The sequence below is a fragment of the Pseudomonas sp. TH34 genome, assembly GCF_016650865.1.
In the GTDB taxonomy this organism is placed as follows: domain Bacteria; phylum Pseudomonadota; class Gammaproteobacteria; order Pseudomonadales; family Pseudomonadaceae; genus Aquipseudomonas; species Aquipseudomonas yamanorum.
Map to the genome: position 1 here is coordinate 226,786 of NZ_JAEKFB010000020.1, position 55,426 is coordinate 282,211.

The following is a 55,426-nucleotide window of genomic DNA, read 5'->3' on the forward strand; positions in this document are numbered from 1 at the left end:
CAGGATATTGCGGCGCTGGGCGAACAGGCTGTTGAGGTTGTTGCCGTTGTACTCAAACCCGGCGTTCGGGTCGCACACCGAAAAACTCATTTCGGTGGGTTTGAACGTCACACCGATCTGCCCCAGCAACTTGATGAAGTTAGGGTAGGTCCAGTTGTTGAACACGATAAAACCGGTGTCCACTGCGTAGCTTCTACCATCCACCGTGACATTCACCGTATGGGTGTGCCCGCCGATGCGGTCGCCCGCTTCGAACAGGGTGATGTCGTGGCGGCGGCTGAGCAGGTAGGCACTGGTCAGTCCGGCAATGCCGCTGCCGATAATGGCGATCTTCACAGGTTGTCCTTGCGCGGCGGTGGACTGCGCAACATGCGTTTGCCGATGATCAGCTTGGCGCGGTTCGGCAGTTTCGACAGCGGCCACAGCGCGGCAATAAACAGGGCCGGAAAAGCAATTTCCAAGGGCCGGTTTTGCAGCTTGGCGAAGATATGTCGCGCGGCTTTGTCCGCCGGCCAGCTCAAGGGCATCGGGAAGTCATTGCGGGCGGTCAGCGGTGTGTCGACGAAGCCCGGGCTGACCACGGTGACGTCAATGCCCTCGGGCGACAGGTCGATGCGCAGGGATTCGAACAGATAACGCAGGCCGGCCTTGGAGGCACCGTAGGCTTCAGCCCTGGGCATCGGCAGGTAGGTCACGGCGCTGGCGACGCCGACCAGGTGCGGTGTGTGGCCGGCCCGCAACAGCGGCAGGGCGGCTTCGATGCAGTAACTGCTGGCCAGCAGGTTGGTGCGCACCACGTGCTCGATGATCGAGGAATCAAACTGTTTGGCGTCCACGTATTCGCAAGTGCCGGCATTCAGAATCACAGTGTCCAGCGAGCCCCAGACCACGCCGATATGCTCGCCGATTTCGCGCACGGTCTGGCTGTTGGTCAGGTCGCCCGCCACCACCAGCACTTGCCCGGGGTATTGTTGGGCGAGCTGTTCCAGCGGCTCTTTGGAGCGGGAACTGACAGCCACATGGGCACCGCTTTCGAGCAGCGCCTTGGCCAGTTCGGCACCGATGCCACTGCTGGCACCGGTCAGCCAATAACGACGGGGCGGCATAAGGTTCATCCCATTCTCCTTTTCAGCCAACTGACCACACCGCCGAGGACCGGCACGTGTTCATACAGCAGCGCACCCGCGTCGAAATAATCCCGATGGTGGTACACCTTGTCGCGCCACAGCAGATGCGAGCAGCCTTCGACACGAATCACTTTCCCCCCGCCCAGGCGTGGGTGGCAGAAGCTCATTTTCCAGCGCAGGTAGCCTTCGCCTTCGGTCACTTGATCGAAGCCATGGAAGTCAAAACGCAGCTGGGTAACGTTGTCGTACAGCTCGGCGAAATAACGGTGCAGCGCCGGCAGCCCGTGCACTTCGTGCAGCGGGTCGGTGAAGTTGATGTCCTGGCTGTACAGGCTGTCGAGCAGGTGCAGATTGTGTTTGTCCACACTGGCAAAGGTCTGAGCGAAGCGGCGCAGGAAATCACTCATAACCACCCCCGACCGCCTGGCGTGAAGGCAGGCTGCGGAAGGCGGCGAGCGCGCGCTCGCGGGACTTTTTCAGATCGACGATAGGACGAGGGTAGTCCGCCACGCCAAACAAGCCGCCCACGGCATCGGGGTTGTGCACTTCCTTTTTGTTCAGCGCTGCCAGTTGTGGCAGCCAGTGCTTGATAAACACGCCCTCACCGTCGAATTTTTCCGACTGGCTCAAGGGGCTGAAAATCCGGAAGTACGGCGCCGAGTCGGTGCCGGTGGACGAACTCCACTGCCAGCCACCGTTGTTCGCCGCGAGGTCGCCGTCGATCAGGTGACGCATGAAAAAACGCTCGCCTTCGCGCCAGTCGATCAGCAGGTTTTTAGTCAGGAACATCGCCACCACCATGCGCAGGCGGTTGTGCATCCAGCCGGTTTCCAGCAATTGGCGCATGGCCGCGTCGATGATCGGCAGGCCGGTGCGGGCTTCCTGCCACGCCTTCAAGTCTTCCGGACTGTTGCGCCAGGCCACGGCTTCAGTCTCCGGGCGGAACGCGCGGTGGCGTGAGACCCGTGGGTAACCCACCAGGATATGTTTGTAGAACTCGCGCCACAGCAGCTCGTTGATCCAGGTAATCGCGCCGATGTCGCCGCTTTCGAATTCGCCCTGGTTGCTTTGCAGCGCGGCATGCAGGCATTGGCGCGGCGAAACCACACCCGCGGCCAGATAGGCCGACAGCTGGCTGGTACCGGGCTTGGCCGGGAAGTCGCGTTCGTCCTTGTAATAGCTGATTTGCGCGTCGGCGAATTGATCGAGACGGCGCCGGGCTTCGGCTTCGCCGGCAGGCCACAGGGCGCGGAGGGCCTCGCTCGGGGTAGCAAAGCCCTCGACGTGATCCGGGACCGGGTCGCTTTTGAGTTTGAGCGGTGCCTGCGCCTTGGGTGTGGCGACCAAACGCGGCAAGGCGCCGTGCAGGCGGTTGTAGCAGACTTTGCGGAACTGGCTGAACACCTGGAAGTACGTGCCGGTCTTGGTCAGCACGCTGCCGGGCTGGAAAAACAACTGGTCCAGGTAATCGTAAAACGTGACACCGCGGGCTTCGAGGGCCTGGGCCACGGCGGCGTCGCGGCGCTCTTCGTGGATGCCGTATTCGTCATTGACGTGCACTGACTCGACCGACAGTTCCTGGCACAGGTCTGCCAGGACTTGCGGTGCCTGGTCCCAGGTCGATGCATGGCGGATCAATAGAGGAATGTTCAACTCCCCCAGCGCCACGCTCAGGCTCTTGAGGTTGCGCAGCCAGAAGTCGACTTTGCACGGCGCGTCATCGTGGGCCAGCCATTGCTCCGGGCTGATCAGGTAGACAGCCACCGTCGGCCCGCGCTGTGCGGCGGCGGCGAGGGCGGTGTTGTCATGTAGGCGCAGGTCGGTGCGCAGCCAGATCAAGTGCATTTAAATAAGTCCACGCTGGATCAGTACCTGATGGGCCGACAACGGGTCTTCGGCCAGGAGCAATTCAGGAATGTCTTGGGTTAATACGGACAGCTCCGCCTGGTGGATGCATACCGCTGGTCCGGTTATCAGTTTTGGGCAACTGAAGCCGCTCAATAGTTTTTCCAGCGCCGACGTATGGAGCGTCTTGCTCGAATACAGCAGTACTGCCCGGGGTTGCAGGCGTTCGACGGCCAGGGCCAGTTCGCCCGTCGGCAATGGCCAGTCGAAGACTTCCACCGGGCAATCGGCGCTGCTGGCGAGCCAGGCGGTGAGCCACAGGTGCGGCTCCAGCGGCAGGTCGGAATGGTTGATCAGCAGCAACGGCGCGCCGTTGAGCTGGCGGTTGTTGTGATACATCCGCGCGCCGAATTTGCTGCGCAGCCAGGAATAGAAAAACACCCGCTCCATCTGCGCACCGAATTGGCCCTGCCAGCGCAGTTCAAGCTCCTTGAGCAACGGCAATAACAGTTGCTCGCACAAGGTGCGTGGCGGATACAGGGCCATGGCCTGGTTGAAGGCGTCATCCACCCGGCGCTCGGCCAGTTCGCTGATGGCCTGCACCAGGTGCTGGCGGCGGTTATGCCATTCGTTTTCCTCCGGCGGTTGGCTGGCGGGTTGTGCGGTGTCGATCAGGCTCTTGACCTGGCTGACCGGCACACCGCGGTTGAGCCAGGTCAGGATGGTGTGGATGCGTTGTACATGCTCGGCACTGAATAGCCGGTGCCCCTTGGGCGTGCGCTGGGGCACGATCAGGCCATAACGCCGCTCCCAGGCGCGCAGGGTCACGGCGTTGACGCCGGTCTGGCGCGCTACTTCGCGGATCGGCAGCCAGCCTTGTTCGATGGCCTCGGCGATGTCTTCGACAGGTGCTTGCAGGGGGAAAGTCATAGGTTAAATCGCATTACGCAGGCTGAGGTTTTCCGGGTGCGGTTGCAGGTAGGCCTGCTGCGCGATGTAGCGGTCCGGGTGCTGGCGAAAGTGGTGCTTGAGCAGCGTCAGCGGCACCACCAGCGGGACGATGCCCTGGCGGTATTGGCCGATGAGGGTCTGCACTTCCTGTTTGTCTTCGGCGCTGATGGCTTGCTTGAGGTAGCCGCTGATGTGTTGCAGCACATTGGTGTGGGTGCCACGGGTGGCACACTTGCTCAGGGCGGTCATCAGCTCGCTGAAATAACCGGCGGCCAAGGTGTCGAGGTCGACGTCCTTGGGCATGCTGCCCAGCAGGTTGCCCAGGCTTTTGTAATGCACGGGGCTGTGGGCCATCAGCAGGTATTTGTAGCGCGAGTGAAATTCCAGCAGGCGGTGACGGGTCAGGCCTTCGGCGAGGAGCTGCTGCCAAGTGGCGTAGACGAACACCCGGGTCAGGAAATTTTCCCGCAGCACCGGGTCGTTCAGCCGACCGTCTTCTTCCACCGGCAGGTTGGGGTGACGCGCGCAAAACGCCTGGGCGTAGATACCGCGTCCGCCGCCGTCGATGGGCATGCCGTTGTCTTGATAGACCTTGACCCGCTCCAGGCCGCAGGACGGCGATTTCTGCATGAAGATGTAGCCGCAGAGGTCGGTGTGTTCGGCGGCCATTTGCCGACCGTAATCGTCCAGCGGTTGGGTCACGTTGAGCTCGCGGTGCACGGTGCCGACGGCCTGGGGGTTAAGCGGGTCGCCCACCAGCCGAATCGGCTCACGGGGAATGCCCAGGCCGATGGCGACCTCAGGGCAAAGCGGCACGAAGTCGAAATAATCGGCGAGGGTCTGGCTGCACAGTTGAGATTGTTTGTGCCCGCCGTTGAAGCGCACGTTCTCGCCCAACAGGCAGGCGCTGATGGCGATTTTTGGTTTTCCGGTGGTGGGCAGGGTGCTGGGCATGGCCAAACCTCGGTGAAATTCCTGTACAGAGATAAATTTCTGTACAACTTAATCTCATCATAGGTTTGAAGCTGTACAAGTCAAATAATTTGTACAGGTATTTGCGGAATGGCTATTTCCAGCCGATTTTCCAGTCTTCAACGTTTTGCAGGGTTTGCCAGGGCAGGCGCTGAACGCGATGGCTCATCACCGCTTCCAGTTCGATTTCCTGCACATCGCCTTCTTCGTCGCGCAGCAACTGGGTGACCAGGAAATGTTTTTCCTTGTGCTGCGGGCGGGCTGCTGTCCACTTCGACAGCAGCAACTTGGCGGGATTGATGCGGTTCATTGCAGATGCTCGATCAACCGCCGCGCCGCTTCCTGGCCGCTTAGCCAGGCACCTTCCACACGGCCCGACAGGCACCAGTCGCCACACACGTACAAGCCCAGGTCGGCGTCGGCCAGCACGCCAAATTCATGGCTGGTGGACGGCCGTGCATACAGCCAGCGGTGGGCGAGGGTGAAGGATGGCGCCGGCATGGCGCTGTGCAAAAGTTCGGCGAAGGCACCGTGCAGGTGTTCGATCACCGCTTCCTTGGACAGGTCCAGGTGTTGCTTGCTCCAGGTGCTGGTGGCGTGCAGTACCCAAGTGTCGAGGGTGGTGTCGCGCCCAGGTTTGCTGCGGTTGCGGGCCAGCCAGTCCAGAGGGCTGTCTTGCACGAAGCAGCCTTCCATGGGGGTATCCAACGGTTTGTCGAAGGCCAGGGCGATGGCCCAGGTCGGGTCCATCTTCACGCCGGCGGCGGCACTCGCCAATTTGGGCGCGGCGGCCAGCAGGGCGGTGGCTTGGGGCGCCGGGGTGGCAATGATCACGTGGCTGAACGGGCCGTGGTTTTCGCCGTCGGCGTCCAGCAGGTTCCAGTGGTGTTTGCCCTGGAACACTTCGGTGATGCGGCAACCGAACTGCACCGGCAAGTCATCCAGCAGGGCGCGGGTGATCGCACTCATGCGCGGCGTGCCGACCCAGCGGATCTGTTCATCGGGAGAGGGCGTGAGTTGCCCGGACTTGAAGTTGTACAGCTGCGGTTTCCATTGCTCGGCGCACCCCTGGGCTTGCCAGCGTTGTACCTCGTTGACGAAGCGTCGGTCGCGGGCGGTGAAGTACTGCGCGCCCATGTCCAGTGCCCCCGCATCGCTGCGCTTGCTGGACATCCGACCGCCACTGCCGCGGCTTTTATCGAAGAGTTGTACAACGTGCCCCGCGTCTTTTAACGCTCGGGCGGCGGAGAGACCGGCGATGCCGGTGCCAATGATCGCGATGGGAACAGTCATGGGAGGCCTCGTTTTACCGTTGGGTACAGACTACGCCGACACCAATAGCTGTACAATATTGTTTTTTGGTATAAGTTTTGGCGTACCTGATCGTTTGGCGTGACCTATGGTTAACCCTGAGGGTTTAACCACCGTTGCGCCCGATTAAAACATCCCTGTTTATAAAATAGACTAACGGTGGTCGGCGAACGTTACACGAGGAACGACTCATGCACATTTTGCTGACCGGCGGTACGGGTTTGATCGGCCGCCAACTTTGCCAACACTGGCTTGCCCAGGGCCATCGCCTCACGGTCTGGAGCCGCCATCCCGAACAAGTGGCCAAATTGTGTGGTGCCCAAGTGCGCGGCATTGCTCGCCTGCAAGACATAAACGAGCCGGTGGACGCGGTGATCAACCTGGCCGGCGCACCGATTGCCGACCGGCCCTGGACGCATAAACGCAAGGCGCTGCTATGGAGCAGCCGCATCGGCCTGACCGAAACCTTGCTGGCGTGGCTTGAGGGCCTTGAGCAAAAACCGGCGGTGTTGATTTCCGGTTCTGCGGTCGGCTGGTACGGCGACGGCGGCGAGCGTGAGCTGACCGAAGACAGCGGCCCGGTACAAGACGATTTCGGCAGCCAGCTCTCTATTGCCTGGGAAGAAACCGCCCAGCGCGCCGAAGCATTGGGCATCCGCGTCGTGCTGGTACGTACAGGGCTGGTGCTGGCGGCCGAGGGCGGCTTTTTGTCGCGGCTGTTGCTGCCATTCAAACTGGCGCTGGGCGGACCTATCGGCAACGGTCGGCAGTGGATGCCATGGGTCCATATAAAGGATCAAATCGCCCTGATTGATTTTCTTCTGCACAAGACCGATGCCCGCGGTCCTTATAATGCCTGCGCGCCACACCCGGTACGCAACCTGGAGTTCGCCAAGACCCTGGGCAAGGTGCTGCACCGCCCGGCGTTCATGCCCATGCCGGCGTTTGCCTTGCGCATCGGCCTGGGCGAGTTGTCCGGTTTGTTGCTGGGCGGCCAGCGGGCGTTGCCGCAGCGGCTGTTGGCCGCTGGGTTCATTTTCCAGTTCACTGAGTTGCACGCGGCCCTGGACGACTTGTCCAGCCGCCTCTAGAGATAGGATGTTGCATGACGGATCACGCGTTGTTACTGGTCAACCTGGGTTCACCGGCGTCCACTTCGGTGGCGGATGTGCGCAGCTACCTTAATCAATTCCTGATGGACCCTTACGTCATTGACCTGCCATGGCCGGTTCGGCGCTTGCTGGTGTCGCTGATCCTGATCAAGCGCCCGGAGCAATCGGCCCATGCCTACGCCTCGATCTGGTGGGACGAAGGCTCGCCGCTGGTCGTCCTCAGCCGCCGCCTGCAACAACAGATGACCGCGCAATGGACCCAAGGCCCGGTGGAACTGGCAATGCGTTATGGCGAGCCGTCGATTGAAAGCGTACTGACGCGGCTGGCGTCCCAGGGCATCAAGAAAGTCACCCTGGCGCCGTTGTACCCGCAATTTGCAGACAGCACCGTGACCACGGTGATCGAAGAAGCCCGACGCGTGGTGCGGGACAAAAAGTTGGCGATCGAGTTTTCGATTCTGCAGCCGTTCTACGATGAACCGGAGTACCTCGACGCCTTGGCCAACAGCGCCAGAGCTTATGTGGAACAGGATTTCGATCACCTCCTGCTGAGCTTTCATGGGTTGCCCGAGCGCCACCTGAAAAAGCTCGACCCTACCGGGCAACACTGTTTCAAGGACGCCAACTGCTGCCAGAACGCCTCACCCGAGGTGCTTGCCACGTGCTATCGCGCGCAGTGCTTCAGTGTTGCGCGGGACTTCGCGGAGCGCCTTGGCTTGCCGGAGGGCAAATGGTCGGTGGCGTTCCAGTCGCGGTTGGGCCGGGCCAAGTGGATCGAACCCTACACCGAGGCACGCCTTGAGGCGTTGGCTCAGCAAGGGGTGAAGAAGTTGCTGGTGATGTGCCCGGCGTTTGTCGCGGACTGCATCGAGACACTGGAGGAAATTGGCGATCGCGGCCTGGAACAATTCCGCGAAGCGGGGGGCGAGGAGCTGGTGTTGGTGCCTTGCCTGAACGATGACCCACAGTGGGCGGTGGCGCTCAATACCCTGTGTGAAAGAGCGCCGGTGGCACTGTAATCAAGCCGAGTGAGGCCTGAATGTGGGAGCGGGCTTGCCCGCGAATACGGTGGGTCAGTTAATGAAGATAGCGACTGATACACCGCCTTCGCGAGCAAGCCCGCTCCCTCATTGACTGTGCCCACTCTGAATTTTCGGTGTTACTCGTGATGCGGCTCGCCCAGGAAGGTCAGGGAACTGAACAGTCCGCGAGTCGCTACATCAGCATTGTCTTTAAGCGGGATCTCCACCTGCGCCGCAATCACATTCAATCCTTCATTCCTTACCAGCACCTGGGCGCGGCCGTCTTTATCGGTCTCGGTGCTCAAGGTGCTCGGTGCATTGCGATAATCCCCCACCAGCTTGACCCCAGCCGCCGGCTTGCCATCCAGCAGCACCCGTACGGGCAGTGATTTGCCCGGTCCTACGGTCAGCGGATCAACTTCTGGCAAGATCAGTAGCTTGAGCTGGTCCAGCTTCGGCAACGTTGCTCCCGGCTGGTAGATCGCCAGGCCGTACTTGAAGGTATGGGTCGACTCAATCGCCCCCGGCACTTTACTGCGGCCCTCGTTGACCCACTTCTTTTCAGCCGTCTGCGACCACATGCCGTTATCCAGGGCGACCGCCAATACAGCCGGCGATTTGAGAGGCTTCAGGCGCGCGTGATCGGACAGCCGTTCCACGGTCACCGGAATCATTTTGCCGCTGGCGTCATAGGCCCAGGCGCCGCTGATTTTCTGGGCCTTGAACACGTTGTCTTCGGCGCCGTGGCCGTAGATCACTTCGATATTGCCGCGCCGTTGTTCGGTCCACAGCCCGTGGGCCGAGACTTGGGTGGCAAACAGCAGGCCTAACACGGCCAGGGATTTGAAGACTTGCATGGAGACGTCCTTTTACAGGTTGAGGGTCAGGCTGACGGTGAAATTGCGCGGCTCGCCGGGATTGACCCAGTAATTGCTGTAGGAGCGCTCGTAGTACTTTTCGTCGAACAGGTTGTTGAGGTTCAGGCCCACGGTGACGTTGTCGCTGGCCTTGTAGTGGGCCAGCAGGTCGACGGTGTGGTAGGCCGGCAATTCAAAGCTTTTGCCAGCTTCGCCTGAGCGGTCGCCGACGTAGGTAAAGGCCGCGCCGAGGTCGGAGCCACGCAACAGGCCGTCCTGGAATTCATACACCCCGAGTAAACTGCCGCTTCGTTTGGCCACGCCGAGAATCCGGCTGCCCGCAGGGATGTCTTTGTCGCCTTTAGTCACTTCGGCGTCGATGTAGGCAAAGGCGCCGATCACCCGTACGGCGTCTGTCACCTGGCCGGTCAGTTGCAGGTCAAAACCCTGGCTGCGGGCCTTGCCCATGGCCCGCTGGGTGTCGGTGGCCGGGTCCAGGGCCAAGACATTTTCTTTCTCGATATGGAAGGCGGCGAGGGTGGTGCTCAGGCGGTCGTCGAACAGTTCGCTCTTGATCCCGATTTCATAACCCACGCCTTCCTCCGGCTTGAAGGATTTGCCGCCGGCGTCCAGGCCATTGTTGGGTTTGAACGAGGTGGAGGCATTGGCGAACAGGCCCACTTCAGGCGTCAGTTGGTAGAGCAGGCCGGCGCGTTGGGTTAGGGCATCGTGGGTCTGCCGGCTTTTGGCGTGGTTGCGGGCGAAGTCGTCGGTGTGCTGCTCGAAGTGTTCGAAGCGCGCGCCGATCATCCCGCGCAGCCGGTCGGTGAAGATGATCTGATCCTGCAGGTTCAGCGCCTGGCTTTTCACCTGTTCGAAAAAGTCGGTGCCCGAGCGCTTGCCATTGGGCTTTGGCTGGCCGTAGACCGGGTTGTAGATGTCGATGGCGTAGTCGCCGCCAGCAATCGCGGTGACTCGTTCTTTCTTGCGGTAGTCCTCGTATTCGGTACCCATCAGCAACTCGTGCTGCCAGTTGCCGATGTCGAACCGGCCACGTAGCTCGAGTTGGGTGATGCTGTCGTGCCAACCGGTGGAGCGTTCGCGGTAGCGACGCTTGAGGGTGTGGCCGTCGGCATCCAGTGGGCGGTTTTCCGAGGCATCGCCCCACAGGCTGCCCTGCTTGTAGTGGCTGCCCAGGCGCAGTTGCCAGACATCGTTGAGGTGGTGTTCGAGGGTGGCTTGCAGGCGGTTATTGTGGTTACGGATATCGCCGTCGTTGGGCTCGCCGAGGAAGGTCGAGCGGGAAACGCCGCTCCAGCGATTGTTCGGCGCGACGATGCCACGGTCGAAGGTGGAGCGGTGGCGCACGAATTCACTTTCCACCAGCAGGTGTGTGTCCGGGTCCAGTTGCCAACTGATGGAGGGTGCGACAAAGACCCGTTTGGCCTCCACGTGGTCGCGGAAGCTGTGGTTGTCTTCCACCGCCAGGTTGACCCGTGACAACACGTTACCCTCGCTGTCGAGCGGCGTGTTCACGTCCAGCGCGGTGCGATAGCGGTCCCAACTGCCGGCACTGGTCTGCACGGTGGTGAAGGCTTCGGGCTGCGGCTTCTTGCTGACGATATTCACCGTGCCGCCCGGGTCGCCACGGCCATACAGGCTGGCGGCGGGGCCCTTGAGCACTTCGATGCGCTCGATATTGGCCGCATCCGGCGTGCTTGGGTAACCGCGGTTGGCACTGAAGCCGTCCACGTAAAACTCAGAGGTGGTGAAGCCGCGGACGCTGTATTCGTAGAGCGTCAGGCCGCCGAAGTTGTTTTGTCTGGATACGCCGCCGGCAAATTCCAGGGCGCGCTCGACGTTGGTACTGCCCAGGTCCTTGAGCACCGAGGCAGGAATCACGCTGATGGATTGTGGGATGTCTCGCAGGGCGGTGTCGGTTTTGGTTGCGCTGGCGGAGCGGGTGGCGCGATAGCCTTTGATGGGGCCAGTGGCGGATTCATACGCCTCACCGGTGATGCGGGTAGCCTCCAGTTCTAAGGTGGCAGTGTCTTCGGCGTAGACCGGGTCCACCAGCAAACCCAGGGCGATTCCCGCCAGTGGGGCAAATCTTCGAGACGGCATGATAGAGCGTTCCAATAGCGATATTGAAACAATATAACATCTCTATTGCGGGTAATTTTCTTCTGAAACATTAGGTAACAGGAGCCCTGAAGCGGGCTCCTTCAGAGGTTATTCCTCTTCTTTCACCGGCGCCGGCGGCGGACGCAGGCCGATTTCTGCCGACAGCTTGATTTCCTTGCCATTGCGCATCACCTGGATCGCCACCTTGTCGGTCGGCTTGATCCGCGCCACCTGGTTCATCGACTTGCGGCCATCACCGGCCGGTTCGCCGTCGATGCTGAGGATCACATCCCCCAGTTGCAGGCCGGCTTTCTGCGCCGGGCCGTCGCGGAAGATCCCGGCGACCACGATGCCTGGGCGCCCGGTCAGGCCGAACGACTCGGCCAGTTCCTTGGTCAGCGGTTGTACTTCAATCCCCAGCCAGCCACGAATCACTTGGCCATGCTCGATGATCGACTTCATCACTTCCGTGGCGAGTTTGACCGGGATGGCGAAGCCGATGCCCTGGGAGCCACCGGACTTGGAGAAGATCGCGGTGTTGATGCCGGTCAGGTTGCCGTTGGCATCCACCAGCGCGCCGCCGGAGTTGCCCGGGTTGATCGCCGCGTCGGTCTGGATAAAGTCTTCGTAGCTGTTGAGGCCCAACTGGTTACGCCCGGTGGCGCTGATGATGCCCATGGTCACGGTCTGGCCCACACCGAACGGGTTGCCGATGGCCAGCGCCACGTCACCTACGCGCAAGCCTTCGGAGCGGCCGATGGTGATCGAGGGCAGGCTTTTCAGATCAATCTTCAACACCGCAAGGTCGGTTTCCGGGTCGCTGCCGACTACGCGGGCCAGGGTTTCCCGGCCATCACGCAGGGCCACCACAATCTGGTCGGCGCCGGTGGTCACGTGGTTGTTGGTCAGGATGTAGCCTTCCGGGCTCATGATCACGCCGGAGCCGAGGCTGGATTCCATGCGTCGCTGCTTGGGCGAGTTGTCGCCGAAAAAGCGCCGGAACTGCGGGTCTTCAAACAGCGGATGCGCCGGTTTGTTGATGACCTTGGTGGTGTACAGGTTCACCACGGCGGGCGCGGCGATCACCACCGCGTCGGCGTAAGTCACCGGGCCTTGCACCACCGCGCTGGTTTGCGGTGCCTGTTGCAGGTTGACATCGAGCGTCGGCAGGCCGACCAGTTGTGGATAACGCTGAATAATCAGCATCGCGATCAGCACGCCAGCCAACAATGGCCATCCAAAAAAACGCAGTGCCTTGAGCATTAAGAAAAATCCTGACGGGTTGCAGGGGGCGGGAGAGCGCCCATAATGTCGCGCATTATACGAGGCCGTGAGCGCCTCTGAACGGGATATTTAGGAGTCTTTTATGGCCGTCGCCCTGAGCACCTTAGTCGAGGAAGCGGACCGCTACCTTAATAGTGCAAAAATCGCCGATTACTGCCCCAACGGCCTGCAAGTCGAGGGCCGGCCGCAGGTGCTGCGCATCGTCAGTGGCGTGACTGCCAGCCAGGCATTGCTGGACGCGGCGGTCGAAGCCCAGGCCGACCTGGTGCTGGTGCACCACGGTTACTTCTGGAAAGGTGAAAGCCCGTGCATCACCGGCATGAAGCAGCGTCGCCTGAAAACCCTGCTCAAGCACGATATCAGCCTGCTGGCCTACCACTTGCCCCTGGACCTGCACCCGGAAGTCGGCAACAACGTGCAACTGGCCCGGCAACTGGACATCACCGTCGAAGGTCCACTGGACCCGGACAACCTCAAGATCGTCGGCCTGGTGGGCTCCCTTGCCGAACCGGTGTCGCCCCGTGACTTCGCCCGCCGCGTGCAGGAAGCCATGGGGCGTGAGCCGCTGCTGATCGAAGGCAGCGAGATGATCCGCCGCGTGGGCTGGTGCACCGGTGGCGGCCAGGGCTATATCGACCAGGCGGTGTTGGCCGGGGTCGACCTGTACCTGAGCGGCGAAGCTTCGGAGCAGACCTTCCACAGCGCCCGGGAAAACGACATCAGCTTCATAGCGGCCGGGCATCACGCCACCGAACGGTATGGTGTACAGGCGTTGGGTGATTACCTGGCGCGACGCTTCGCCCTCGAACACCTCTTCATCGATTGCCCAAACCCGATCTGACGAACACCACCGGACACATGTGGGAGCGGGCTTGCTCGCGAATGCGGTGCATCAGTCGCCATATGCATTGACTGACACACCGCATTCGCGAGCAAGCCCGCTCCCACATTTGATCGAGTTGAGCCAAACCGGGCGGTATATTGATATACCGTTTCGATCTAGCCAGCTCCCTCAATAGAATCAGGTGCTGTGCTAGCATGCCCCGCTCGAACACGGCCCGCTGGCCGTCCATAAGATCGTTTTTCCGTGAGTAGCCATGGTCGACAAACTGACGCATCTGAAACAGCTGGAGGCGGAAAGCATCCACATCATCCGCGAGGTCGCCGCCGAGTTCGATAACCCGGTGATGCTCTACTCGATCGGTAAAGACTCCGCCGTGATGCTGCACCTGGCACGCAAGGCATTTTTCCCGGGCAAGCTGCCGTTTCCGGTGATGCACGTCGATACCCGCTGGAAATTCCAGGAGATGTACAAGTTCCGCGACAAGATGGTCGAGGAACTGGGCCTGGACCTGATCACTCACGTCAACCCGGACGGTGTGGCGCAGGGCATCAACCCGTTCACCCATGGCAGCGCCAAGCACACCGACATCATGAAGACCGAGGGCCTGAAACAGGCGCTCGACAAATATGGTTTCGACGCTGCATTCGGCGGTGCCCGTCGCGATGAAGAGAAATCCCGTGCCAAAGAGCGCGTGTACTCGTTCCGCGACAGCAAGCACCGCTGGGACCCGAAAAACCAGCGCCCGGAGCTGTGGAACGTCTACAACGGCAACGTCAACAAGGGCGAGTCGATCCGCGTGTTCCCGCTGTCCAACTGGACCGAGCTGGATATCTGGCAGTACATCTACCTGGAAGGCATCCCGATCGTGCCGCTGTACTTCGCCGCCGAACGCGAAGTGATCGAGAAAAACGGCACGTTGATCATGATCGACGACGACCGCATCCTCGAGCACCTGTCTGACGAAGACAAAGCCCGAATCGTCAAAAAGAAAGTACGTTTCCGTACCCTTGGCTGCTACCCGTTGACGGGCGCGGTGGAGTCCGAAGCCGAGACGCTGACGGACATCATTCAGGAAATGCTCCTGACGCGAACTTCCGAGCGCCAGGGCCGTGTCATCGACCACGATGGTGCAGGCTCGATGGAAGATAAAAAACGTCAAGGCTATTTCTAAGGGGCTGTCATGTCGCATCAATCTGATTTGATCAGCGAGGACATCCTCGCCTACCTGGGCCAGCACGAGCGCAAGGAAATGTTGCGCTTCCTGACCTGTGGCAACGTCGACGACGGCAAGAGCACCCTGATCGGGCGCCTGCTGCACGACTCCAAGATGATCTACGAAGATCACCTGGAAGCCATCACCCGCGATTCGAAGAAGTCCGGCACCACCGGTGACGACATCGACCTGGCCTTGCTGGTCGACGGCCTGCAGGCCGAGCGTGAGCAGGGCATCACCATCGACGTTGCCTACCGCTACTTCTCCACCGCCAAGCGCAAATTCATCATTGCCGACACCCCCGGCCATGAGCAGTACACCCGCAACATGGCCACCGGTGCCTCCACCTGTGACCTGGCGATCATCCTGATCGACGCCCGCTACGGCGTGCAGACCCAGACCCGTCGTCACAGCTTTATCGCCTCGTTGCTGGGGATCAAACACATCGTGGTGGCCGTCAACAAGATGGACATCAACGGCTTTGACCAAAGCGTATTCGAGTCGATCAAGGCCGATTACCTGAAGTTCGCCGACGGTATCGCGTTTAAGCCGAGCACCTTGGCCTTCGTGCCGATGTCGGCGCTCAAGGGCGACAACGTGGTGAACAAGAGCGAGCGTTCGCCCTGGTACACCGGCCAGTCGCTGATGGAGATTCTCGAAACCGTCGAGATCGCCAACGACCGCAACTACACCGACCTGCGTTTCCCGGTGCAGTACGTCAACCGTCCGAACCTGAATTTCCGTGGTTTCGCCGGCACCCTGGCCAGTGGCATCGTGCACAAGGGTGACGAAGTCGTGGTGCTGCCGTCGGGCAAGAGCAGCCGCGTCAAATCCATCGTCACCTTTGAAGGTGAACTGGAAAACGCCGGCCCAGGCCAGGCCGTGACCCTGACCATGGAAGACGAGATCGACATCTCCCGTGGCGACCTGCTGGTACACGCCGACAACGTGCCGCAAGTGACCGACGCCTTCGACGCCATGCTGGTGTGGATGGCTGAAGAGCCGATGCTGCCGGGCAAGAAATACGACATCAAGCGCGCCACCAGCTACGTGCCGGGTTCCATCACCAGCATCGTGCATCGCGTTGATGTGAACACCCTGGAAGAAGGCCCGGCGAGCGCCTTGCAGTTGAACGAAATCGGCCGGGTCAAGGTCAGCCTCGACACGGTCATCGCCCTGGACGGTTACGCGAGCAACCGCACCACCGGGTCGTTTATCGTCATCGATCGTTTGACCAACGGCACCGTGGCCGCAGGCATGATCATCGCGCCGCCGGTAACTCACGGCAGTGCGGCGCAGCATGGCAAGTTGGCTCACGTGGCCACCGAGGAGCGCGCCCAGCGCTTCGGCCAGCAACCGGCGACCGTGCTGTTCAGCGGCTTATCCGGCGCCGGCAAAAGCACCCTGGCCTACGCGGTTGAGCGCAAGCTGTTCGACATGGGCCGTGCGGTGTTTGTGCTGGACGGCCAGAACCTGCGCCATGACCTGAACAAGGGCCTGCCCCAGGACCGTGCCGGGCGTACCGAGAACTGGCGCCGCGCCGCGCATGTGGCGCGTCAGTTCAACGAAGCGGGCTTGCTGACCCTGGCGGCGTTTGTTGCCCCGGATGCCGAAGGGCGTGAACAGGCCAAGGCGCTGATCGGCGCTGATCGTTTGCTGACCGTCTACGTACAGGCTTCGCCGCTGGTGTGTGCCGAGCGAGATCCGCAAGGCCTGTACGCGGCGGGCGGGGATAACATCCCGGGTGAGTCGTTCCCGTATGACGTGCCGTTGAACGCCGACCTGGTGATCGACACCCAGGCACTGTCGCTGGAGGACAGCGTCAAGCAAGTGCTGGAACTGCTGCGCCAGCGCGGCGCGATCTAAGCGTCACGCGCACAAAAAAGCCCGCCATGTTGGCGGGCTTTTTTATGGAATCTTGAAAACAACTCGGTCAACTGTGGGAGCTGACTTGCCTGCGATCGCGGTCTTTCAGTGCATGCAGTTTTAGCTGACCCGCCGCTATCGCAGGCAAGCCAGCTCCCACATTAAATTGCATCCACATGTTGATCAGCGACGGGCTGGGAAGTCTTTGTGAAGCTCTTCGAGCAGCACATCCTTCTCTTCCCACAACCGGTTGATCCAGCCTTGGAACGCCAACCGATACTCCCCATCCTGCTCATAATTCTTGCCGATAAACTCGGCCGGAATCTGCACCTCTTCAAACTGCACGACCACGTCCTTCACATTTCCGCACAGCAAATCCCAATAACCGGGGCGCCCATCAGGATAGTGAATGGTCACGTTCACCAGCGATTTCAGCTGTTCACCCATGGCATCCAGCACAAACGCGATACCACCGGCCTTGGGCTTGAGCAGGTAGCGAAACGGTGACTTCTGCTGCGCATGCTTGCCGGGGGTAAACCGTGTGCCTTCGGCAAAGTTGAAAATACCCACCGGGTTGTGGCGAAACTTCGCACAAGTCTTGCGGGTGGTTTCCAGGTCTTTGCCTTTCTTCTCCGGGTGTTTTTCCAGGTACGCCTTGGTGTAGCGCTTCATGAACGGGAAGCCCAGTGTCCACCACGCCAAACCAATAACCGGGACCCAGATCAGCTCTTGCTTGAGGAAGAACTTCAGCGGGCGAATACGCCGGTTGAGCACGTATTGCAGCACCATGATATCGACCCAGCTCTGGTGGTTACTGGTCACCAGGTACGAGTGCTCATAGTCGAGGCCTTCCAGGCCCTTCAGGTGCCAGCGGGTGCGACATACCAGGTTCATCCAGGCCTTGTTGTTGCTGATCCAGGCCTCGTGGGTCTGGTTCATCAGCCATTCACTGAAGCGCTTGGCAAACGGCAACGCCTTGAACAGCGCTACGATAAACAGGAACGAGCACAGCAGGATCGTGTTCAACGCCAGCAACAGCGAGGCGATCACCCCGCGCACGGCAGCAGGTAGAAAATCCAGCATTTAGACATCCATAGGTCGGTTGGCGGCTTGAATCGCGGTCAATGCGATGGTGTACACGATATCGTCCACCTGCGCCCCACGGGGCAGGTCGTTCACCGGTTTGCGCAGGCCTTGCAGCATCGGCCCCAGGCTCACGCAATCGGCACTGCGCTGCACGGCCTTGTGGGTGGTGTTGCCGGTGTTCAGGTCGGGGAACACGAACACCGTGGCCTTGCCCGCCACCAGGCTGTTGGGCGCCAGTTGCCGGGCCACGGTTTCGTTGGCGGCGGCGTCGTACTGCAACGGGCCGTCGATCAGCAGTGAGCTTTGGGCTTCGTGGGCCAGCAGGGTGGCTTCGCGGACTTTCTCGACTTCTTCGCCCGTGGCGGAATCACCGCTGGAATAACTGATCATCGCCACCCGTGGCGTGATGCCGAACGCGGCGGCCGAGTCGGCGCTTTGCAGGGCGATTTCCGCCAGTTCGGCGGCGCTTGGGTGCGGGTTCATCACACAGTCGCCGTACACCAGCACCTGCTCCGGGAACAGCATGAAGAACACCGACGAGACCAAGGTGCAGCCCGGCGCAGTCTTGATCAACTGGAGGGCCGGGCGAATGGTGTTGGCGGTGGAATGGATGACACCGGAGACCAGGCCGTCGACTTCATCCAGGGCGAGCATCATGGTGGCGATCACCACCGTGTCTTCCAGCTGCTGCTCGGCCATCGGTGCGTTGAGGCTTTTGGTTTTGCGCAGTGCCACCATCGGCTCCACGTAGCGCTGGCGAATCAGGTCGGGGTCGAGAATCTCCAGGCCTTCGGGCAGCTCGATGCCATGGGCGCGGGCCACCGCTTCCACGTCCGCCGGCTTGGCCAGCAATACGCAACGGGCAATGCCCCGTGCCTGGCAGATGGCGGCGGCCTGCACGGTCAGCGGCTCGCTGCCTTCGGGCAATACGATGCGCTTGTTGGCGGCCTGGGCGCGCTGGATCAGTTGATAGCGGAACACCGCCGGCGACAGGCGCATCTCCCGCGGCGTGCCGCAGCGTTGGTGCAGCCAGCGTGCGTCGAGGTGGCTGGCGACGAAATCGGTGATGATCTCCGCACGTTCGCGGTCATCAATCGGGATTTCCTTGTTCAGGCTGTTGAGCTGGTTGGCGGTGTCGTAGGAGCCAGTGCTCACCGACAACACCGGCAGCCCGGCCTGGAACGCGCCCCGGCACAGGTCCATGATCCGTGGGTCGGGCAGGGTGTCGCTGGTCAGCAACAGGCCGGCCAGCGGCACGCCGTTGATGGCGGCCAGGCTGACGGCGAGGATGATGTCGTCGCGGTCGCCGGGGGTCACTACCAGCACGCCGGGCTTGAGCAGCTCCACGGTGTTACGCATGGTGCGGGCGCAGATGATGATTTTGGTCATGCGCCGGGTTTCGTAGTCACCGGCGTTGAGGATCTGCGCGCCCATCAGGTCGGCCACGTCGCGGGTGCGCGGGGCGTTGAGTTCCGGCTGGTACGGGATGCAGCCCAGCAGGCGGAAATCGCCGCTGCGCAACAACGGCGAATGCTCTTTGAGCCGCGCCGAGAAGGCTTCCATGCTTTCGTCGGTGCGCACCTTGTTGAGGATCACGCCCAACACCTTTGGATCTTTCGGGCCGCCGAACAACTGGGCCTGCAATTCCACGCGACCGGAGAGTTCGGTGAGCACTTCGTTTTCCGGGGCCGAGACCAAGATCACTTCGGCGTCCAGGCTCTTGGCCAGGTGCAAGTTGACCCGGGCCGCATAGCTGGCGCTGCGGGTCGGCACCATGCCTTCGACAATCAGCACGTCCTTGCCCACGGCGGCTTGCTGGTAAAGGGTGATGATTTCTTCCAGCAGCTCATCCAGCTGACCGTCGCCGAGCATCCGCTCCACGTGGGCCAGGCCCAAGGGTTGGGGCGGTTTCAGGCCGTGGGTACGGGCCACCAGTTCGGTGGAGCGCTCGGGGCCGGTGTCGCCGGGGTGCGGCTGGGCAATCGGTTTGAAGAAGCCGACTTTCAGCCCGGCCCGTTCAAGGGTACGCACCAGCCCAAGGCTGATGGAGGTCAGACCCACACCAAAATCGGTGGGCGCGATAAAAAAAGTCTGCATGCGAATTCTCTGGAGGTGCATGGCTTCGGTGGCGGCCTATGGCTGGCTGTCTACCGGGAATCAGGTGCCAAGGTTATCTTTATCTGAGCCTTGCGCACACCAGCCGCACGTAAAGGGCTTGTCTATTTTTTCAAGGCGTTGCGCCGGGTCTGTGACCCAGGCCCGGGATTGCCAGGGCGGCTGGTGGCGCAGGTGCTGGGTGTGACCACAGGAAAGCTCGACGACCCAATGCCGGTCTTCGTCCTGGTGAAATCCGACGACCGTCGGGTCAGTTGTTCGACCCCGTCCGTCCGGGTTGTGTTCGCTTTCAGGCAAATCCTTGTTTAGACTTGTCCGTTCTTCATTCTTCTGCAAAAGGTCTCGCCCCATGCCGATCGCCGCCAATAAGGCTGTCTCCATTGACTATACCCTGACCAACGACGCTGGTGAGGTCATCGACAGTTCTGCCGGCGGCGCGCCGCTGGTCTACCTGCAAGGTGCAGGTAACATCATCCCGGGCCTGGAAAAGGCCCTGGAAGGCAAAGAGGTCGGTGACGAACTGACCGTTGCCGTGGAACCTGAAGATGCCTACGGCGAATACTCTGCCGAACTGGTCAGCACCCTGAGCCGCAGCATGTTCGAAGGTGTCGACGAGCTGGAAGTGGGCATGCAGTTCCACGCTTCCGCTCCGGACGGCCAGATGCAGATCGTCACCATCCGTGACCTGGACGGCGACGACGTGACCGTCGACGGCAACCACCCGCTGGCTGGCCAGCGCCTGAACTTCCAGGTGAAGATCGTCGCTATCCGTGACGCTTCCCAGGAAGAAGTGGCCCACGGCCACGTGCACGGCGAAGGTGGTCACCACCATTAATTGATTGAGCGACGCTCTGTCAGTTGGAAAAAGGCGCCTTCGGGCGCCTTTTTCATTTGGCGGCTATTCTTGCCGACTTGGCGGCTGTAATCTCGAGTGGCCGTTACAAAGAACATGGGATATCTGGAGTTCGTCATGAGTGCTTTCCACGACCTTAAACTCAAAGCCCTGGATGGTCAGGAGCTGCCTCTGGCGCCCTTCAAGGGGCAAGTCGTGCTGGTGGTCAACGTCGCCTCCAAATGTGGTTTGACACCACAGTACGCCGCGCTGGAAAACCTCTATCAGCAATACAAAAGCCAGGGTTTCACCGTACTCGGGCTGCCGTGCAATCAATTTGCCGGGCAGGAACCGGGCACTGAAGAAGAAATCCAGGAATTTTGCAGCCTCAATTACGGCGTGACCTTTCCCTTGGGCAGCAAACTTGAGGTGAACGGCCACGATCGCCACCAGCTGTATCGATTGCTGGCGGGCGAGGGCGCCGAGTTTCCCGGGGACATCACCTGGAACTTCGAAAAATTCCTGCTGGGTAAAGACGGCCGAGTTTTGGCGCGTTTTTCGCCGCGTACACCGCCGGATGATCCCACCATCGTGCAGGCGATTGAAAAAGCATTGAGCTGATACTTTCAGCATTGCCGAGTGAGCTTCCGTGGCAAGGGAGCTTGCTGTGGCGAGGGAGCTTGCTCCCGCTGGGCTGCGCAGCAGCCCCATGCCCTCCCGCTTTTACCCCTTAATCACCCCAATCAATAGTGCTATCCAGCACGCTGCGCACTCAATATTATCCACATCATAAATTCCTTTCTGATGGAGTGCTCCCATGCCTGTCCAAGCCTTGTTCAAACCGTTCCAGCTCGGCGCACTGCAACTGCCGACCCGCGTAGTGATGGCGCCGATGACCCGTTCGTTCTCCCCGGGCGGTGTGCCTAACGCCAAAGTGATCGAGTACTATCGCCGCCGCGCCGCTGCCGGCGTCGGCTTGATCATCACCGAAGGCACCGTGGTCGGTCATCCGGCGTCCAACGGCTACCCGAACGTCCCGCATTTCTACGGTGAGGCCGCCCTGGCCGGCTGGAAGAAAGTGGTCGACGCGGTACACGCCGAAGGCGGCAAGATCGTCCCGCAACTGTGGCATGTGGGCAGCGTACGACGCATCGGCACCGAGCCGGATGCCAGCGTGCCAGCCTATGGTCCGACTGAAAAACTCAAGGACGGCAACGTCGTCGTCCACGGCATGACCGTGCAAGACATCAAGGACGTGATCGCTGCGTTCGCCCAAGCCGCCAAGGATGCACAAAGCATCGGCATGGATGGCGTGGAAATCCACGGCGCCCACGGTTACCTGGTGGACCAGTTCTTCTGGGAAGGCACCAACCAGCGCACCGACGAATACGGCGGCAGCCTGGCCAACCGTTCGCGTTTCGCCATCGAATTGATCCAGGCCATCCGCGCCGCCGTGGGCCCGGACTTCCCGATCATCTTGCGTTTCTCCCAGTGGAAGCAGCAGGATTACACCGCGCGCCTGGTGCAAACCCCGGAAGCGCTGGCTGAGTTCCTCAAGCCGCTGTCTGACGCCGGCGTGGATATTTTCCACTGTTCCACCCGCCGTTTCTGGGAGCCGGAATTCGAAGGCTCCGAGCTGAACCTGGCGGGCTGGACCCGCAAGCTCACCGGCAAGCCAACCATCACCGTGGGCAGCGTCGGCCTGGACGGCGAATTCCTGCAGTTCATGGTCAACACCGACAAGGTGGCGCAACCCGCCAGCCTGGAAAATCTGCTGGAGCGTCTGAACAACGACGAGTTTGATCTGGTCGCTGTCGGCCGCGCACTGCTGGTGGATCCGGATTGGGCGCTGAAGGTCCGCGAAGGACGTGAAGGCGATATCCTGCCGTTCAGTCGTGAGGCGTTGACGACGTTGGTGTAAGGGGCGACAGGACGGGCACTGGTTGCTCGTCCTCGCATACCCCGCGTAACTGCCGCTCAAACTGCTCGATAATCGCCGGCCAACCCTGACGGCTGGCGTGTTGCCGGGCATTGAGCCGCACCCGCCTTAGACTTTCCCGCTCTTCCAGCAGCCAATTGGCCGCATCGCAAAACGCCTCCTCATCCCCCGGCATCGCCAGCACGCCACTGTAGCCGTGGCGAATGTGCTGGGTCGCGGCCGCCTGGTCGTACGCCACTACACCCAACCCTGAAGCCATGGCTTCCAGCACCACGTTGCCGAAGGTTTCAGTGAGGCTGGGGAACAGGAACAGATCCCCGGATGCGTAATGCCTGGCCAACTCTTCGCCGCGCAGGGTGCCGCAGAAAATCGCCTCCGGCAGTTCCTTTTCCAGCATCGCCCGTTGTGGGCCGTCGCCGACGATGATCAGTTTCATCTGGCGCAGTGGATAGGTGTCCTGCAGCGTTTCAAAGCAGCGCTTGAGCAGCCCGAGGTTTTTCTCTTGGGCCAGGCGGCCCACGTGCAGCACCGCGATCTGGTCACTGTTCAATGCCCAGCTTTCACGCAGCGCATTGTCGCGCTTGGCCGGATGAAACAGCTGGCTGTCGACACCGCGGGCGAGCATGCCCAGGCGCTCGAAATGGCGGCGCTCCAGCTCCAGGCGCTGGCTGGCGCTGGGCACCAGGGTCAAGGTCGAGCGGTTATGGAACCAGCGCAGATAGTGGGTCAGCATCCGGCTCAACATACCCAGGCCGTACTGGTTGGAGTACTGCTGGAAATTGGTATGGAAGCCACTCACCACGCTGATCCCCAGGCGCCGTGCCGCACGTAACGCCGACAAGCCCAGCGGCCCTTCAGTGGCGATATACAGCACATCCGGGCGCTGGCGGGTCCAACGGCGCAGCAATTTGTGCATCGACGACTGGCCCCATTGCAGCCCCGGATAACCCGGCAAAGGCCAGCCGCGGCAAAGCATCAGGCCATCGTCACTGGGCCGGCTCTGGTCGCTGCCCTGGCGTGGGCGAACCAGTTCGACTTGATGCCCGCGCGCGCGCAAACCGTCACACAGGCGGCCAAGGGTATTGGCCACCCCGTTGATCTCTGGCGGGAAGGTTTCGGTGATCAGGGTGATGTGGAGCGAAGCTGTCGTCATGACCCACAGTGTCGGCGTGGGCCATGTCGTCATTGTGTCTTTTGGATGATGGATTTGTGACGGCTCAGGCCTTTTTAACGGGCATGGCCTCGGCGCCCTGTTCACGCACCCAGAACAACGTCGCCCCAGCGACCGCCGCCGGCATCATCAGCAGGTTCACCACCGGCACCAGCAGCACCAGGTAAACGATCCCGCCGAAGCTCATGCTCTGCCAGCGCTTCTGGCGCAGCCAGGCGAGCATTTCGTTCCAGCCCAGCTTGTGGTTGTCTGCCGGGTAGTCGATGTACTGGATCGCCATCATCCACACGCCGAACAGCAGCCACAGCGGCGCGGCCACCAGGTTAACCACCGGGATAAACGACAGGATAAACAGACCGATGGCCCGGGGCAGGAAGTAGCCCAGTTTGCGCATTTCCCGGGCCAGGGTGCGGGGGACCATGGCCGCCAGTTCACCCCAGCTGAACGCCGGGAAATCATCGGTGCCGCGCACCACCACTTCGACCTTTTCCGACAGGAAGCCGTTGAACGGCGCGGCGATGATGTTGGCGAGCATGGTGAAGGTGAAAAACACCATCAGCACCACCAGCACCACGAATAAAGGCCACAACAGGTAATTGAGAAAGCTCAGCCAGCTCGGCAATGTCGGCATGAGTGTGTCGACCCACAGGCTGAACTGATGGCCGGCGAAGTAGATCAATCCGACGAACAGGATCAGGTTGATCGCCAGCGGCAGCAGCACGAACAGGCGCAAGCCAGGACTGAGTACCAGTTTGAGACCTTCGCGCAGGTACTGTGGGCCTGAAAGAACGGGGGCGGGCATGAATGACTCCGGGCAATGGGGGCGAACGCGCCGACCTTACCGGCTTTGGGAGTACCGGGAAAGCACGGCCCGCCTCGCGACATTAACGGTAACAAAGGTGTCGATTAATAGAGGGCACGGGATAGAGACCACCTATGAGCTGGATTGTTATTCCGTATTTCCTTAATCTTGCCTCCCTCTATACGCTGCACCCATTATTTTCAGGATCTGCGAGTTCAAGCCTTCCCCAAGTGCTTCGCGGTCCTTTTTTATTCCAGCCGTTCTGTAGTCCGGGCGGTCGATAGGAGTGAGTCATGTCTGATACCCGTCATTCGCGAGTGATTATTCTCGGTTCCGGCCCTGCCGGTTACAGCGCTGCCGTCTACGCTGCCCGGGCCAACCTCAAGCCGTTGCTGATCACCGGCATGCAAGCGGGCGGTCAGTTGACCACCACCACTGAAGTCGACAACTGGCCGGGTGACGTCCATGGCCTGACCGGCCCGGTGCTGATGGAGCGCATGAAAGAGCACGCCGAGCGTTTCGAAACCGAAATCGTGTTTGATCACATCAACGCGGTCGACTTCTCGAAAAAGCCTTACAGCCTGACCGGCGACAGCGGCGTGTACACCTGTGACGCGCTGATCATCGCCACCGGCGCCAGCGCCCGTTACCTGGGCCTGCCGTCGGAAGAAGCGTTCATGGGCAAGGGCGTTTCCGCCTGCGCGACCTGCGACGGTTTCTTCTACCGCAACAAGCCAGTGGCTGTGGTCGGTGGCGGCAACACCGCGGTGGAAGAGGCGCTGTACCTGGCCAACATCGCCAGCACCGTGACCCTGGTTCACCGCCGCGAGACCTTCCGCGCCGAGAAGATTCTGATCGACAAGCTGCATGCCCGCGTGGCCGAAGGCAAGATCATCCTCAAGCTCAACGCCACCCTGGACGAAGTCCTGGGCGACAACATGGGCGTGACTGGTGCTCGCCTGAAGAACAACGACGGCAGCTTCGACGAACTGAAAGTCGACGGCGTGTTCATCGCCATCGGCCACACCCCGAACACCTCGTTGTTCGAAGGCGTGCTGGATGCCAAAGACGGTTACCTGATCGTGCAGGGCGGCCGTGAAGGCAACGCGACGGCCACCAACATCGAAGGCATCTTCGCTGCCGGTGACGTGGCCGACCACGTCTACCGTCAGGCGATCACCTCCGCCGGTGCTGGCTGCATGGCGGCCCTGGATGCCGAGCGTTACCTCGACGGTTTGAAGGACGCTGCGTTCTAAACCGCTGAAACAAAAAAACCGGCTACGAGGCCGGTTTTTTTACGTCTGCGATTTATGCAACACCGCAGCTCAAATGTGGGAGCGGGCTTGCTCGCGAATGCGGTGTATCAGTCACCCGATGCATTGACTGACACCCTGCATTCGCGAGCAAGCCCGCTCCCACATTTTGATCTATGCCTGACTCAGGATTTGCGAGTCAGTGGCTGTGCGGTGAACTTCACACCCGCCAACCCATGCTCGATCAGCGCCCGAATGTTGCCATGGTCACTGCCTTCAGGCGTGGCCAGTACCGAACGGTAATGCTCGCCAAACGCCAACAGCGCTTCCTCATCACTCAAGCCTTCCAGCAGCGCCAGGCCCAGTGTCTTGCACGAACCTTCGTTCTGCCCGGCGGCGTTTTCCACGCTGCCGTTGGTGAAGGCTTGTGGCTGGTAGTCGTAACCGGCGGCAACAAACGCCAGGGTATCGGCAAACGCATGTTCGCCGCTGGTGAGGCTGGCGCGCAGGGTGTTCAGGTCAGTCATGGGTTTTTCCTTTGGCGAATGCCGCTTGCTGTTCGGCACTGGCTTCTTGCTGGTATTGGGCTTTCCACTCGGCGTACGGCATGCCGTACACCACTTCACGGGCGTCATCGAGGCTCAGCTCGATGTGGCGCTCGTCGGCCTCGGCCTTGTACCACTTGGACAAGCAGTTGCGGCAGAAGCCCGAGAGGTTCATCAGGTCGATGTTCTGCACATCCTTGCGGCTGTCCAGGTGGGCCACCAGCCGGCGGAAGGCGGCAGCTTCGAGTTCGAGGCGTTGTTGATCGTTCATGGTACTCACTGCAAAGGTAAGGGTTAGCGACTGGCCGCCAGGGTGATCGACACCGATTCGGCAAAACGCAACGCATGGGGTTTGTCGACTTCGACTTCGGCGTACAGCACCGACGTATTGCTCATCACCAGGTCGAGGATCTCCTGGGTCAGGCGCTCCAGCAGGGCAAAGCGGTTGCCTTCCACATGGGCGATGATCGCCTTGGTGATGGTGCGGTAGTTCAGCGCGTGGTCGATGTCGTTGTCGCGTACGGCTTCCTGGGCGGCATACAGGATGGTCAGGTTGATCAACACATCCTGCTTGTTGAGGATTTCATCCTCGTTGATTCCGATAAACGTGCGCAGGCACAGGTCTTTGACCCGGATGCGCGCCATGCCTGGCTGAAGTTGTGGCATTGCTACTTGCTCCGTCCAATCAGTTGCAGGAACTCCATGCGCGTGGTGTTCGACTCGCGGAAGGCGCCGAGCATCACCGAGGTGTTCATGGTTGAATTCTGTTTTTCGACACCGCGCATCATCATGCACATGTGCTTGGCTTCGATCACCACCGCCACACCGGATGCCTGGGTGACTTGCTGGATGGCGTCGGCGATTTCCCGCGTAAGGTTCTCCTGGATCTGCAGGCGCCTGGCGAACATGTCGACGATGCGCGCCAGCTTCGACAGGCCAAGGACCTTGCCGGTCGGAATATAGGCCACATGGGCCTTGCCGATAAAGGGCAGCAGGTGATGCTCGCACAGCGAATACAGCTCGATGTCCTTGAGGATCACCATCTCGTCGTTGTCGGAAGCGAACAGCGCACCGTTGACGATTTCCTCCAGGTTCTGCTCGTACCCATGACACAAATACTGCATGGCCTTGGCAGCGCGCTTTGGCGTGTCGATCAAACCTTCGCGCTCGGGGTCTTCACCCAGGCCCTTGAGGATCTCGCGGTAGTGGTGGGGCAGGGATAAGGTCATACAACATCCTCGCAAACGGCTTACTTGATATGCCGCCCGCCGTTGACGGTCAGGGTGGTGCCGGTGACATACGGGTTATCCAGCAGGTAACGCACGCTCTGGTAAATCACCTCGGGGCCGGGTTCGATGCCCAGTGCCGCCTTGGCCAGGACCTTGGCGCGGTAGGCCGCGTCGTCGCCCTCGTTGAACATCACCATTGCCGGGGCAATGCCGTTCACTTTGATCGTTGGTGCAAGTTGTGCGGCAAACGATAAGGTCAGGCTGTCGAGCCCGGCCTTGGTGGCGCAGTAGGCAATGTGCTGGCGGCTGCCCTTGCGGGTCACGTCATCGCTGATGTGCACGATATCCGCAGGCGTGGAGCGTTGCAGCAGGTAAGCACAATGCAGGTTGATCAGGTACGGCGCAAGCATGTGCACACTGAACATGTCGGCAAACGCGCGGGTCTCGTCGCCGGGCGTTTCTGACTCCCAGGCCGAAGCATTGTGGATGATCGCCCGCAGGCTCTGGGTGTGCGTCTTCAACTCGTCGATGAAGGCGAGAATGCCCGCCTCGCAGGAAAAGTCGGCAAACACGCCAATCGCACCGCGCTCGCGCAGGGTCTGCACGCCGGGACGTTCGCTACGGTAACTGAAAATCACCGGCTGCCCTTCGTCCAGCAGGCGCAGGGCGCAATGCAGGCCGACACGCTGGCCGGCACCGGTGATCAGGATCGGGGCGGGTGTTGAAGACATGGGAAGCTCGCGTCGCTGGCAGGCTAAAACTATACCAGCGCGCAGCCTCCCTTGTACTCAAACGGTGGCTTCGGTGGCCTTTACCCGAACCGGGGCTGGATGCAGCCAGCCGGCCAGGAGGTGGGTCGATAACGGGATGAAGAAGTAAACCATCAATGGCGTGAGCGCGAGGGTGCTGACCAACACACGGCTCAACAACCCCAACTCGCTGAGCAGCGGCTCAAGACCGAAGTTGAAGAGCAGCGACACCGGGAAAAATGCCAGCCAGATGGCCACAGCCTGCTTCCAGCGCGGCGGACGTGCGGCGGCGGCGCCAAACCAGCCGTCGATACCGCGTACGCGATGCTCCGACGGCGCAGCAAACAGCTCACTGCCGCGCCCGAGCCATGCACTACGGGATGCGGAAAACTCCCACGCATGCAGGGTCTTTTCATCGGCGAAGCGGAAAATAATCTGGAATTCATCATCGTTGGGCGGCGGGGCTAGCACGCCGGAGCCCAGGTAACCGGGAAAGTCCGTGGCCAATTGCTCGCCTTCGCGCAGCCAGGCCATCAACTCTTCGTAACGACCCTTGGCCACGCGGCGCGCAACCATCAGGGTAACGGGGGAGGTAGACATCGTATATCTCCATAAGGATCGGGTGCGCTGAACCGGGTAGGTGGCGCACGAACGAAGCTGCGGGTAAGCAGCTACGTTGAAAAAACAGGCAAGGATTATTCCTGTTTTGAAGAAATACACCAGCGGCATTGGTCGGCTGGCTGAAGACCTTGAAACGGACAGTCGTATCGGCGTTAAATGGGATCCAAGTTCCTCACAGTATATTAGTGCCCTGATGTCTGTAATGACTGCTCCATGCCCCGATATCGCCGTTGGCAAATCCGCCGATTCCGATGAGCTGTTCCCGATTCGTGAAGTGGCAAGATTGACAGGCATCAACCCTGTCACCCTGCGTGCCTGGGAGCGTCGTTATGGGCTGATACAGCCGGTTCGCACCGAAAGCGGGCATCGCCTGTATTCACGCACCGATATAGAGACCGTTCATCGCATTCTCGATTGGATCGAGCGTGGCGTGGCGGTAAGCAAAGTCGGGAAAATCCTCGCCCGCGATGATCAGCAAGCCGCTGTTGCGGCGGTTACGCCAACAGGCGCCGAGCATGAATGGAGCCAGTGGCAGCAGCAATTGCGAACGGCCGTCGGTGCCTTCGACGACCGGCAACTGGACCGGTTATATGGCCAGATATTCGCGGCTTACCCGGTCGCGGTGGTTTTCCAGGACATCCTGATGCCCCTCTGGCAGCAGTTACTGCGTCACCAGGGACTCTTTGGCCAAACCAGCGAATGGCTGTTTTTTGATGGATTCTTGCGCAGCCGTACCTGGAAACGCCTGCAAATAGGCTGCGCCTCCCCGGCGCCCCGGGTACTACTGGCCGCGATCGCCGGAGAATGCCGAGAGCTTGAACTGTTGGTCGCAGGTTTGCTGCTGAGCAGTGACGAGTTGGCGGTCAAGGTCTTGAGCGTGGGCCAGCCGATAGATGAATTGACGCTTATCTGCGAAAAAACCAAGCCACAAGCTCTTGTGGTGTTCTCCAATCATTCGCCCACCAGTGAGTTATCCCGGCGCCTTGAGCGGCTGGCCTTGACCATCGACTGCCCGCTTTTGCTAGCCGGCGATGCGGCGGAATTGGCCCAGGAGGAACTGAAGGGGTCGCCCGTCGGCTGCCTGGGGAATGAAGGGCGATTGATGCAGCGCCGCTTGCAGCAGTTTCTGCGCGGCACCCTGGATACCTGACGTCAGGCGTGGACTTCGGGATGGAACAGGCGGTGCTGCTGCAGGATAAACTGGCGCAGGCGCTCGGTTTCATCCACATCACTCTGGTTTAGGCGATAGGCGAACGACCCTCGGGAAGTTTCCCGCTCGAGGGTGCCCCGCACCGAGATACGCTCGTACCCGGACGGACTGAACCACAGGGAAAAGGTTTTTGGCGCCTTGATCCGCCCGCGAATTTCCACCAGCAACCCCTTGAACGACACCTCATGCACCCAGAGTGCACCCGGCTGGCCCTTGATATTCTCCAGCGGCACCGGCTCTTCAAGCGCCAGACGCCACGGGCGAATCATCGGCCCGTCTTCGAAAATACTCGGTACACCCAGCCGCAAATGCACGGCATGAAACTCGTCTTCCACCAATTGCAGCGGAAAGGTCATTTGCTGGTTGTCGAATTGCGCCTGGAGGGTGACATGGTCATGGGCGGCCAGTCGGGTGAGCAAATCACGAATCTGCGCACCGCCATTGACCGTCAGGCTCGACGACGCGTCCCGCACGTTGAGTTGCGGGTTATGGTGCATGGTCTGAATAAAATCCAGCTCGTCCTGCGTCAAAAGCGCGTCGCGTTGCATTGATCTTGCTCAAGAAAAAGGTATTAAAACGCCATTATCTCTTTAAAGACCGCGTTTTCTAGTTTTTGTTAGATCCGCTCGTCGACTTGAGTGCCGCAAGCTCCGCCTTGAGGTCCGCCAATTGGGCTTCAAGTTGCGCGACACGCTGCTGGGCCTTGACCTGAACGGTCACATCCTTCTGCACACCGACAAAGTAGGTCTGCTTGTCGGCCGCGTTGTAAACCGTCGATAACGACAGCTCATTCCAGAAATGCGTGCCGTCCTTGCGGTAATTGCGCAGGATTTCCCGACAGGAGCCGCCACTCTCCAACGCTTCGCGAATCGCCATCAGGCCTGGCTGGTCGCGGTCACCCGATTGCAGGAAGCGGCAATCCTGATAGAGGATTTCGTCGAGGGTGTAGCCGGTTATGCGCTCGAACGCCGGGTTTACGTAAATCAGCGGCTTGTCCTTGCCTTCACGCTCGGCGACCACGATGCCGTCGTTGGAAGCGTTGATCACCAGTTGCATCAGCTTGGCGTTAATCATTTAGCGGTCCATGGCTTGTCTTGGGAATTTGCAGTTTAAGACATGCCAGCAGCCTGTCCACTTACCCTAGCTGTTAATATCCCAGGCTTTTAGTCAGCTACAGGATCAGATTGATGAAAGTCGCCATCCTTTCCGGCTCGGTGTACGGCACGGCTGAAGAAGTCGCCCGTCACGCTGCAAGCATCCTCAACGCTGCGGGTTTTGACGCCTGGCACAACCCGCGCGCCACCCTGGCCGATGTGCAGGGTTTTGCCCCCGAGGCCTTTTTAGCCGTGACCTCCACCACCGGCATGGGCGAACTGCCCGATAACCTGCAACCGCTGTATTCGACCATTCGCGACCAACTGCCGGCTGCCTGGCGCGGTCTGCCGGGCGCAGTGATCGGCCTGGGCGACGCCAGCTATGGCGACACCTTCTGTGGCGGCGGCGAGCAAATGCGCGAGCTGTTTGCCGAGTTGGGTGTGCACGAAGTGCTGCCGATGCTGCGCCTGGACGCCAGCGAAAGCGTGACCCCGGAAGCTGACGCCGAGCCGTGGCTGGCCGAGTTGGTTACTGCACTGCGCGGTTGACCGGAAACTCGCGTAACAACGCCAGCCAGGCCTGGGCGGCTTTCGACAGATAGGCGCCCTCACGCCAGATAAAGGCAATGTCCCAGCGCAGGTATTCCGGCGCCTTGAGCGTCAGGCGCACCACCCCGGGCCGCACCAGGCCTCGGGCTACTACGCTGGGCAGCAACACCACGCCCTGGCCGGCGGCCACCAGGGCCGCGAGGAAATCCGCCTGGCCGCTGCGGCCACTTTCTTTCGGGGTAAAGCCCAGTTGCTGACAGGCCTGTAGCAGGCGGTCGTTCAATACAAAGCTGCGCTGGTACATCAGGAACGGCGTGTCGGCCAGTTCTTCCAGGCGGATGTGCGCGTTGTCGGCCAACGGATGGTCCATGGGCAGCAGGGCGTCCAGTGGCTCATCGCAGAATGCCTGCCAGGCGAACGCCGGATCGCTGGGCATCAGGCTGCCGCCCACCTCCAGTTCTCCACTCAGAATCGCCTGCTCGATATTGCGGCTGCCGCCTTCCAGCAACTGAATGGTGACATTCGGATAACGCCGTCGGTACTCGGCAAACAAGCCGGCAAACAGCGTGTCACCGCCCAACTGCGGCAAGCCCATGCGCAGTTCGCCACGGGTCAGTTGATTCAAGTCGTCCAGCTCACTGAGCAGCTCGGCTTGCTGGCGCAGCATCGCTTCTGCCCGCTGCAACACCACTTGGCCGGCCGCCGTCAGGCGAATCTGCGAACCCAGGCGATCCAGCAGGGGCGTGCCCAGGCTTTGCTCCAGTTGTGCCACCTGCTTGCTGACCGCGGACTGGCTGATGTGCAGGGTTTTGCCGGCTTGGGTAAAACCGCCCCGGTGGATCACTTCAACAAAACTGCGCAGCTGTTTGAATTCCATTCACATGATTCCAGTTTGGAATAGATTGCAGTCTAACAATTCGCTGTGGGGATGCCAGGGGCCTCTTTAAAATGGGCGCCCTGGGAGGACCCAAAGCTCATGAAACGTTTCACCTTCAAATTCGTCGGTCGGTTGCTGGCTGAACTGATCGTCCTGCTGGCCACTTACTTTCTGGGCTGCCAACTGGCGGCCTGGCTGAGCTGGCCTATTCCCGGTGGTGTGATCGGCCTGGGCCTGTTGCTGCTGACCTTCGCCACTGGCCTGGTCAAGCCGGCGGCCCTGCAATTGGGCGCCGGTGTGTTGATGGCGGAGATGCTGCTGTTCTTCATTCCTGCGTTGATGAGCCTCTTGGACTACGGCGGCCTGGTAAAGCACGACGGCTGGAGGATCATGCTGGTGATCGGTTTCAGCACTTTGTCGGTAATGCTGGTGACGGCGTTTACCGTGGAATTCGTCTGCCGCTGGAAGCTGCGCCATGAAGCTTGAGCTGATGCCTATTTTCTGGCTGGCGCTGACCCTGGGTGCCTACGGATTCAGCCGCTGGATCTACCGGCGCACCGGGCGTTACCTGTTGTCGCCGCTGATCCTGGTGCCTGCGCTGTTACTGGCGGTGGCGGTTCCGATGAAAACCGCCTACGCCGAATACTCCACCGACACCCACTGGCTGATGCTGGTGCTGGGCCCGGTGACTGTGGCGTTCGCCATTCCGATCTGGCAACAGCGTCAGCTGCTGATGCGCCATTGGTCAGCGTTGTTGCTGGGGATGGTGGCGGGCAGCGCAGCGTCCATCGCCACTTCGTATGGCCTGGCCAAGGCCCTCGCTCTCGACAGCTCGGTGACGATGTCCTTGGTGCCCCGTTCGATCACCACGCCGTTCGCCATGCCGGTGTCTTCCGACCTGGGTGGCGTGCCGGAGCTGACGGCCGTATTCGTGATGTTCACCGGAGTGTTCGGCGCCATGCTCGGCGGTGTACTGCTCAAGTGGCTGCCGTTGCGCACGCCATTGGCTCGCGGCGCGTTGTTCGGCGTGGGCGCTCATGGCGCGGGTGTCAGCCGCGCCCATGAGGTGGGTGGCGAGGAGGGCTCGGTGGCGGGCCTGGTGATGGTGCTGACCGGGTTGCTCAACCTGTTTGCCGCGCCTTTATTGGCGTCGCTTCTCTGACACGCATTGAGCAAATTCGAACTATTCTCAGGACTGACCCGCTCGGTCATCAAGGTGGCTGCCAATGCAACTACGGCAGCCTCGGCGTCTGACTAGACTGGCCCTTCACTCAAAAAAATAATAAGAAAACGCGCCAAGGAGGTCATTGCCGTGAGCCTAGCCACTGTTCAATCGACACACAGCGTAAAAGATCAGGTCAGCGTTGCCGAATGGCAGACCCGCGTCGACCTCGCCGCGTGCTACCGACTGGTGGCGATGCACGGTTGGGATGACCTGATTTTCACCCATATCTCGGCCAAGGTGCCGGGCACCGAAGACTTCCTGATCAACCCTTATGGGCTGATGTTCCACGAGATCACCGCGTCGAGCCTGGTGAAGGTCGACCAGGCCGGCAACAAGCTGATGGACAGCCCGTACGAGGTCAACCCGGCGGGCTACACCATCCACAGCGCGGTACACGAAGTTCGCCACGACGTGGTCTGCGTGCTGCACACCCACACCGCTTCTGGTATCGCTGTCTCCGCACAGAAGCAAGGCGTGTTGCCCATCAGCCAGCAATCCTTGTTTGTGCTGTCCAGCCTGGCCTACCACGTCTACGAAGGGGTGGCGCTGAACCACGAGGAAAAGGCCCGCTTGCAGGCTGACCTTGGCGAAAACAATTTCCTGATGCTGCACAACCACGGCCTGCTGACCTGTGGCCCCAGCATCGCCGATACGTTCCTGATGATGTTCATCTTCCAGCGCACCTGCGATATCCAGGTGATGGCGCAGAACGGTGGCGCAGAATTGATCACGATTGCACCACAGATATTGGCCGGTGCCCGGGCGATGATCGCCGGGGTCACCAAAAGCGCTCAGGGTATGGGCGGCGCACTGGCCTGGCCGGCGCTGCTGCGCAAACTGGACGCACTCGACCCCGGGTATAAAAGCTGATGCCACTCGCCGAGATCCCGCTGCGCATCTGGCGCCAGCGCGCCCAGAGCTTTGAGTTTCGCGGCCGCACCATTCGGTACTGGGTGGCGGGGCAGGGCGAGCCGTTGCTGCTGATTCATGGTTTTCCCACGGCCAGTTGGGATTGGCACTACCTCTGGCAGCCGTTGGCCCAGCGCTATCAAGTGATTGCCTGCGACATGTTGGGGTTTGGCGATTCGGCCAAGCCGCTGGATCACACCTATTGCCTGCTGGAACAGGCGGATTTACAGCAGGCTTTGCTGGAGCATCTTTGGGTACAGCAGTCGGTGCATGTGCTGGCCCATGATTACGGTGACAGTGTTGCGCAGGAGCTGTTGGCGCGGCATTACGAAGGGCGCTTTCAGATGGCCAGCGGAGTGTTTCTCAACGGTGGGTTGTTTCCGGAGACGCATCGTCCGGCGTTGGTTCAGAAGCTGTTGCTGAGCCCGTTGGGGTGGATGATCGGACGGGCGTTTGGGCGTAATGCGCTGGCCAACAGTTTCGGGCAGATTTTTGGGCCTTCGACCCGGCCCAGTGAAAGTGCGCTGGATGATTTTTGGAGCTTGATCGAGAGCCAGGATGGGCCGCGGATTTTGCACAAGTTGATTGCGTATATTCCTCAGCGTCGGCGGCAGCGGGACCGCTGGGTGGCAGCGATGCAGCGGGGGAGGTGCCGTTGCGGGTGATCGATGGCGAAGTTGATCCCATTTCTGGTGGGCATATGGTTCAGCGCTATCGTGAACTGGTGCCGCATGCGGATACGGTGTTGCTCGCGAATATTGGGCACTATCCGCAGATTGAGGCGCCGGTGCAGGTATTGAAGCATTATCTGGCGTTTCGGGAGGGGCTTGGGGTGGGGGCTTCTCGGGTGGCTTATTCTTGATTGGGGTTGAGTACATATCCGTTATTTAGGTAACGGCCGCTTACGGTTCCGCTCTTACAGCGGCTCACTTTGGAAAAGCCCCAAAGTAAGCAAAGGGCTCTGCCCCGCCTGTCGGCACCTCGCCTAGGCTCGGTGTTCCCTCACTCCGGCATTGCTCCGCGGGCCGCCGCGACGGGCCATCCATGGCCCGGCGCGGCTAAACCGGCGTCCTGCCGGTTTACCCGCTCCGCAATACCTGCGTTCGGCCTCGGGCTTATTGGGGCAGTCAGATCAAAATCAAAAGCACAGCGGCCTACAGGCCGGCTTGAGTGTTAAAAGCAAAAGCAAAAGCAAAAGCAAAGACCAAAGCGAAAGCAAAGCTGCTTTTCTGTGGGAGCTGGCTTGCCTGCGATGCAGACACCTCGGTGCATCAGGTACACCCAGTTGATGCCATCGCAGGCAAGCCAGCTCCCACATTTGACCGTGCCCGCTTTAGCTTTTGATTTGGCTTTTAAACACTCAAGCCGGCCGGTAGCCGCTGTGCTCTTGCTGTTGATCTTGATCTTGATCTTAGGCGCCCCGTTAAACCACGCTGGCCGAACGCAGGCTTTGGAGCGTGGGTAACCCGGCAGGACGCCGGGTTAGCCGCGCTGGGCCAAGGATGGCCCATCGCGGCGGCCCACGGTCCAAAGCCGGAGTGAGCACACCGAGCCTAGGCGAGGTGCCGAGTGGTGGGGCAAGAGCGTTTTGCTTACTTTTGCGCTTTTCAAAAGTGAGCCGCTGTAAGAGCGGAACCCTAAGCGGCCGTTACCGCAGCAACGGATATGTACCCCATCTACCCCACACCAATCATCCCCCAGCCTTATCGCGCACCATTCACCCCCAACCGTATTTATTGTGACCGCAAGCCCCGTGCCTGACACTCAACTCATCCACCCCTAACCGCCCCTGGAGTCCCCAATGAGTGAGCCTGTGCAGTTCCAAGACAAGGTCGTGATCGTCACCGGTGCCGGCGGCGGATTAGGCCGCGCCCATGCACTGCTGTTCGCCAAACACGGCGCCAAAGTGCTGGTCAACGATCTTGGCGGCTCAACCCAGGGCGAAGGCGCCAACGCCTCGGCGGCCGACCGCGTCGTCGCCGAAATCCGCGAGGCCGGCGGTATCGCCGAAGCCAACCACGACTCCGTCACCGACGGCGACAAAATCGTCCAGAACGCCCTCGACGCCTTCGGCCGCATCGACGTCGTCGTCAACAATGCCGGCATCCTGCGGGACAAAACCTTCCACAAAATGGAAGACAGCGACTGGGACCTGGTCTACCGCGTACACGTCGAAGGCGCCTACAAAGTCACTCGCGCCGCGTGGCCCCACCTGCGCGAACAAGCCTATGGCCGGGTAATCTTCACCGCCTCGACCTCAGGCATCTACGGCAACTTCGGCCAGTCCAACTACGGCATGGCCAAGCTCGGCTTGTACGGCTTGACCCGAACCCTGGCGCTGGAAGGCCGCAAGAACAACATCTTGGTCAACGCCATCGCGCCCACCGGTGGCACACGCATGACCGAAGGCCTGATCCCGCCGCAAGTCTTCGAACGCCTCAAGCCGGAATTGATCAGCCCGCTGGTGGTGTACCTGGGCAGCGAGGCATGTCAGGAAACTTCCGGGCTGTTCGAGGTGGGCGGTGGCTGGATTGGCAAGACCCGCTGGCAGCGCAGCCTGGGTGTTGGCTTCGACCCTGAGGCAGGGTTCTCGCCGGATGACGTCGCCGCCCACTGGCAGCAAATCTGCGACTTCGACGGGGCCGCTCACCCCAAGGACAACATCGAAGCCTTGAAAGAGATGATGGCCAATCTGCAGAAATACAGCCTGTGATCGTTGCATGAAAAAGTTTTAATCAACTGGGGCGCCATGGCGCCCCGGTTTATTTCAGGCATAAAAAAAGCCGCTGCAAAGGCAGCGGCTGAAGTAAGACGTTTGATCAAGGAGCAATAAATCAACGTCAGTGAACACCGGTAACAGATTGAAAGTAGTGATCAATCCATAAAAACATGCTGTTCTTCCAGGTTCTGGAAGCGGGCGGTTTGCCCTGAAAGCCAAGTAAGAATAGGCTTTTGTTACAGAATGAAAAATAGCGATTCGAGACAAGGACTGTTACCAAACCGGCAACAGTGGCAATAAGGCCTCATCCATCCTTCTGATAACCCTTCATCCATCTCGTCCATACCCTCGCCAATACCCCGCCCAGAGCGCCCTTTCATCCTTTCGAGCGACAACACGAATACCTCCTTGGTGCGCTTATCGCTCCTGATCGCGGGCAGTAGGGTGGGGCCTTCTGTCACACCACCGGGGAAGACGCATGACAAGAACAACAATGCGCGCCATCTTCAGGCCACAGGCGCTGGCCGCTGCGGTTGCTTTGGGTTGCTGTGCCCAGGCGCAGGCTGTTTCGTTCAACATCGGCGAGATCGAAGGACAATTCGATTCCTCGCTGTCGGTCGGTGCCAGCTGGGGCATGCGCGACGCCGACAAGAAGCTGGTGGGTATTCCCAACGGCGGCACCGGCCAGGCGTCCACCGGCGATGACGGCCGCCTGAACTTCAAAAAGGGCGAGACCTTCTCCAAGATCTTCAAGGGCATCCACGACCTGGAGCTCAAGTACGGCGACAGCGGCGTGTTCGTGCGCGGCAAGTACTGGTACGACTTCGAATTGCAGGACGAAGACCGCGAATTCAAGCAGATCAGCAATAACCACCGCGACGAGGGCGCACGCTCTTCCGGCTACGAATTACTCGACGCGTTTGTCTATCACAACTATTCCATCGGCGATTTGCCGGGCAACGTGCGCGTCGGCAAGCAGGTGGTCAGTTGGGGTGAAAGTACGTTCATCGGCAACTCCATCAACAGCATCAACCCCATCGACGTTTCCGCGTTCCGCCGGCCCGGTGCCGAGATCAAGGAAGGCCTGATTCCGGTCAACATGGTGTTCGCTTCCCAAAGCCTCACCAACCAACTGAGCGTAGAAGGTTTCTACCAGTTGAACTGGGAAAACACCGTGGTGGATAACTGCGGCACCTTCTTCGGCAACGACGTGGTGGCCCATGGCTGCAACGGCAACTACACCGTCGGCAGCCCGGCGATTGCACCATTGCAACCGGTGGCGGCGGCGTTTGGCCAGGGCTTCCAGGTCACGAACGAAGGCGTGGTGGTGCAGCGTGCAAAAGACCGCGAGGCACGCGATGGCGGCCAGTTCGGGATGGCGTTGCGCTGGCTGGGGGATGACACGGAGTACGGCCTGTACTTTATGAACTACCACAGTCGCACACCCACCGTCGGTACCATCACCGCCAACACCAACCTGGCTACCATTGGCCGTATCGTCAATGCCGCCAACGGGATTGCCCCGGGTTCCGGGTCTGGGCTGGCGCAAAGCACGATGCTCGGTCGCGGTCAGTATTACCTCGACTATCCGGAAAATATCCGCCTGTTCGGCGCCAGCTTCTCGACCACCTTGCCCACCGGCACGGCCTGGACCGGCGAAATCAGCTACCGCCCGAATGCCCCCGTACAACTCAACACCACCGACCTGACGCTGGCATTGGTCAACCCGATTGCTGGTAACGCCGCGTCACCGATCGCCAGTTCCTTCGGTGCCGACAACGCTGGCTACCGCCGCAAGGAAATCACCCAGATCCAAAGCACCATGACCCAGTTCTTCGACCAGGTGCTGGGCGCCGAACGCCTGACGCTGGTGGGCGAAGCGGCCTTCGTGCATGTGGGCGGGCTGGAGGCGAAATCCAAGCTGCGTTACGGCCGTGACTCGGTCTACGGCCAATACGGCTTCGGCGGTGACACCGACGGTTTTGTCACGGCCAACTCCTGGGGTTATCGCGCCCGGGCCATCCTCGATTACAACAACGTGTTTGCCGGGGTCAATCTCAAACCCAACGTGTCGTGGTCCCAGGATGTCAGCGGCTATGGCCCCAACGGCCTGTTCAACGAAGGCGCCAAGGCCATCAGCGTCGGTGTGGACGCGGACTACCGCAACACCTACACCGCGAGCCTGAGCTACACCGACTTTTTTGGCGGTGACTACAACACCCTCACCGACCGCGACTTCATCGCCCTCAGCTTTGGCGTGAACTTCTGATTTGGCTTAAAGAAGGACAAAAGACTATGCGCAAGATGATTCTGCAATGCGGTGTGTTGGCACTGAGCCTGTTGGCGGCCAACGTGATGGCCGCGGTGTCGCCGGAAGAAGCGGCCAAACTTGGCACCACCCTGACCCCGGTGGGTGCCGAAAAGGCCGGTAACGCTGACGGCTCGATCCCGGCATGGACCGGTGGCATCCCGAAAAACGCCGGGGCGGTGGACAGCAAAGGCTTCCTCGCTGACCCGTTCGCCAGTGAAAAACCGCTGTTCGTGATTACCGCCGCCACCGTCGACAAGTACAAGGACAAACTGTCCGAAGGCCAGGTGGCGATGTTCAAGCGCTACCCGCAAACCTACAAGATCCCGGTGTACCCGACCCACCGCACGGTCAACCTGCCGCCGGAGATCTACGACTCGATCAAGCGCAGCGCGCTCAATGTGCATGCGATCAACGACGGCAACGGCCTGGAGAACTTCACCGGCAACCGCTACTACGCCTTCCCGATTCCGAAGAACGGCGTGGAGGTGCTGTGGAACCACATCACCCGTTACCACGGCGGCAACCTGCGCCGCATCATCACCCAGGCCACGCCGCAGACCAACGGCAGCTACACACCGATCCGCTTCGAAGAAGAAGTGGCCGTGCCGCAACTGATCCCGGACATGGACCCGGTCAAGGGCGCCAACGTGCTGACCTTCTTCAAGCAATCGGTGACCGCTCCGGCGCGCTTGGCCGGCAACGTGCTGCTGGTGCATGAAACCCTCGACCAGGTGAAGGAGCCGCGCCTGGCCTGGGTCTACAACGCCGGTCAGCGCCGGGTACGCCGTGCGCCGCAGGTTGCCTATGACGGGCCGGGCACTGCGGCCGACGGCCTGCGCACCTCGGATAACTTCGACATGTTCTCCGGCGCCCCGGACCGCTACGACTGGAAGCTGGTGGGCAAGAAGGAGATGTACATCCCCTACAACAGCTACAAGCTTGATTCGCCGACCCTCAAGTACGACGACATCATCAAGGCCGGCCACATCAACCAGGACTTGACCCGCTACGAGCTGCACCGGGTCTGGGAAGTGATCGGCACCGTCAAGCCGAGCGAGCGGCATATCTACGCCAAGCGCCACATGTACATCGACGAAGACAGCTGGCAAGTGGCGCTGGTGGACCACTACGACGGCCGTGGCCAACTGTGGCGGGTCGCTGAAGGCCACGCGCAGTTCTACTACGACCACCAGGTGCCGGCCTACACCGTCGAAACCCTGTACGACATCATCGCCGGGCGCTACATCGCCCTGGGCATGAAGAACGAAGAGAAGAGCAGCTTCGTGTTCGGCTTTGCGGCCAAGGCGGCCGACTACACGCCGGCGGCATTGCGCTCTGAAGGCGTGCGCTAAAACCTGATTGAAATACGGTCAAACTGTGGGAGCTGGCTTGCCTGCGATAGCGGTGTATCAGTAACAGATACCTAACCTGAAACACCGCTATCGCAGGCAATCCAGCTCCCACACTGGAACGCATTTCAACGCTGAATCTCATGCCGGGTTGCCTTTTGGCTCCCGGCTTTTTTATGCCCGGCAATCAGCCTGCTGAATACTCCTCAACAACCGCCAGCCACAGGACTAGGGTAGGGGGCACGCCGCCTAATAATAAAAAACAGGGACGCAGTAATGACCGCCATGACCCGTTGTCTGGATCGTCCTGGATTCATGCCACGTTTGTCTCCCCATCATCTGCTACGCCCGCGTTTGGCCGGGCCTTTGCTCAACGCCTCGGCGCGGGTGAAGCTGCTCTGCGCCCCGGCCGGCAGTGGCAAGAGTGCGCTGCTCGCCGAGTGCGCGCTGCAGGCGCCTGCGGAGTGCCAGGTGTACTGGTTGCCGCTGAACGGCGCGGCACTGGATTTGTGTCAGCGTCTGGCCCAAAGCCTTGGCCTGGTGTTTGTCGATGAGCCCACGCTGCTGCTGGCCCTCAACCGCTGGCAAGCGCCGGCCTGGTTGTTCCTCGATGACTTCTGCCGAGTACCGGCACCTGAACTGGATGCGTTGCTCGATCGCATTCTGGCGGCCAGCAGTCCCGTTTTAACCTGGTGGATTGGCGCACGGCGGCGGCCGGCCTGCAATTGGCCACGCCTGTTACTCGACGATGAACTGTGGGAGTGCAACGCAGCCGAGCTGGCGTTTGATCACACCGAGGTCCAGCACTTGGCCGGGCCCTGCGTCGACAAGGTGCTGAAGTTCAGCGCCGGCTGGTGCGCCGGCGTGCGCATCGCGTTGCTTGAGAGCGACGGGCACCCTGACAAAACCTTGCTCGACTACCTGCAGCACGAGCTGTTCAGCGGCCTGGCCCCCGAGTTGGCCGAAGCCTGGCGCGTGCTTGCGCACCTGCCACGTTTCAACCCGAGCCTGTGTGATCATCTGTTCGGCTTCGGTGATTATCTGCGTGACTTGCAGACGTTGGGCGCCTTTATCGAACCCTGGGAAGACGCCACCGACTGGCTGCAAATCTTCCCGCCGTTGGCGCAGCTCATGCGCGACGAACCCTGGCCGGCCAAGCGCTCCTGGCACCGTCGCGCCTGCCAATGGTTTACCGCCGCCGAGGACTGGCAAGCCGCGTTTGAGCAGGCGCTGCTGGCCGAAGAGTACGAAGTGGCCGTGAGCCTGTTGCAGCATTTCAGTTTTGAAGACCTGTTCCGCCAGCAAAACGCCGTGCTGCTGTTGCGGCTGCATGAGCAGCATGGTGATGAATTGATGCTGGGTTCGGCGCAACTGGTGGGCTTGGTAACGGCGGCGTTGCTGTTTGCCGGGCGCTTCGATCAGGCGGCGTTATGCATCGATCAACTGGCGCGTTTCACCCCGCAACCGACTGCGCATTCGCAGCGCTATCTGCTGGCTCGCTGGCAGGCGCAATGGGGTTGGTTGTTACACCTGGGAGGCGAAGCCGCACGGGCTCGGGAACATTTTCTGGAAGCCCTGCAAGACTTGCCCGAGAGCGCCTGGACGTCGCGCTTAATGTGCCTGTCGGGACTGACCCAGCAAGCCCTGCTGCGTGGTGAGCTGGACGTGGCCCAAGCGCTGAACCGCGAGGCGTTGTGCCTGGCGCGCTCCCATGGCTCATTGCTGCTGGAGGCGCTGTTGGAACTGGATCATGCGCAGTTGCTGGAACAGCGCGGCGCGCCGTATCGGGCCCAAAGCCTGCTGGAAAACGTGCAGCGCATGCTGGTGCAACAGCGACTCAAGGCCGGGCCGTTGGTGGGGCGGATTTTGTTACGACGGGGGCATTTGGCCCTGCGCCAGGGCCACGACGCCGTGGCCGCCGAATGCTTTGAATCCGGCCTGGGCATGTGCCTGCACAGCCAGGACAAACGCGTGCTCTATGGCTACCTCGGTCTGGCTTTATTGGCCGCCAACAAAGGCGATTACGCCGAGGCGTTTATCCAGTTGCGGGACGCCGAGCGCCTGATGCAGCAACGCCAGGTGCCCGACACCGTGTACCGCGCTGTGCTGCTGTTGCTCAGCGGGCATTTCTGGCTGCAACAGGGCCGCGCCGAACTGACCCTGGAAGCGGTGACCCGCGTGCTGCGTCACTACCGGGGGCCGAAGGCCAAACAGGCGCCGCCGGCCACCCTGGAGCTGATCCCGCGCCTTGAGTATTTGCAGGTGTTGGCCGAAGTGAAATTGCGCCGCGCCGAAGAGCCTGTCGCCCGCTTGAGTGCGTTACTGGGGACTGCCCGTCAGCGCGGAATGCTCTGCCTGGAGGCGGAGTTGCACTTGGTGCTGGGGGAAGTGGCCTGGCAGATCGGCGATCGCCCGTTGGCCGTGCGCTCCCTGGAGGCCGGGTTGGAGCTGGCGGGGCGTTGCCAGGTACAACAGGCGATTCGCGAGTTGCGCCTCCGGCAACCGGGGTTGTTGAGTGCGCTGGGGCTGGAGCCGCAAGAGTGTCAGGCGACGGCCGGGGAAAACCCTCTGAGCCAGCGCGAGCTTGAGGTGCTGCAGTTGATTGCCCAGGGCAATTCAAATCTGGAAATTGCCGGGCAGTTGTTTATCTCGCTGCACACGGTGAAAACCCATGCCCGGAGGATTCATAGCAAGTTGGGGGTGGAGCGGCGTACCCAGGCGGTGGCCAAGGCCAAAACCTTGGGACTGATGGCCTGACGCCAAGCGCTATTTCTCAAACAATGAAGATCAAATGTGGGAGCGGGCTTGCTCGCGAATGCGGTGTATCAGTCACTGATGCTTTAACTGACAGACCGCATTCGCGAGCAAGCCCGCTCCCACATTTTGCTTTGTTGTGTGCCTGATACTGAGCGTCAGGGCTGATAACCCATCCGCCAACTCACCGCCTGGGTGGCCGCCAACAAACGCTTCGCCGCCGGGCCATCTTCATCGGCATGGAACAGCGAAGTCGGCCCCACCACGGTCAATACCGCCGCCACCTGCCCGACCGCGTTGAACACCGGCGCCGACAACGCGTCCACACCCGGCATCAGCAAACCATGCACAAAGTGCAGGCCTCGCTGGCGGATCTGCTCGCAGGTGGTGGCGTAAGCCTGGTCATCCGCCAACGCATGGGCGATACCCGCCTGAATTTCCCGCTCGCGCAAGTCCACGGTTTCCCGCGACGGCAGGAACGCGCTGAACACCAGCCCGGTGGATGAGCTGAGCAGCGGTAACACCGAGCCCAATTGCGTCACCACCGTTACCGCGCGCACTGCCGGCTCGATGTGCACCACGGTCGCGCCCTGGTTGCCCCAAACGGCCAGGAAGCAGGTTTCATTCAACTCGTCTCGCAGTTCCGCCAGGGGCAGGGCGGCGACTTTCAGCACGTCCATGCTGCCCAGCGCGGCCAGCCCCACGCGCAAGGCTTCGCGGCCCAGGCCGTAATGGTTGGTGGCGGTGTTCTGTTCAGCAAAACCGGAGGCAATCAGCGCCTGCAAGTAGCGGTGGACCTTGCTCGCCGGCATTTGCACGTGTTCGGCAAGGCGCGACAACGAGGTGGCCGGCGACAGTTCAGCCAGGGCCTTGAGGATGTCGGTGCCCACTTCAGCCGAGCGGACTTTCTGTTTACCGGTGTCGCGGGGGGCGGGCGGCTTTTCCATGGAGGGCATGAATCCGAAAGACGAATGGGCGTCTTTATAGCTTGACGGTCAACAGGTATCAAATTACGTTATGCGTAACTGGATTACGATAAAAACAACTTCCGCTCAGAGGACGATCCATGACCCTCGAATACCAATCAGGCTTCGGCAATGAATTTGCCAGCGAAGCCTTGCCCGGCGCACTGCCGGTTGGCCAGAACGCCCCGCAGAAAGCGCCCTACGGGCTGTACACCGAACTCTTCTCCGGCACCGCCTTCACCATGGCCCGCAGCGAAGCCCGGCGCACCTGGTTGTACCGCATCCAGCCGTCGGCCAATCACCCGGCGTTCGTCAAGCTGGAGCGGCAATTGGCCGGTGGCCCGCTTGGAGCGGTGACGCCTAATCGCCTGCGCTGGAACCCGCTGGATATTCCCGCTGAGCCGACAGATTTCATCGACGGGCTTGTCGGCATGGTCGCCAATTCCGGGTCGGAAAAACCTTCGGGCATCAGCATCTACAACTACCGCGCCAATCGCTCCATGGACCGCGTGTTCTTCAACGCCGACGGCGAACTGTTGATTGTTCCCGAGCAGGGCCGCCTGCGTATCGCCAGCGAACTGGGTGTGCTGGACGTTGAGCCGCTGGAAATTGTCGTGCTGCCCCGCGGCCTGAAATTCCGCGTCGAGCTGCTGGATGCACAAGCTCGCGGCTACGTCGCTGAAAACCATGGCGCGCCACTGCGCCTACCGGACCTCGGGCCGATCGGTAGCAATGGCCTGGCCAACCCACGGGATTTCCTTACCCCCGTCGCCCATTACGAAGACCTCAAGCAACCGACCACGCTGGTGCAGAAATTCCTCGGTGAACTCTGGGGCTGCGAGCTAGACCATTCGCCGCTGAACGTGGTGGCGTGGCACGGCAACAACGTGCCGTACAAATACGACCTGCGCCGCTTCAACACCATTGGCACCGTGAGTTTCGATCACCCGGACCCGTCGATCTTCACCGTATTGACCTCGCCCACCAGCGTGCATGGCCTGGCCAACCTCGACTTCGTGATCTTCCCACCCCGCTGGATGGTCGCCGAAAACACCTTCCGGCCACCGTGGTTCCACCGCAACCTGATGAACGAATACATGGGCCTGATCCAGGGCGCCTACGATGCCAAGGCTGAAGGCTTCGTGCCCGGCGGCGCGTCGTTGCACAGCTGCATGAGCGCCCATGGCCCGGATGGCGAGACCTGCACCAAGGCCATCAACGCGACGCTTGAGCCCCACAAGATTGATAACACCATGGCCTTTATGTTCGAGACCAGCCAGGTGCTGCGCCCTACACAATTCGCGCTGGAATGCTCACAGCTGCAACCTTCTTACGACGCTTGCTGGGCCTCGCTCCCTGCAACCTTCAACCCGAATCGGAGATAACCCATGACTCAGCCTAATCTCACCCGCAGTTGGGTGGCTTCCGCCAACGGTCACCGGGATTTCCCGCTGCAAAACCTGCCGTTGGGTGTGTTCAGCGTTAACGGCGCTGCACCGCGCAGTGGCGTGGCGATCGGCGATCATGTTTTCGATCTGCAGGCCGCTTTGGAATTCTTTGAGGGCGAGGCCCGCCGTGCCGTTGAAGCCACTGCTGGTGGCCAACTGAATGCGTTTTTTGAACTGGGCCGTGGCCCGCGTGTGGCCCTGCGTGAACGCCTGCTGGAACTGCTGGCGGAAGGCAGCGACCTGCAAGGCAAACTGCAATCAGCGCTGCATCCGGCTGCCGCTTGCCAGATGCACCTGCCGGCCAAAATCAATGATTACACCGACTTCTACGTCGGCATCGAGCACGCGCAAAACGTCGGCAAACTGTTCCGCCCGGACAACCCGCTGCTGCCCAACTACAAGTACGTGCCGATCGGTTATCACGGCCGTGCGTCGACCATTCGCCCGTCGGGCACCGACGTCCGCCGCCCTAAAGGCCAGACGCTGCCAGCCGGTCAAACCGAGCCGACCTTCGGCCCTTGCGTACGCCTGGACTACGAGCTGGAGCTGGGCATCTGGATCGGCCAGGGCAATGCCATGGGCGACTCGATTGCCATTGGTGACGCCGCTGATCACATCGCCGGTTTCTGCCTGCTCAACGACTGGTCGGCGCGGGATATCCAGGCTTGGGAATACCAGCCGCTGGGCCCGTTCCTGTCGAAGAGTTTTATCACCAGCATTTCGCCATGGGTGGTGACGGCTGAAGCCCTGGAACCCTTCCGCAAGGCACAACCGGCGCGCCCTCAAGGCGACCCGCAACCCCTGCCGTACCTTCTGGACAAGCGCGACCAGGCCGCTGGTGGTTTTGATATCGAACTGGAAGTACTGCTGACCACCGCCTCGATGCGTGAGCAGAACCTGCCGGCCCATCGCTTGACCTTGAGCAACACCCAACACATGTACTGGACCGTCGCGCAGATGGTTGCGCACCACAGCGTCAACGGCTGCCAGTTGCAGGCCGGCGACCTGTTCGGTTCGGGCACCTTGTCGGGGCCGGAAGCCGGTCAGTTCGGCAGCCTGCTGGAAATCACCGAAGGCGGTAAAAAGCCGATCGAACTGGCCTCCGGCGAAGTGCGTAAGTTCCTCGAAGACGGCGACGAAATCATCCTGCGTGCCTGCTGCACCCGCGACGGGTTTGCCTCCATCGGCTTCGGCGAATGCCGGGGTACCGTGGTCGCGGCGCGCTAAGAGGGCAGGGCCATGGAACTCTATACCTACTACCGCTCCACTTCGTCCTACCGGGTGCGGATCGCGCTGGCCCTCAAGGGCCTGGACTTCACGGCGGTGCCGGTCAACCTGCTGGTGCCCAAGGGCGGCGCCAACCATCAGCCGGAGTACCTGGCGATCAACCCGCAGGGTCGTGTGCCAGCCTTGCGCACCGATGATGGTGATGTGCTGATTCAGTCACCGGCGATCATCGAGTACCTGGAGGAACGTTATCCACAGGTGCCGTTGCTCTCCAGGGATTTGGCGACCCGCGCCCATGAGCGCGCGGTGGCGTCGATCATCGGCTGCGACATTCATCCGCTGCACAACTCCAGTACCCAGAATCTGCTCAAGCAGTGGGGGCACGATGAGGCGCAAGTGTTGGAGTGGATCGGGCACTGGATCAGCCAGGGTCTGGCGGCGGTTGAGCAGTTGATTGGTGATCAGGGTTATTGCTTTGGCGACCAGCCGGGGATGGCGGATACGTTCTTGATTCCACAGTTGTATGCGGCGGAGCGGTTTAAGGTGTCGTTGGCGGCGTATCCACGCATTCAGCGGGTGGCGGGATTGGCGGCGCAGCATCCGGCGTTCATGGCGGCTCATCCCGCCAACCAACCGGATACCCCATAAATCTCCAGGCTCACACCGGCCAAATGTGGGAGCGGGCTTGCTCGCGAATACGGTGTATCAGTCAGCAGATGTATTGACTGGCATACCGCTTTCGCGAGCAAGCCCGCTCCCACATGTGATCTTCAGCGTGTCCAAAATATATAAAAACAATACAGGTCCCTTGCGATGCACAATCAGATTGCCAGCTTTCGTGCGGCACTCGACGCCCGCCCGGTGTCGCGCTATCAGTGGTTGATTCTCCTGTTGCTGGCGCTGTTGCTGGTCACCGACGGCTACGACGCCCAGGTCCTGGGCTACGTGGTCCCGGCTCTGGCCAAGGACTGGGGCCTGGAAAAAGCCGCGTTCGGCCCGGTGTTCAGCGCCAACCTGTTGGGGCTGACCCTGGGTTCCCTGGCCGTCACGCCGCTGGCGGATCGCTTCGGGGTGCGGCGCATCCTGCTGTGCTGTGTGTTGATCTACGCCAGCCTCACGGTGCTGATGGTGTTCGCCAACTCCCTCAATACCTTGATGGCCGCCCGTTTTATCTGCGGCATTGGTATGGGCGGCGCGATGCCCAGTGCCATGGCCCTCATGTCGGAATACTCACCACCCCGCCTGCGAACATTGATGGTGACGCTGGCGGCCTGTGGCTTCTCTTTCGGTGGTGCGGCCGGTGGTTTTGTCGCGGCCGGGTTTATCGACAGTTTCGGCTGGCAGGCGGTGTTCCTCGCCGGTGGTGTGACGCCGTTGCTGTTGTTTCCGTTTCTCGCCTGGATGCTCCCTGAATCGCTGCCGCGCTTGCTGCGTGACGCACCGCCTTACGCGCGCCTGCAAAAAGTCACCGCGCGGATGCTGCCAGGCTGGCAACCGCCGGCGGCGAGCGAGGCAGAAAACCGCCAGGAGCAAGGCAGCAAACTGACAGTGGTGGAGCTGTTCCGCCATGGCTACGCGCGCCCGACATTACTGCTGTGGGCGACGTTTTTTGTCAGCCTGATCCTGCTGTATTTCATGATCAGCTGGTTGCCTTCGCTGTTGCTGGAAAGCGGTTTGGGCCTGAACGAAGCCAATCTGGTGACCTCGATGTTCCTGTTCGCCGGGACACTGGGCGCCATCGGCATGGCCTGGTTTGCCGATCGGTTGAAAAGCAAAGTCCGCCTGCTGTCCGGCGTGCTGGCAGCGGCTGCGGTGTGCACCATTCTGCTGGGGCTGAACCACGACAACCCGCGTTATCTGGTGGCCTGCGTGTTTGCGGCGGGCTTCTGCATCATCGGCGGTCAACTGACCCTGAACGCGTTCGCCAGTAACTTCTACCCGGCTCACGTACGGGCGACCGGTACTGGCTGGGCGTTGGGCGTCGGGCGGTTCGGTTCGATCCTGGGGCCGTTGTTCGGCAGCCTGTTGCTGGCGATGCACATTCCGGTGCAGCAGATTTTCTTCTTCTGCGCGATCCCCGCGGTGATTGCGGCGTTGTTGATTATCCAAGTGCGTTCGCCCAAGGGCGCAGCACCACAAGGCCCTGATGCGTTATTGGCGCCGGGCGCTGATCACGCGTAATCCCCAGCCGGTGGACACGCTGCCATCACTCTGCCGAAGGTGGGTGATGGCGGTCAGGAAGCGTTCTTTCAGGCGGGCCTTGGCAGGGATTGTCAGCCGGTCGATATCGTAGGTTTCTTTCAATGACGTCCACAGTGCGGCTGGCTGAGGCTGCCAGTGGACGTCGATGTCTTCGAAGTGGATATCAGTGAAATGCTCTGCCAGCAAGGTTCCCCAGCCGGCTTCATTGCGGGTGCGCGGGTCGCCCATGGGCAAGTGGGGCAGCCTGTCCTCCTTGGCGATTGGGCGAAACGCGTCCAGGAATGCGTCGCCAACAGGGCCGAGTAGAAACGTCCTGCCGATCAGCACCGCCAACGTGCCGCCGCTGCGCAATATCCGCTGTACTTCTTGCAGTACCTGTTCAAGATCATCCATCAGCATGATTGCCATGTGCGACAGCAGCACGTCGACGCTGCCCGTGGCCATACTCAATGCCTGGGCGCGCTCCTTGAGCAGCGTTACATCAGATGGGAGACGCAAGCGGGCGGCGTCCAGCTCCGCCTGGCTCATGTCGACACCGGTCAGTTGCAAGCCGGGTTGCTGGCGGTCAGCCAGCAGCTTGAGCAGATAACCATCGCCGCAGGCCAGGTCCAGCACGTTCAACGGGCTTTGTGCGGTGGGCACATGTGCAGTCAATGCGGCATAGGATGAGCTGTATTTCACCGCCTTCAGTTCGGCGAATGCCGCGCTGGTGGTGCCGGGCTGGCGTTGGTGAAAATCTTCGAGGTAACGTTCGGCGGGGGAGCGCAGGGGCATGACAACCTCATCCATGGGGCGGTACAGCTTACGCCAAGCGGGTCAATGCACCACAGAGTTGGGCGGCAAATGCCCCAGGCGTTCGGTCAGGCGCAGGCGCTGGATCGGGTCTTCGCTGAGCATCAACGCGTGTTCCAGGTCAAAACGCTCGGCGTTCGGGCAATCCAGACGCTGATACAAACTGGCCCGGGCCAGGTAGTCGGCGGCGCTGGCGTTGCCCAGCTCCAGCACGCGTTCGGCGTCCACCAGAGCGGCCAGGTGGTCGTCGTTGGACAGGTGCAACTGGCGCAGATTGCGTGACAGCCGCTGCAGGATCGAACGCGGCTCGGCAGTGTGCAGGTGGTCGGCCTGCAACTTGAGATTGGGGCCGTACTGGCGAGTCAGCAGGTCGCGGCAATCGTTAGGGTACAGCCGGCGGCCGCCGCACGGGTCGAGCAAGTGATCGGCCCCCGGCACCCGCAACAGGAAGTGCCCCGGGAAGTTGACGCCGACCAAGGGGATGTCCAGGCGCCGCGCCAGCTCCAGGGCAATCAGCCCCAATGCCAGCGGCTGCCCGCGTTTGCGCTTCAACACCTTGTCCAGCAGGGCGGCGGCGGGGCGCAGCGGGGTGTGGTCATCCTGGGCGAACCCCAGGTCATTCATGCGCCGCAGCAAGGGTTGCCCGAGTTCATCCGCCGGCAGCATCGGCAGGCTGAGGCTGACCAACTGCTGCAACACCTTGAAGTCCTGCAGGATGGCAACGGGGTCCACCGCGGGGTCGTGCTCGGCCGCCATCCACAGCGCGGCTTCAAAAAGCGCGGGCGGTGATCGTTCCAGGCAGGCAAAAAAAGCGTCGCGGGGCTTCATTGGGTTCTCCGGCGGATGCCTCGTTTTAGCCTTGCTGTGAACTTTCGTCCAGTGCCTTTAGAAGCCTCCTACCTGTTTATGTCGCAAACCCTTTAAAACCGGCGGCCTTATTCCTGCGCGCTTCAGCAGGCTTTCGCAGGCAGTCCTATACTTGGCGCCTACAAGAAGTGATTCGGGAGCCCGACGATGTTTGCGCTCATGCACAGCACACGCCTTGAATCGCTGCACCTGAGTGTCGACCCTGCCACCGGGTTAAAGGCGGTCATTGCCATCCACAACAGCCGTCTGGGCCCTGCCCTTGGAGGCTGCCGCTACCTCTCTTACCCCGACGATGAAAGTGCCGTGGCGGATGCCGCGCGCCTGGCCCAGGGTATGAGCTACAAGGCCGCGCTGGCCGGTTTGCCGGTGGGTGGCGGCAACGCGGTGATCATCCGCCCCGCCCATGTGGAAAGCCGCGCCGCGCTGTTTGAAGCCTTCGGCCGCTGCATCGAGCAACTCGATGGTCGCTACATCACCGCCATCGACAGCGGCACCTCGGTGGCCGACATGGATTGCATCGCCCAGCAGACCCGCTATGTCACCAGCACCACGGCGGCCGGCGATCCGTCGCCCCACGCGGCGATGGGGGTGTTCGCGGGCATTCGCACCACTGCCATGGCCCGCCTGGGCAGCGATAACCTGGAAGGTTTACGCGTGGCGATCCAGGGCCTGGGCAACGTCGGTTATGCCCTGGCCGAGCAACTGCACGCCGCCGGCGCTGAATTGCTGGTGAGCGACATCGACCACGGCAAGGTACAACTGGCCATGGAACAGCTGGGCGCGCACCCGATTGCCAATGAAGCCTTGCTCAGCACCCCGTGCGACATCCTCGCGCCCTGCGGTGTGGGCGCGGTGTTCAACCGCTACACGGTCGCGCAGTTGCGGTGCGCGGCGGTGGCTGGGTCCGCGAGTGCGCAGTTGACCAACCTGCAAGTGGCCGATCAACTGGAAGGCCGTGGGATTCTTTACGCGCCGGACTACGTGATCAATTCCGGCGGCCTGATCTACGTGGCCCTCAAGCACGGCGGCGCAGAGCTGGAAACCATCACCGCGCACCTGTCGAACATCGGCACGCGCCTGACCGAAATCTTCGCCCATGCCCAGGCTGAAAAACGCTCACCCGCGCGGGTGGCGGATGAGCTGGCGGAGCGCTTGCTGTACCGCTGAGGCGGGTCAAAGCTGATATTTCTCCCGGGCCAGTTGGCCCACGCCCATACGATCAAGGATGTGCATCGGGCACAGGATCGTGACCCGCACGGTTCCCGGCAGGCGGCTGATTTCGATGGAACCGTTGATGGTCGCGCGGTTGCGCACTTCGTCGATCGGCAGCCCGGTCACGGCGGCTGCGCGTTCCAGTCCGTTGTCCGTCGCGACGTTCAGATTGGTCCCACTTCCGATAAAGGTGATGGGCGCGTTCTCCTCGATCTCCACCTGTCCCCAGCGCTCACCCAACGCCTTCACCCGCAGGCGTTGCTCCGCGGTCATCGGGCGTGCCATGGGTGGGAGGTCATCGAGGTTTTGCAGCAGGATCGGCCCGTCCAGGCTCAGGCCCTTGATCACCTGCACCGTCAGTTCAGTTTCCCCCGACACATCGGTGGCATGCCCGGCAATTTCGCCATTGCCTTGCTGGGCGTGCATATCGCCCATGTACACCCCGGCGCCGGGGACCTTCACCGGGCAGATCAGGATGCAGCCTTCGCGCACGGAATTGGTGTCCATGTGGCCATCGGTTTTCGCGGTGTGCAGTTCATCATGGGTCATGCCGTAGCGATGGGGCGCCTCCACCAGGTATTGACCGAAGTCGCCGCAGTTGTGGGAATCCGGCAGATCTCGCGAAGGCGTAGTGCCGATGTTGCCCAGGAACGGGCGCATATGCGCGGCCAGGCCGGGGATGTCGGCGCGGGCCAGGGACAGGATCGAATGCTGGGCAGACAGTTCGGGCAGCGCCGACATGTCCGAGGCTTTGCCGGCCAGGCGATCCGCCACGGCCTGGTTGACCGTCAGACTCACCTGATGCTCGGCATCCAGGACGATCACGTAGCCATTACTGAAGCGAAACGCACTGACTTCAGCCCCGCAGGCATCGCAGCGGATGGCTTCTTCTCCAATGCCCTCGACGTGGCTGGCGGGATGCTCTTGCCCGCAGTTGGAGCAGAACTTCGCGACGAACGGGTCGCCGTGGTAACGCCCCTCCACGAAACTCATGACCCCCGAGGACGTGGCCAGAGACGTGACCCGCATGCGCTTGATCTTCAGCGCCACCGCGTCGCCGATCTCGGCCCCGGCGATAAACACCGGCTGGGTCACCTCATGGCCACCCTCAAAGGCCGGCGTAATCATCGGGCCCCAGCAGCCGGGCGGGGTGCCGGTGATCAAGGTGCCACCGTCGGCCAGCGGGCCGAGCATTTTCTGGCTGGGGCCGAGCAGCCCATTGGTGTAGGAGGTGACGGTGAGACGGTCAACAGAAGGGAGGTTATTCATTTTATTTTCCGGGCCCTGGGTGATTGAATGTTGAACAGGCTTCATCACTTAAGCGCTGGTGTGTATCTGTTGTGTGTCGCGCTGCCGCCATTGCCGGTACGTGTGTATCTCAGGGGCATCCATACACACTCTGATACACCCGCAGTGGCGTTCACGGGTAAATACAGATATCTCTGTTGCAGGCTTACTTTTTCAAACCCATCAGAACGAGGTTGGCATGTCCAAACAAACAGCAGGGCGCTCCAGCGGGCGCATGATTACCTTCAATCGCCCGGATGGCGCGGACGTCAACGGCTACCTGGCCAGCCCGGCGGTACTCGAAGGCGCGCCGGCAATCGTGGTGATCCAGGAGTGGTGGGGCGTCAACGATCAGATAAAGGGCGTGGCCAATCGACTGGCCGAATGCGGCTACCGGGTGCTGGTGCCGGACCTTTATCGCGGCGCGTCGACGGTGGAAGAGGAGGAGGCTCATCACCTGATGGATGGGCTGGATTTTGGTGACGCGGTTTCCCAGGACATCAAGGGTGCTGTGCAGTACTTGCAGGCGGATTCGAAAAAAGTCGGCGTGACCGGTTACTGCATGGGTGGGGCGTTGACGTTGCTGGCGTTGAACGCAATTCCGGAATTGGCTGCGGGCGTGGTGTGGTACGGCTTCCCGCCGCTGGAATACCTGGATGCGTCGAAGATCAAGGCGCCGCTGATCGGGCACTGGGGTACGCAGGATGCCTTCTTCAACATCGACACCGTGGCGGAGCTGGAGTCGAAACTGCACGCAGCCGGTGTGGATGCGACCTTCCATCGTTACCTGGCGCGTCATGCGTTTGCCAACGAGACTGCGATTGGTGATGGCCGAATTGCGGATACGCAATACGATGCCGCCTGGTCGCAATTGGCGTGGGATCGGACGCTGACGTTCTTCGGCAAGACCTTGTGGCAGGCATAAAACACGCTTTACCAGCCTGCACATAACCCTTGTGGCGAGGGAGCAAGCTCCCTCGCCACAAGCAAGCGCCCTCGGCCACAGCAAGCCCTTTCGCCACTACTGGCAATGCATCACTCAGCCGCTGGCTGCCCAATCTCCGCCAATGCACTCGCATTGTTCTTGAACGCCGCCGCAAACGCCGCGCGGTTCTTGGCCATGAAAATACCGGCATCTTCAGCCTGCTTCTCGCTCAAGCCCTCGACGTTTTTCAACAGCACTTCCATCAGGGACTCTGCCAGTTCAAGCATCTGGTCGTGTGCGTCGGCAAGTTTGCGATCCACGAATGTAGTCTCCAGGTCACGGGTACTGCGATACAGGGTTTCAACAGCCATTTTTCGGCCTCGTCATCGGTGCAGTATTGAAGGGAGTTGCCCTTGGTTCGGGTGTCGCCAAGCGTTCTCGCGACTACTGTATTTATATACAGCTAAAAGCATAAGCCAATCCATGGGCTTTGGGTAGTGGCTTTTTAATGTAGTTGGAATCCGGGGGTTTGCAGCAAGATAAATTTCTGACAACTTGCCGGGGTTGCGCCGGTTTCGTCCGTTCGCTTACCTTCCTCGGGCGCTGCAAATGCAGCGAACGGGCTTGGCGGCTC

Annotated in this window: 55 protein-coding genes and 1 pseudogene (1 of these 56 cut by a window edge); 26 read left to right on the top strand and 30 right to left on the bottom strand. The window is 61.0% G+C overall.

Translation table 11 applies throughout. From position 1 onward, the window contains the following. From JFU58_RS14470 to JFU58_RS14505, 8 genes are all read right to left on the bottom strand, one after another. Nucleotides 1–336 carry the start of an FAD-dependent oxidoreductase gene (locus tag JFU58_RS14470; RefSeq protein ID WP_201140993.1) on the bottom strand. 912 nt of this gene lie to the left of the window's left edge, so only the first 336 of its 1,248 coding nucleotides appear in the window; its start codon is at nt 334–336; the stop codon falls past the left edge of the window. After that, complete coding sequence (locus JFU58_RS14475; protein ID WP_063033119.1) at nt 333–1,115, bottom strand: SDR family NAD(P)-dependent oxidoreductase; 783 nt, start codon at nt 1,113–1,115, stop codon at nt 333–335. The genes JFU58_RS14470 and JFU58_RS14475 overlap by 4 nt, the downstream gene beginning before the upstream one ends. Next, complete coding sequence (locus JFU58_RS14480) at nt 1,112–1,534, bottom strand: nuclear transport factor 2 family protein (RefSeq protein ID WP_063033118.1); 423 nt, start codon at nt 1,532–1,534, stop codon at nt 1,112–1,114. The genes JFU58_RS14475 and JFU58_RS14480 overlap by 4 nt, the downstream gene beginning before the upstream one ends. After that, nucleotides 1,527–2,972 carry a deoxyribodipyrimidine photo-lyase gene (phrB, locus tag JFU58_RS14485; protein ID WP_201140994.1) on the bottom strand — a complete coding sequence of 482 codons (1,446 nt, stop codon included), beginning with the start codon at nt 2,970–2,972 and terminating at the stop codon, nt 1,527–1,529. Before phrB ends, JFU58_RS14480 begins: the two co-directional genes overlap by 8 nt. Continuing rightward, complete coding sequence (locus JFU58_RS14490) at nt 2,973–3,902, bottom strand: MerR family transcriptional regulator (protein WP_177026495.1); 930 nt, start codon at nt 3,900–3,902, stop codon at nt 2,973–2,975. A 3-nt stretch (nt 3,903–3,905) separates the two neighbouring features. Next, entirely contained in the window at nt 3,906–4,865 is a 960-nt protein-coding gene (locus tag JFU58_RS14495) for a YbgA family protein (protein ID WP_177026509.1), read from the bottom strand. Between the two features lie 124 nt (nt 4,866–4,989). Further along, the gene (locus JFU58_RS14500) at nt 4,990–5,205 is read right to left on the bottom strand and encodes a TIGR02450 family Trp-rich protein (protein WP_201140995.1); all 216 of its coding nucleotides are present in this window, start codon (nt 5,203–5,205) and stop codon (nt 4,990–4,992) included. Next, nucleotides 5,202–6,188 (bottom strand): NAD(P)/FAD-dependent oxidoreductase, encoded by a 987-nt coding sequence (locus JFU58_RS14505; RefSeq protein ID WP_093201716.1) that lies wholly within the window; start codon nt 6,186–6,188, stop codon nt 5,202–5,204. Before JFU58_RS14505 ends, JFU58_RS14500 begins: the two co-directional genes overlap by 4 nt. A gap of 209 nt (nt 6,189–6,397) precedes the next feature. Here JFU58_RS14505 and JFU58_RS14510 point away from each other — a divergent pair, with 209 nt between their 5' ends. Next, entirely contained in the window at nt 6,398–7,297 is a 900-nt protein-coding gene (locus JFU58_RS14510) for a TIGR01777 family oxidoreductase (protein ID WP_201140997.1), read from the top strand. A 14-nt stretch (nt 7,298–7,311) separates the two neighbouring features. After that, nucleotides 7,312–8,337: a ferrochelatase gene (gene hemH / locus JFU58_RS14515; protein ID WP_063033112.1), complete on the top strand. Its 1,026-nt coding sequence runs from the start codon at nt 7,312–7,314 to the stop codon at nt 8,335–8,337. 140 nt (nt 8,338–8,477) lie between these two features. Here hemH and JFU58_RS14520 read toward each other — a convergent pair whose 3' ends face one another. The 3 genes from JFU58_RS14520 to algW all read right to left on the bottom strand — a co-directional run bounded on the left by JFU58_RS14520 (nt 8,478) and on the right by algW (nt 12,584). Further along, nucleotides 8,478–9,197, bottom strand: coding sequence for a DUF4198 domain-containing protein (locus JFU58_RS14520; RefSeq protein WP_093201707.1), 720 nt, complete (start codon nt 9,195–9,197; stop codon nt 8,478–8,480). Nucleotides 9,198–9,209: 12 nt separating this feature from the next. Next, on the bottom strand, nt 9,210–11,321 hold the full coding sequence (locus JFU58_RS14525) for a TonB-dependent siderophore receptor (protein WP_201140999.1): 2,112 nt from the start codon (nt 11,319–11,321) through the stop codon (nt 9,210–9,212). A 108-nt stretch (nt 11,322–11,429) separates the two neighbouring features. Next, nucleotides 11,430–12,584: a Do family serine endopeptidase AlgW gene (gene algW / locus JFU58_RS14530; protein WP_063033109.1), complete on the bottom strand. Its 1,155-nt coding sequence runs from the start codon at nt 12,582–12,584 to the stop codon at nt 11,430–11,432. A 103-nt stretch (nt 12,585–12,687) separates the two neighbouring features. On the opposite strand from algW, the gene JFU58_RS14535 reads away from it, so the two are divergent. From JFU58_RS14535 to cysN, 3 genes are all read left to right on the top strand, one after another. Next, on the top strand, nt 12,688–13,446 hold the full coding sequence (locus JFU58_RS14535; RefSeq protein WP_063033108.1) for a Nif3-like dinuclear metal center hexameric protein: 759 nt from the start codon (nt 12,688–12,690) through the stop codon (nt 13,444–13,446). A 256-nt stretch (nt 13,447–13,702) separates the two neighbouring features. Then, nucleotides 13,703–14,620: a sulfate adenylyltransferase subunit CysD gene (cysD, locus tag JFU58_RS14540; protein WP_063033107.1), complete on the top strand. Its 918-nt coding sequence runs from the start codon at nt 13,703–13,705 to the stop codon at nt 14,618–14,620. Nucleotides 14,621–14,629: 9 nt separating this feature from the next. Then, nucleotides 14,630–16,528 carry a sulfate adenylyltransferase subunit CysN gene (gene cysN, locus JFU58_RS14545; RefSeq protein WP_093201693.1) on the top strand — a complete coding sequence of 633 codons (1,899 nt, stop codon included), beginning with the start codon at nt 14,630–14,632 and terminating at the stop codon, nt 16,526–16,528. 183 nt (nt 16,529–16,711) lie between these two features. Here cysN and JFU58_RS14550 read toward each other — a convergent pair whose 3' ends face one another. From JFU58_RS14550 to JFU58_RS14560, 3 genes are read right to left on the bottom strand one after another with little or no spacing between them, the layout of a single operon-like run. Next, nucleotides 16,712–17,611 (bottom strand): acyltransferase, encoded by a 900-nt coding sequence (locus tag JFU58_RS14550; RefSeq protein WP_201141000.1) that lies wholly within the window; start codon nt 17,609–17,611, stop codon nt 16,712–16,714. Next, nucleotides 17,612–19,711, bottom strand: coding sequence for a phosphate acetyltransferase (pta, locus tag JFU58_RS14555; protein ID WP_017476010.1), 2,100 nt, complete (start codon nt 19,709–19,711; stop codon nt 17,612–17,614). Nucleotides 19,712–19,771: 60 nt separating this feature from the next. After that, nucleotides 19,772–20,110: a DUF3565 domain-containing protein gene (locus JFU58_RS14560; protein WP_003208456.1), complete on the bottom strand. Its 339-nt coding sequence runs from the start codon at nt 20,108–20,110 to the stop codon at nt 19,772–19,774. On the opposite strand from JFU58_RS14560, the gene JFU58_RS14565 reads away from it, so the two are divergent. From JFU58_RS14565 to JFU58_RS14575, 3 genes are all read left to right on the top strand, one after another. Beyond that, a complete protein-coding gene (locus JFU58_RS14565) occupies nt 20,079–20,564 on the top strand; it encodes an FKBP-type peptidyl-prolyl cis-trans isomerase (protein WP_017476012.1) in 486 nt (161 codons plus the stop codon). The two genes, JFU58_RS14560 and JFU58_RS14565, sit on opposite strands and share 32 nt — an antisense overlap. Nucleotides 20,565–20,699: 135 nt before the next feature. After that, complete coding sequence (locus JFU58_RS14570; protein ID WP_063033103.1) at nt 20,700–21,182, top strand: glutathione peroxidase; 483 nt, start codon at nt 20,700–20,702, stop codon at nt 21,180–21,182. A gap of 196 nt (nt 21,183–21,378) precedes the next feature. Next, nucleotides 21,379–22,482 carry an NADH:flavin oxidoreductase gene (locus JFU58_RS14575; RefSeq protein ID WP_063033102.1) on the top strand — a complete coding sequence of 368 codons (1,104 nt, stop codon included), beginning with the start codon at nt 21,379–21,381 and terminating at the stop codon, nt 22,480–22,482. On the opposite strand, the gene JFU58_RS14580 is transcribed toward JFU58_RS14575, so the two are convergent. Both JFU58_RS14580 and cysZ read right to left on the bottom strand, forming a co-directional pair. Then, a complete protein-coding gene (locus JFU58_RS14580) occupies nt 22,451–23,653 on the bottom strand; it encodes a glycosyltransferase family 4 protein (protein ID WP_063033101.1) in 1,203 nt (400 codons plus the stop codon). The two genes, JFU58_RS14575 and JFU58_RS14580, sit on opposite strands and share 32 nt — an antisense overlap. A 64-nt stretch (nt 23,654–23,717) precedes the next feature. Then, on the bottom strand, nt 23,718–24,473 hold the full coding sequence (gene cysZ, locus JFU58_RS14585) for a sulfate transporter CysZ (protein ID WP_063033100.1): 756 nt from the start codon (nt 24,471–24,473) through the stop codon (nt 23,718–23,720). Between the two features lie 293 nt (nt 24,474–24,766). Between cysZ and trxB the strand changes: the two genes are divergently transcribed. Further along, nucleotides 24,767–25,729: a thioredoxin-disulfide reductase gene (gene trxB / locus JFU58_RS14590; protein ID WP_063033099.1), complete on the top strand. Its 963-nt coding sequence runs from the start codon at nt 24,767–24,769 to the stop codon at nt 25,727–25,729. A gap of 182 nt (nt 25,730–25,911) precedes the next feature. Here trxB and JFU58_RS14595 read toward each other — a convergent pair whose 3' ends face one another. Genes JFU58_RS14595 through JFU58_RS14620 form a run of 6 tightly spaced genes read right to left on the bottom strand, consistent with a single transcriptional unit; the run spans nt 25,912 to nt 28,849 of the window. Continuing rightward, nucleotides 25,912–26,253: a HopJ type III effector protein gene (locus JFU58_RS14595; RefSeq protein ID WP_201141002.1), complete on the bottom strand. Its 342-nt coding sequence runs from the start codon at nt 26,251–26,253 to the stop codon at nt 25,912–25,914. Further along, a complete protein-coding gene (locus tag JFU58_RS14600; RefSeq protein WP_063033096.1) occupies nt 26,246–26,542 on the bottom strand; it encodes a DUF1244 domain-containing protein in 297 nt (98 codons plus the stop codon). The genes JFU58_RS14595 and JFU58_RS14600 overlap by 8 nt, the downstream gene beginning before the upstream one ends. Before the next feature lie 23 nt (nt 26,543–26,565). After that, nucleotides 26,566–26,937 carry a dihydroneopterin triphosphate 2'-epimerase gene (gene folX / locus JFU58_RS14605; protein WP_003208474.1) on the bottom strand — a complete coding sequence of 124 codons (372 nt, stop codon included), beginning with the start codon at nt 26,935–26,937 and terminating at the stop codon, nt 26,566–26,568. A 2-nt stretch (nt 26,938–26,939) separates the two neighbouring features. Then, nucleotides 26,940–27,500, bottom strand: coding sequence for a GTP cyclohydrolase I FolE (gene folE / locus JFU58_RS14610; RefSeq protein ID WP_017476020.1), 561 nt, complete (start codon nt 27,498–27,500; stop codon nt 26,940–26,942). A gap of 20 nt (nt 27,501–27,520) precedes the next feature. Further along, nucleotides 27,521–28,231, bottom strand: a complete 711-nt coding sequence (gene folM, locus JFU58_RS14615; RefSeq protein ID WP_201141004.1) for a dihydromonapterin reductase — start codon at nt 28,229–28,231, stop codon at nt 27,521–27,523. 57 nt (nt 28,232–28,288) lie between these two features. Beyond that, complete coding sequence (locus tag JFU58_RS14620; protein WP_201141006.1) at nt 28,289–28,849, bottom strand: antibiotic biosynthesis monooxygenase; 561 nt, start codon at nt 28,847–28,849, stop codon at nt 28,289–28,291. 214 nt (nt 28,850–29,063) lie between these two features. Between JFU58_RS14620 and JFU58_RS14625 the strand changes: the two genes are divergently transcribed. Continuing rightward, nucleotides 29,064–30,020, top strand: coding sequence for a MerR family transcriptional regulator (locus tag JFU58_RS14625; protein ID WP_063034059.1), 957 nt, complete (start codon nt 29,064–29,066; stop codon nt 30,018–30,020). 2 nt (nt 30,021–30,022) lie between these two features. Here the strand turns inward: JFU58_RS14625 and JFU58_RS14630 are convergent, their stop codons facing one another. Continuing rightward, the gene (locus JFU58_RS14630; RefSeq protein ID WP_063033093.1) at nt 30,023–30,628 is read right to left on the bottom strand and encodes a hypothetical protein; all 606 of its coding nucleotides are present in this window, start codon (nt 30,626–30,628) and stop codon (nt 30,023–30,025) included. 58 nt (nt 30,629–30,686) lie between these two features. Further along, nucleotides 30,687–31,154, bottom strand: a complete 468-nt coding sequence (locus JFU58_RS14635) for a PAS domain-containing protein (RefSeq protein ID WP_063033092.1) — start codon at nt 31,152–31,154, stop codon at nt 30,687–30,689. Nucleotides 31,155–31,267: 113 nt separating this feature from the next. On the opposite strand from JFU58_RS14635, the gene JFU58_RS14640 reads away from it, so the two are divergent. After that, complete coding sequence (locus JFU58_RS14640) at nt 31,268–31,723, top strand: flavodoxin (protein WP_003208486.1); 456 nt, start codon at nt 31,268–31,270, stop codon at nt 31,721–31,723. Here JFU58_RS14640 and JFU58_RS14645 read toward each other — a convergent pair. Continuing rightward, nucleotides 31,704–32,600 (bottom strand): LysR substrate-binding domain-containing protein, encoded by an 897-nt coding sequence (locus tag JFU58_RS14645; protein ID WP_063033091.1) that lies wholly within the window; start codon nt 32,598–32,600, stop codon nt 31,704–31,706. The genes JFU58_RS14640 and JFU58_RS14645 overlap by 20 nt on opposite strands. Nucleotides 32,601–32,699: 99 nt before the next feature. Here JFU58_RS14645 and JFU58_RS14650 point away from each other — a divergent pair, with 99 nt between their 5' ends. From JFU58_RS14650 to JFU58_RS14690, 9 genes and pseudogenes are all read left to right on the top strand, one after another. Then, nucleotides 32,700–33,086 (top strand): CidA/LrgA family protein, encoded by a 387-nt coding sequence (locus JFU58_RS14650; protein WP_063033090.1) that lies wholly within the window; start codon nt 32,700–32,702, stop codon nt 33,084–33,086. Continuing rightward, entirely contained in the window at nt 33,076–33,762 is a 687-nt protein-coding gene (locus tag JFU58_RS14655; RefSeq protein ID WP_093201669.1) for an LrgB family protein, read from the top strand. Before JFU58_RS14650 ends, JFU58_RS14655 begins: the two co-directional genes overlap by 11 nt. Nucleotides 33,763–33,912: 150 nt before the next feature. Continuing rightward, entirely contained in the window at nt 33,913–34,695 is a 783-nt protein-coding gene (locus tag JFU58_RS14660; protein ID WP_201141008.1) for a class II aldolase/adducin family protein, read from the top strand. Beyond that, nucleotides 34,695–35,596, top strand: a pseudogene (locus JFU58_RS14665) (alpha/beta fold hydrolase). Before JFU58_RS14660 ends, JFU58_RS14665 begins: the two are co-directional and overlap by 1 nt. 308 nt (nt 35,597–35,904) lie before the next feature. Beyond that, nucleotides 35,905–36,078, top strand: a complete 174-nt coding sequence (locus JFU58_RS14670) for a hypothetical protein (protein WP_201141010.1) — start codon at nt 35,905–35,907, stop codon at nt 36,076–36,078. 457 nt (nt 36,079–36,535) lie between these two features. Then, a complete protein-coding gene (locus tag JFU58_RS14675) occupies nt 36,536–37,447 on the top strand; it encodes an SDR family oxidoreductase (RefSeq protein WP_201141012.1) in 912 nt (303 codons plus the stop codon). Between the two features lie 484 nt (nt 37,448–37,931). Next, complete coding sequence (locus JFU58_RS14680; protein ID WP_063033087.1) at nt 37,932–39,722, top strand: DUF1302 domain-containing protein; 1,791 nt, start codon at nt 37,932–37,934, stop codon at nt 39,720–39,722. Between the two features lie 26 nt (nt 39,723–39,748). Beyond that, nucleotides 39,749–41,116: a DUF1329 domain-containing protein gene (locus tag JFU58_RS14685; protein WP_063033086.1), complete on the top strand. Its 1,368-nt coding sequence runs from the start codon at nt 39,749–39,751 to the stop codon at nt 41,114–41,116. 273 nt (nt 41,117–41,389) lie between these two features. Beyond that, nucleotides 41,390–43,870: a LuxR C-terminal-related transcriptional regulator gene (locus JFU58_RS14690; RefSeq protein ID WP_063033085.1), complete on the top strand. Its 2,481-nt coding sequence runs from the start codon at nt 41,390–41,392 to the stop codon at nt 43,868–43,870. Between the two features lie 155 nt (nt 43,871–44,025). Here JFU58_RS14690 and JFU58_RS14695 read toward each other — a convergent pair whose 3' ends face one another. After that, nucleotides 44,026–44,814: an IclR family transcriptional regulator gene (locus tag JFU58_RS14695; protein ID WP_201141014.1), complete on the bottom strand. Its 789-nt coding sequence runs from the start codon at nt 44,812–44,814 to the stop codon at nt 44,026–44,028. Between the two features lie 119 nt (nt 44,815–44,933). Between JFU58_RS14695 and hmgA the strand changes: the two genes are divergently transcribed. The 4 genes from hmgA (at nt 44,934) to JFU58_RS14715 (ending at nt 49,688) form a co-directional block, all read left to right on the top strand. Beyond that, nucleotides 44,934–46,217 carry a homogentisate 1,2-dioxygenase gene (gene hmgA, locus JFU58_RS14700; RefSeq protein WP_201141016.1) on the top strand — a complete coding sequence of 428 codons (1,284 nt, stop codon included), beginning with the start codon at nt 44,934–44,936 and terminating at the stop codon, nt 46,215–46,217. Nucleotides 46,218–46,220: 3 nt separating this feature from the next. After that, nucleotides 46,221–47,507 (top strand): fumarylacetoacetase, encoded by a 1,287-nt coding sequence (gene fahA, locus JFU58_RS14705; protein WP_201141018.1) that lies wholly within the window; start codon nt 46,221–46,223, stop codon nt 47,505–47,507. Between the two features lie 12 nt (nt 47,508–47,519). Beyond that, nucleotides 47,520–48,155 carry a maleylacetoacetate isomerase gene (maiA, locus tag JFU58_RS14710; RefSeq protein ID WP_093201643.1) on the top strand — a complete coding sequence of 212 codons (636 nt, stop codon included), beginning with the start codon at nt 47,520–47,522 and terminating at the stop codon, nt 48,153–48,155. Nucleotides 48,156–48,320: 165 nt separating this feature from the next. Beyond that, nucleotides 48,321–49,688 (top strand): MFS transporter, encoded by a 1,368-nt coding sequence (locus tag JFU58_RS14715; protein WP_093201640.1) that lies wholly within the window; start codon nt 48,321–48,323, stop codon nt 49,686–49,688. Here JFU58_RS14715 and JFU58_RS14720 read toward each other — a convergent pair. Continuing rightward, nucleotides 49,659–50,483, bottom strand: coding sequence for a class I SAM-dependent methyltransferase (locus JFU58_RS14720; RefSeq protein ID WP_201141019.1), 825 nt, complete (start codon nt 50,481–50,483; stop codon nt 49,659–49,661). The two genes, JFU58_RS14715 and JFU58_RS14720, sit on opposite strands and share 30 nt — an antisense overlap. A gap of 42 nt (nt 50,484–50,525) precedes the next feature. After that, on the bottom strand, nt 50,526–51,329 hold the full coding sequence (locus JFU58_RS14725; protein WP_063033078.1) for a SirB1 family protein: 804 nt from the start codon (nt 51,327–51,329) through the stop codon (nt 50,526–50,528). Nucleotides 51,330–51,515: 186 nt separating this feature from the next. Between JFU58_RS14725 and JFU58_RS14730 the strand changes: the two genes are divergently transcribed. After that, a complete protein-coding gene (locus JFU58_RS14730) occupies nt 51,516–52,535 on the top strand; it encodes a Leu/Phe/Val dehydrogenase (RefSeq protein WP_010176963.1) in 1,020 nt (339 codons plus the stop codon). Nucleotides 52,536–52,541: 6 nt separating this feature from the next. Here JFU58_RS14730 and JFU58_RS14735 read toward each other — a convergent pair whose 3' ends face one another. Further along, nucleotides 52,542–53,849, bottom strand: coding sequence for an acetamidase/formamidase family protein (locus JFU58_RS14735; protein WP_093201626.1), 1,308 nt, complete (start codon nt 53,847–53,849; stop codon nt 52,542–52,544). A 217-nt stretch (nt 53,850–54,066) separates the two neighbouring features. Between JFU58_RS14735 and JFU58_RS14740 the strand changes: the two genes are divergently transcribed. After that, entirely contained in the window at nt 54,067–54,792 is a 726-nt protein-coding gene (locus JFU58_RS14740) for a dienelactone hydrolase family protein (protein ID WP_201141020.1), read from the top strand. Between the two features lie 110 nt (nt 54,793–54,902). On the opposite strand, the gene JFU58_RS14745 is transcribed toward JFU58_RS14740, so the two are convergent. Then, complete coding sequence (locus JFU58_RS14745) at nt 54,903–55,163, bottom strand: YebG family protein (RefSeq protein ID WP_003212789.1); 261 nt, start codon at nt 55,161–55,163, stop codon at nt 54,903–54,905. Nucleotides 55,164–55,426: the final 263 nt, after the last annotated feature.

Excerpts from the sequence above, each read along its gene's own strand:
- JFU58_RS14490 (WP_177026495.1), bottom strand. The coding sequence starts at position 3,902 with ATGACTTTCCCCCTGCAAGCACCTGTCGAAGACATCGCCGAGGCCATC.
- cysN (WP_093201693.1), top strand. The coding sequence starts at position 14,630 with ATGTCGCATCAATCTGATTTGATCAGCGAGGACATCCTCGCCTACCTG.
- JFU58_RS14510 (WP_201140997.1), top strand. The coding sequence starts at position 6,398 with ATGCACATTTTGCTGACCGGCGGTACGGGTTTGATCGGCCGCCAACTT.
- JFU58_RS14635 (WP_063033092.1), bottom strand. The coding sequence starts at position 31,154 with ATGATTAACGCCAAGCTGATGCAACTGGTGATCAACGCTTCCAACGAC.
- hemH (WP_063033112.1), top strand. The coding sequence starts at position 7,312 with ATGACGGATCACGCGTTGTTACTGGTCAACCTGGGTTCACCGGCGTCC.
- hmgA (WP_201141016.1), top strand. The coding sequence starts at position 44,934 with ATGACCCTCGAATACCAATCAGGCTTCGGCAATGAATTTGCCAGCGAA.
- JFU58_RS14655 (WP_093201669.1), top strand. The coding sequence starts at position 33,076 with ATGAAGCTTGAGCTGATGCCTATTTTCTGGCTGGCGCTGACCCTGGGT.
- JFU58_RS14580 (WP_063033101.1), bottom strand. The coding sequence starts at position 23,653 with ATGACGACAGCTTCGCTCCACATCACCCTGATCACCGAAACCTTCCCG.
- folX (WP_003208474.1), bottom strand. The coding sequence starts at position 26,937 with ATGCCACAACTTCAGCCAGGCATGGCGCGCATCCGGGTCAAAGACCTG.
- JFU58_RS14575 (WP_063033102.1), top strand. The coding sequence starts at position 21,379 with ATGCCTGTCCAAGCCTTGTTCAAACCGTTCCAGCTCGGCGCACTGCAA.
- JFU58_RS14730 (WP_010176963.1), top strand. The coding sequence starts at position 51,516 with ATGTTTGCGCTCATGCACAGCACACGCCTTGAATCGCTGCACCTGAGT.
- JFU58_RS14685 (WP_063033086.1), top strand. The coding sequence starts at position 39,749 with ATGCGCAAGATGATTCTGCAATGCGGTGTGTTGGCACTGAGCCTGTTG.
- JFU58_RS14620 (WP_201141006.1), bottom strand. The coding sequence starts at position 28,849 with ATGTCTACCTCCCCCGTTACCCTGATGGTTGCGCGCCGCGTGGCCAAG.
- phrB (WP_201140994.1), bottom strand. The coding sequence starts at position 2,972 with ATGCACTTGATCTGGCTGCGCACCGACCTGCGCCTACATGACAACACC.
- JFU58_RS14645 (WP_063033091.1), bottom strand. The coding sequence starts at position 32,600 with ATGGAATTCAAACAGCTGCGCAGTTTTGTTGAAGTGATCCACCGGGGC.
- JFU58_RS14560 (WP_003208456.1), bottom strand. The coding sequence starts at position 20,110 with ATGGAGACAGCCTTATTGGCGGCGATCGGCATGGGGCGAGACCTTTTG.
- JFU58_RS14570 (WP_063033103.1), top strand. The coding sequence starts at position 20,700 with ATGAGTGCTTTCCACGACCTTAAACTCAAAGCCCTGGATGGTCAGGAG.
- cysD (WP_063033107.1), top strand. The coding sequence starts at position 13,703 with ATGGTCGACAAACTGACGCATCTGAAACAGCTGGAGGCGGAAAGCATC.
- JFU58_RS14650 (WP_063033090.1), top strand. The coding sequence starts at position 32,700 with ATGAAACGTTTCACCTTCAAATTCGTCGGTCGGTTGCTGGCTGAACTG.
- JFU58_RS14500 (WP_201140995.1), bottom strand. The coding sequence starts at position 5,205 with ATGAACCGCATCAATCCCGCCAAGTTGCTGCTGTCGAAGTGGACAGCA.
- trxB (WP_063033099.1), top strand. The coding sequence starts at position 24,767 with ATGTCTGATACCCGTCATTCGCGAGTGATTATTCTCGGTTCCGGCCCT.
- JFU58_RS14740 (WP_201141020.1), top strand. The coding sequence starts at position 54,067 with ATGTCCAAACAAACAGCAGGGCGCTCCAGCGGGCGCATGATTACCTTC.
- algW (WP_063033109.1), bottom strand. The coding sequence starts at position 12,584 with ATGCTCAAGGCACTGCGTTTTTTTGGATGGCCATTGTTGGCTGGCGTG.
- JFU58_RS14520 (WP_093201707.1), bottom strand. The coding sequence starts at position 9,197 with ATGCAAGTCTTCAAATCCCTGGCCGTGTTAGGCCTGCTGTTTGCCACC.
- JFU58_RS14695 (WP_201141014.1), bottom strand. The coding sequence starts at position 44,814 with ATGGAAAAGCCGCCCGCCCCCCGCGACACCGGTAAACAGAAAGTCCGC.
- JFU58_RS14550 (WP_201141000.1), bottom strand. The coding sequence starts at position 17,611 with ATGCTGGATTTTCTACCTGCTGCCGTGCGCGGGGTGATCGCCTCGCTG.
- JFU58_RS14735 (WP_093201626.1), bottom strand. The coding sequence starts at position 53,849 with ATGAATAACCTCCCTTCTGTTGACCGTCTCACCGTCACCTCCTACACC.
- JFU58_RS14680 (WP_063033087.1), top strand. The coding sequence starts at position 37,932 with ATGACAAGAACAACAATGCGCGCCATCTTCAGGCCACAGGCGCTGGCC.
- JFU58_RS14690 (WP_063033085.1), top strand. The coding sequence starts at position 41,390 with ATGACCGCCATGACCCGTTGTCTGGATCGTCCTGGATTCATGCCACGT.
- JFU58_RS14640 (WP_003208486.1), top strand. The coding sequence starts at position 31,268 with ATGAAAGTCGCCATCCTTTCCGGCTCGGTGTACGGCACGGCTGAAGAA.
- JFU58_RS14675 (WP_201141012.1), top strand. The coding sequence starts at position 36,536 with ATGAGTGAGCCTGTGCAGTTCCAAGACAAGGTCGTGATCGTCACCGGT.
- pta (WP_017476010.1), bottom strand. The coding sequence starts at position 19,711 with ATGCAGACTTTTTTTATCGCGCCCACCGATTTTGGTGTGGGTCTGACC.
- JFU58_RS14725 (WP_063033078.1), bottom strand. The coding sequence starts at position 51,329 with ATGAAGCCCCGCGACGCTTTTTTTGCCTGCCTGGAACGATCACCGCCC.
- JFU58_RS14535 (WP_063033108.1), top strand. The coding sequence starts at position 12,688 with ATGGCCGTCGCCCTGAGCACCTTAGTCGAGGAAGCGGACCGCTACCTT.
- JFU58_RS14600 (WP_063033096.1), bottom strand. The coding sequence starts at position 26,542 with ATGAACGATCAACAACGCCTCGAACTCGAAGCTGCCGCCTTCCGCCGG.
- fahA (WP_201141018.1), top strand. The coding sequence starts at position 46,221 with ATGACTCAGCCTAATCTCACCCGCAGTTGGGTGGCTTCCGCCAACGGT.
- JFU58_RS14475 (WP_063033119.1), bottom strand. The coding sequence starts at position 1,115 with ATGAACCTTATGCCGCCCCGTCGTTATTGGCTGACCGGTGCCAGCAGT.
- JFU58_RS14745 (WP_003212789.1), bottom strand. The coding sequence starts at position 55,163 with ATGGCTGTTGAAACCCTGTATCGCAGTACCCGTGACCTGGAGACTACA.
- JFU58_RS14720 (WP_201141019.1), bottom strand. The coding sequence starts at position 50,483 with ATGCCCCTGCGCTCCCCCGCCGAACGTTACCTCGAAGATTTTCACCAA.
- JFU58_RS14505 (WP_093201716.1), bottom strand. The coding sequence starts at position 6,188 with ATGACTGTTCCCATCGCGATCATTGGCACCGGCATCGCCGGTCTCTCC.
- JFU58_RS14625 (WP_063034059.1), top strand. The coding sequence starts at position 29,064 with ATGTCTGTAATGACTGCTCCATGCCCCGATATCGCCGTTGGCAAATCC.
- folE (WP_017476020.1), bottom strand. The coding sequence starts at position 27,500 with ATGACCTTATCCCTGCCCCACCACTACCGCGAGATCCTCAAGGGCCTG.
- JFU58_RS14595 (WP_201141002.1), bottom strand. The coding sequence starts at position 26,253 with ATGACTGACCTGAACACCCTGCGCGCCAGCCTCACCAGCGGCGAACAT.
- JFU58_RS14525 (WP_201140999.1), bottom strand. The coding sequence starts at position 11,321 with ATGCCGTCTCGAAGATTTGCCCCACTGGCGGGAATCGCCCTGGGTTTG.
- cysZ (WP_063033100.1), bottom strand. The coding sequence starts at position 24,473 with ATGCCCGCCCCCGTTCTTTCAGGCCCACAGTACCTGCGCGAAGGTCTC.
- JFU58_RS14630 (WP_063033093.1), bottom strand. The coding sequence starts at position 30,628 with ATGCAACGCGACGCGCTTTTGACGCAGGACGAGCTGGATTTTATTCAG.
- JFU58_RS14565 (WP_017476012.1), top strand. The coding sequence starts at position 20,079 with ATGCCGATCGCCGCCAATAAGGCTGTCTCCATTGACTATACCCTGACC.
- maiA (WP_093201643.1), top strand. The coding sequence starts at position 47,520 with ATGGAACTCTATACCTACTACCGCTCCACTTCGTCCTACCGGGTGCGG.
- JFU58_RS14480 (WP_063033118.1), bottom strand. The coding sequence starts at position 1,534 with ATGAGTGATTTCCTGCGCCGCTTCGCTCAGACCTTTGCCAGTGTGGAC.
- JFU58_RS14715 (WP_093201640.1), top strand. The coding sequence starts at position 48,321 with ATGCACAATCAGATTGCCAGCTTTCGTGCGGCACTCGACGCCCGCCCG.
- folM (WP_201141004.1), bottom strand. The coding sequence starts at position 28,231 with ATGTCTTCAACACCCGCCCCGATCCTGATCACCGGTGCCGGCCAGCGT.